Here is a 57,671-nt window from a genome sequence, read left to right as displayed (position 1 = left end):
CAGCAAATTCAACGTACCAACCACATTATTGACTTGGGTAAGAACAGCGTGTTCACGGTCAATCATGGAAAATGGCGCTGAACGTTGCTCACCAAAATGCACGATCGCAGTTGGTTGAAATTCGTGTAAAGCTTTGTGCAGAAACTCGTAATTAGTAATATCGCCGATAAACAGATCAATAGACTTACTAGTCAAATCCTGCCATCGCTGGAGACGTTTCTGAATTGGTGCGATTGGGGTAAGGGTTTCTACACCCAGTTCATTATCCCAGTGTCGCCGCACCAAACTATCTAAAATTCCAACTTCGTAACCTCGATTAGAAAGGTAAAGCGCGGTTGCCCAACCGCAATACCCATCACCACCAATAACCAGGACTTTCATCTTTACCAGTTTTTACTCGCTGATAGCTAAATCTATCAGGTTTGTGTCCCCTCTTCATCATTAAATTCTCACTAAGGCAGTAAATAAATCCAAAATCCAAAATCCAAAATTCAAAATTACTTCTGTCCCTTACCTAACCATTAACTACTGACAACTAACCACTAACTACTGACTAATTTTATACTCCTGGGCGATGTAGTAAAACAGCCGATAATAATTTGGAAAGTCTTTGCTACCGCTTTGTCCTTGCCAGTGATACTCCAATTTCTCTTGGCTAATAGTCAATTTGATCACAGTCACCTTTTCCCCCGCATCTACAGCCAATACCCCAGCAAAACCTTGGTGAGTCCGAAAATTAGGGACTGGCTGAGAATTTTCAGTTAAGGATTTTAATACAGGCTTACTTGCATAAGCACGAATTTCCACATTCTTTTGGTTTGGTGAAACTAAAACAACACCATCACTATTGTCTGGGTTTCCTAACACCTGCCAAGTATGCGGATAAGGAAACTCAAAACCATAACGCCTATTTCCATATATATTCCATCTTGTATCTTGAAACTGGGGGTTATTAGCATTACACCCCCAAAAGATCATCCCGACCCCCACACCCGAAATCATAGCGCACAGCGCCTTTTTTACTTGTATTGCACCCCAAGGCTGTTTCATCATTCAGTTTTAACTCATATAATAATTTTCGAGCATATTAGAGAAACTGTCAGAATCAGGATGTCCAGGATTAAAGGATGAACAGGATGAAACCTGGAATTTCATCACCAATTACCAATTATCAACAAGATCCCCGACTTCTCAAAGAAATCGGAGATCTGAACCTCTCAAGGATGAATCGGAAATTGATACTCAAATTATGATTACGGACGGGTAGAATTTTGGAAAATCGGTTGATTTTGAAACCAATCCTTACCCACTTGGATAGTAATGTCAGAGCTAATATTACCTGTGCTTTCTACGCGCACTTCTCCAAATCCCAACAGACTACGAATTAATTCGGCACTGCCTCCGTCTCCTTGTTGTGCGACAATGTGGGTTACATCTAAGGGTTGTCCCCAGGGTTTAGAGACGAAGATATTGGTATAGCCGGCTTTCTCCAATGTTTTAATGAGGGGACGCAATTGAGAGCGATTACTAGGTCGCGCTTCGCTATCGCCTCCTGTACTATCCTGAATAGCTATACGCAAACGACCAGGCTCACTAAATGATGTTTCTGTGGTCTTTGCTTCTAGACCAAAATGCTGAGTCATTAATTTAGCAATATTCCGCCCATCTGGAACCCAGTAGCTGGCATCAAACTCACGATTTTCGCTAAAGCGTCCAGGCAGCATTAACATTTGCATATTTGCGCGATTGATTTTTGAACCAAAACCAACCAGTGCTATTAATTCTTCAACGGATAAGTTGGTATCAATATTTTCCTTAACCACATTGAGAATATCTGGTAATTTCGTGATGGTTGTCGGGTTAAGAGTCTGTTCGATTAAAGCTCGCAACACCGTTTGCTGCCGCTGAATTCGCCCAATATCGCCCAATTCATCATGGCGATAGCGGAGTAATTGCAACGCTTGTTCACCATTGAGATGTTGTTGACCCGCTTTTAAATTAATGTATAAATGCTGGGAATCGTCCCGATATTTCATATCTTTGGGGACATAAATATTCACTCCGCCCAAAGCTTCAATTAGCTTACTAACACCTAAGACATTAATCCGAACGTAGCGATCAATTCCTACTCCACCCAAAAGATTACTAACGGTTTTCGCCGTCAAAGCTGGACCACCATCCACATTAGCCGCATTAATTTTTTTGACTCCATGCCCTTCAATTTGTGTACGGGTATCTCTAGGAACAGAAAGCATGACTACTTTTTTGGTCTCTGGATCAAATTTGACCAGCAGCATCACATCAGAAAGACCGTCAAAAGAGTTAATCTGGGGCAAATAACGCAGATTTTTGGTTTCGGATGGGGGATTTTGGACATCTGGAGGTAGTACACTCATACCCATTAACAGGATATTAACAGGACGAGTTAGCTGAGAAAATTGTAACCCATTGCCAGAAATACTATCGCTATCAAATACTGCTTCTTCCTGGGGACTAAGTTGAGCTTGTTGTAAAGGCGTACTTTCCCAAGAAACAGCTAATAATGCCCCTGCAAGTCCTGATACTATGGCAATCCCCCCCATACCCACCGCAAACCATAGCCACCGTCCCGATTTAGACGGGCGAGAATTTTTCCCTTGACCCTTATATTTAGCTTTTGCGGCTCTTTGTTGTGCTGCTGATGTTTTTTGACTAGTCACAGACTTCCTCTCACCTACGATTTTAAATAAACTAAATTTGCCGATCAATACATCTAAAACAAATCAGACTATAATAGCCAACTCTTGATCAGTTTGCTATAAAAAACTGCTAAATATGGTAATCTTCAACTAAATTCCTTTTACTTAGATTTAGATAAAAGTTCAGTCTGTTCCCCGGTTAGGGACTTCCAGGAAATAAATTATCCCAATAAATAAATGAACAAACGAACCACAGAGGCACAGAGAACACAGAGAGAGAAGAAATAGGGAGGGTTTTTGCGTTAGTTTTGGGACATTTTTTTATTTGGAAGTCTCTTAATATTTCCGCCATACTCGTTCTGCCAAGTTGCTAAATCCCGGTAAACGGGAGGATTTACCTTGAATGACCCGAAAAATCAACCAAATACTCACTAAAAAATAACCAGAAGTCAGGAAACTATTGAGGATTAAAAAGCGAAGTGTCAAAAAATTCGTTACTGATCCAGTAGTTAACAATAAATAACCTAACATCCAGATAAAAGCCAAGGTAATAGACAAACGACTGATTGCCAGTTGTTCCCGACTACCCTGCCGCTGATAGAGAGTCCACAGGGAGGGAAAAAAGCCGATAATGGGAATCAAATACAGAACGAGTTGTGTTTTTGAGATATCTGTATCTTTTGAGGGCAAGTTATCCATAGTGGTTGATGTGATCATAAACTAGAGATGGTGAATAATAGTCGTTAAGTTAGAGATAAATAACTTAAGTTACTTGTTAGGTAGGAGGCAATTAATAATTGATAATTTTCATCACCTATTATCTGCCTCAACGAGATTAATACTTGGTCAAGCAGAAACCCATTTAGTTATATAGTGTAATTACTTAAAAATGCAGACACGCAAGCTACTCAATTGGTGGCAAACACTGACACCTATAGCCAGATTTTTAGCGATCGCCCTACTTGCGCCCCTATTAGTTCTGAATGGTTGGGCTATTGCCGCAATTTTCAATTATTTTCACTCCCTGATTGTTATTTTAGTCGGAGCTTCTGTATTAGCATTTTTACTCAGCTACCCCGTGAGTTGGATGGAAAATCACGGAGCGAAACGAGAGCAAGTAGCCATCCTCGTATTTTTGTTAGCATTATCCATTTTATTGGCTCTAGGTGTCACCCTGTTTCCTCTGGCCCTGACTCAAGCTCAACAACTGGTGGCGCGGTTACCAGAATTAATAGACTCAGGACGTTCTCAATTAATGATCCTCAATGAAAAAGCAGAAGGTGCTGGTTTACCAATCAACCTCGATGCTTTAGCCGCACAAATCAACGATCGCGTCAAAGGACAATTACAGGCGATCGCCGGACAGGTACTAAATCTAGCTGTGATCACTGTCACCAGTCTGCTCGATTTCCTGCTGACAATGGTATTAACCTTTTATTTATTACAGCATGGCGGCGAACTTTGGCAAAGTTTAGTAGAATGGCTACCTGGTAAATTTCGCGCCCCCTTTTCCAAAACAGTTCGTTTAAGCTTTCAAAACTTTTTTATCACCCAATTAATTTTATCAACCTGCATGGCTTCTGCCCTAATTCCCACCTTTTTATGGCTAAAAGTTCCCTTTGGTCTATTATTTGGGTTAACGATTGGAGTTATGGCACTTATCCCCTTTGGTGGTTCTGTCGGTATCGCCCTTACCACCTCTTTAGTTTCACTTCAAGATGTTTCTATGGGCGTAAGGGTATTAATAGCAGCCATAATAGTCCAGCAAATTCTGGAAAATCTGATTGCACCCCGAATCTTAGGTAGTTTTACTGGGTTAAACCCCGTGTGGATTTTAATTTCTGTCTTAACTGGAGCGAGAATTGGCGGACTTTTAGGTGTAATTGTCGCTGTTCCCTGCGCTGTGGTTATTAAAAGCATCATCAACGCCATTCGTCCCTCAACACTTAATCTGGACACAGAAGACTCTCACCCCGATGACAAATCTGCACCCATGACACCAGAAACATCTCCGAAAATAGAGCCTAATAATTCTTTGAGTATTTCATGACATACTCATCCGCCATATTGCTCTCAAAGTAGATTATCGTCCGGTAAAAATCCTAGTTCGGCATTGGGTAGATAAGATTTAGTAAAAACGTTATTGCTGTTATCTATCGGGAAGCAAACGCACCTAATAGCATAACACCAGCGGCTGCTAAAACATAACGTCTGCCCAAACTTACCCCATAACGTCGTTGCAGAAAATTGGTTGTGACAGAATTCATCCTTTTACCTCAATTACTCCAGATTTTCAGGTGTCTATTGCAAAAGACGTTGCTAATCTCCTAATTGTTCACTATCTCATCCACAGATTCATAAATTCTCAATTGTTACAGTTTTGGTAACAACTGTTCCCTGTTCCCTGTTCCCTGTTCCCTGTTCCCTGTTCCCTGTTCCCTGTTCCCTGTTCCCTGTTCCCTGTTCCCTGTTCCCTGTTCCCTGTTCCCTGTTCCCTGTTCCCTGTCTGTTCCCTGTTCCCTGTTCCCTGTTCCTGTTCCCTGTTCCCTGTTCCCTGTTCCCTGTTCCCTGTTCCCTGTTCCCTGTTCCCTGTTCCCTGTAGATAAACATCAATTATTCTTACTCACCAATACAAACCCCCACGTCTTCCCCGCACCGACATCACTTGTATTCATTGCTTTCCATAAATACTCTGTTTTTACCTAAACAGGTGGATATTTATAGCGCGAAACATCCATAATTAAAAATCTATCTGTTAACTCGTTATATGCAGCTAAAGGCGAAATATGTCCACCTCGTTCTTGACCAATTTCCTGACGTAAATAGTTAATATTGACACTCTCAGTGGCTAAAGCCACTGAGATTCTACTGACAGAATTAGATTAAGGGTTTAGCCCAATCCAATCTCGCTGCGACCGCCAAACGCCGCCTAGACGCTCAAAACAACTGCCAATTAAGGTGTCGAAATTGCGCTTACTTTTATTGTTTTCAGTGTTTTCAGAATCCATCACTAAGCCAAGACTCGGTACGCTCCACACCCTGCCATTACTCGCTCTTTTTTGTCAATACTGCCGTTAGGACTTGAACCTAACCGTTGTTTCTTATGAGCCGGGATTTCTCCGTACTAGGATGCTTCAACACATAGATGTTTTTTTATTCTTACTCACGATTTAATTGTAACATACCACAGGGATTAAAATCCCTCGTGTCGCTTATATCTCAGGTCTAAAGACACTGAGTTTTACGCTTACCGGATGTCTCTATAAAATCTATCATAGCCCCCTCATCGCTTGCGGGGAGGGGGTTGGGGGTGGGGTTCTTGTACCTCCATAAGAATGGGGTAGGCACGGGGGCGCTACCCCTACAGCAAATCCTGTAATTTCAATTATTTCTAAATCAAAATTCCCGCAATTCCCGCAGTAATAAAACCTGCCAATAATCCGCCAATCATAGTCCTTAAACCCATACGGGCTAAGTCTTGTTGGCGGTTGGGTGCTATTCCTGTCATTCCACCAATAGTAATGCCAATTGAGCCAATATTAGCAAAATTACATAAGGCATAGGTAGTAATAATAGCTGAACGTTGAGAAATTTCTTGTTTCTTAATCAGTTCTCCTAAATCCAAATAGGCGATAAATTCATTAAGAATCGTCTTTTTACCTAATAATGCTCCAACTTGTCCACAGTCAGCCCAAGGTATACCCATTAACCAAGCTACGGGAAACATAATTAAAGATAACATCCCTTCTAAGGATAATTGCGGATAACCTGCCAACGTTCCCAACCAACTTAAACTAGCATTCACAGCAGCTAATAAACTCAAAAAAGCAATTATTATTACCCCAACATTAACTGCTAATTTTACCCCATCAATTGCCCCAGATGTGGCTGCATCGAGAACATTAACATAATTACTTTTGATGTCTATATTAACTTTTTCTGTAGTTTCCGATACTTCTGTTTCTGGATACATTATTTTTGATACTATCAAGGCAACAGGAGAAGTCATAAAAAAAGCAGCAATTAAATGTTCTGGTGGAATCCCAAAGGACAAATAAGCACCTAGTACACCCCCAGCAATGGTAGCAAAACCACCAGTCATGACGGCGTGCAATTCAGATTTTGTCATGTTTGCTAGGTAAGGTTTGACCATGAGTGCTGCTTCTGTTGGTCCCAAGAAGATATTTCCCGCACAGGATAAAGATTCAGAACCTGATGTTTTCATGGTTTTCATCATGAACCATGCTAGGGCATTGACAACTCTTTGCAAAATGCCATAGTAATAAAGAATACTGATAAATGATGAGAAAAAGATAATTGTGGGGAGAATTTGAAAAGCAAACAGATGATCTTTGAAGTTTTCACCAAAGACGAATTTTGCACCAACATCAGAAAAAGCCAAAAAGTTACCAACAATATTTCCCAAGGATTTAAATAAGTTCAAACCCCAAGCCGTTTTGAGAATGACTATAGCCAAAATAAATTCCCACCCTAACCCCCAAGCAACTGTACGCCAACGCACAGCTTGACGATTCACGGACAGAGCGTAGCATATACCGATGAAAACACAAATGCCTAAAAATGAAATAGTACGTTCCATATTCAATGTTTCCATATTTTTTGCAAATAAGCTTCAGAATAACTTAATTTCCGATCATTAAGTGCCGAATTAGCTAATTTAGGCGGTATTTATCACCAAAATGCTGCTAATGCAAGGGAATAAAAACAGGATATTTGCTGGCTTAATTAATCTTAAATATAAAGAAATAATTAAAAGTATACAAAACTTAAATAAATTGTTATTACAGAACTATGCAAATGGGAATAAAGAGTGTATATTGGTTTCAACTTCAGTATACCGAAAGATTTATAGTCTACCAATTATGAGATACCTCTGGTTCACAACAAAAATGAACCAGGGGTATCTGTGTTTTGGGGAACTGATAATTAGACATCTGGTAAAAAAGTAGAGACGTTCCATGGAACGTCTCTACACGGGTTTCAAACCACGCACATTTAATTCTCACCAAGTGTTTATTAATAATCATTAATAATTAATTATACATTATCCAGGATCATGCTTATCTCTCCAGCTTGTTTCTGTAAATCTAAATCTTGATAGATTTGCAAACTCTGAGTTAAAAACTGATGAGCAATAACTTGATTATCAGGCTGATTTTGCTGTGTCCGTTTCAGGTAAATTTCCCCTAACAGCTTGTATGCTGAAGCTGTCAATTTTTGGCGGTTGTAATCTTGAAAGACTTGTAAACATTCTTGAGCCATTTCTTCGCTCCGGTCAAGATTTTCTAGAACTTCTACCTCTAGGTAAACACGAGCTATATCTAAAGCTTCTTCGGCCTTATTTACTATTTGTCCCAGTTCATCAAAATAAGTTAAGCCTTTGTAATAGTATTCCTCAAATAAAGCAATCTTTTCTGGTATTGAAGAGTTATCAATAGGTAAAAGATGTAGATGTGCTGAATAAAGTAAACTGAGTTTAGTGTAATCGTAAGCAAGATTTTCTTGATATTGTCCTAGAGTATTGATTTCTATAGCTTGGTGGATATTTTTCTCAGCTTGTTTCAGTAATTCAGTAACTTCTGTTGTGTTTGCGGTATTTTTGGCTAATAAAACTTGACAGTTAGCAATTTGTCGTAACCGTGTAGCTGCATTCTCATCTTTATCTAATTGTTGATAAAGTTCCCGACTTTGTTCGTAGTAACTTATTGCCTGTTCGTATTTACCCCAACCTTGATAAATTCTTCCTAGCTGATAGTAAGCATCAGCAATATTAACTTGGTCATTCAACTGCTGACAAATAGCTAAATCTTGGTTTTCACAATCAACAGCTTGCTGATATTTTCCCCATTCTCTATAGCAATCAGCCAGATTATACCACATATTAGCTACAGATGTTTCCTTACCTAATTGTTGATAAAGTTGCCGGCTTTGTTCGTAGTAACTGATTGCTTGTTCGTATTTACCCCAACCTTGATAAATTCTTCCTAGCTGATAGTAAGCAAGAGCAATTCTATCTTGGTCATCCAACTGCTGACGAATTGCTAAATCTTGGTTTTCACAATCAACAGCTTGCTGATATTTTCCCCATTCTCTATAGCAAACAGCTATCCAATACCACAAATTAGCAACATTTTCATCTTTACCTAATTGTTGATAAAGTTCCCGACTTTGTTCGTAGTAACTGATTGCCTGTTCGTATTTACCCCAATCTTGATAAATCCTTCCTAGTTGCCTATAAGCATCAGCAATATTAACTTGGTCATCCAACTGCTGACGAATAGCTAAATCTTGGTTTTCACAATCAACAGCTTGCTGATATTTTCCCCATTCTCTATAGCAATCAGCCAGCCAATACCACTGGTTAGCTGCATTTTTTTCCTTACCTAATTGTTGATAAAGTTCCCGACTTTGTTCGTAGTAACTGATTGCCTGTTCGTATTTACCCCAATCTTGATAAATCTTTCCTAGTTGAAAATAAGCATCAGCAATATTAACTTGGTCATCCAACTGCTGACGAATAGCTAAATCTTGGTTTTCACAATCAACAGCTTGTTGATATTTTCCCCATTCTCTATAGCAATCAGCCAGCCAATACCACAAATTAGCAACATTTTCATCTTTACCTAATTGTTGATAAAGTTCCCGACTTTGTTCGTAGTAACTGATTGCCTGTTCGTATTTACCCCAATCTTGATAAATCCTTCCTAGTTGCCTATAAGCATCAGCAATATTAACTTGGTCATCCAACTGCTGACGAATAGCTAAATCTTGATTTTCACAATCAACAGCTTGTTGATATTTTCCCCATTCTCTATAGCAAACAGCTAGGTTATACCACTGATTAGCTACATCTTTCTCTTTACCTAATTGTTGATAAAGTTCCCGACTTTGTTCGTGGTAATTTATTGCTTGTTCGTATTTTCCCCAACCTTGATAAATCGTTCCTAGCTGAAAGTAAGCATCAGCAATATTAACTTGGTCATCCAACTGCTGACGAATAGCTAAATCTTGGTTTTCACAATCAACAGCTTGTTGATATTTTCCCCATTTTCTATAGCAATCAGCCAAATTATACCACAAATCAGCTACATCTTTCTCTTTACCTAATTGTTGATAAAGTTCCCGACTTTGTTCGTGGTAACTGATTGCCTGTTCGTATTTACCCCAATCTTGATAAACTCTGCCTATACTGAAAAGACAGCTTGCTTTATATTTGAAATGTTGAATTTTATTAATAATATTTAGTGCATTTTGGTAGTAATCAAGTGATTGTTCATGTTTGCTGTTTGATTTCTGACACCAACCCCAATTTCTCCAAAAAATAAATGATGTATTTGATAGATTATCATCAGCTATTTTGCATTTATCATAATATTCATTAGCTTTATCATAATTTTCTTTCTCTTTATAACATATAGCCAAAGACCAATAAATAAATGATTTAAGACTATTATTTGATTTTTGGTCTATATCTTCAAAAATTGTAATAGCTTTATCATAATTTTCTTTTCTGACATAAGACATCGCAGTGATAAAAATTAATGCCATTTTATAACTTTCATCATGATTATGAAATTGACGGCTAATTTCTAGGTTAGGTGTCATTTCTTCACCCAGTTCTTTTACCAAATTTCTAATACTATCAAAAAGCGAAGATTCTAATTGATTAACAATTTTTGTTACATAATTATCTAATCCTACTGATTGACCGCAAGCAACATACAAAATAGCTGTTTTTGCTTTAATCTGCATTTCTGGAGATAGGCTTACATCATTAGCTACTTCTGTTAATTTGGCTATGACTTCACCTTTCTGATAAAATAGTTCAATTTTTCGTAGTGTTCGCAGGAGTTGCTTAATTAGATCATTGTCAAAATCATCATCTATACCAATGTAAGTAATAACTAATTTTTCAATAACATTTTTGCGGAAAATATTACTAACTTCAACTTCAGCAATAACTTGTCCTGCAAAAAATAAATCTTGCAAATTAAATTCTATATTTTTTAATATTTCTGCTGAATCATCTTCTGCTTTTAAGTAAATAATAATTGTATTATCAGCAGAGGTTTTTATTTTTATCTCACCATGTTGTAGTGCAGGTTGATAATCTTGTAAATTGCTAAATAATTGATCTATTAATTTCTTAACTTGTCCAGGAGAATGAATTCCGTAATACCCTAAAGACAACAAAATTGGCTCATTCCAGCGTGGTTCATGGAGATGTTGTTGAATTAGTTCTTGAATTTTACTTTGGTCATTATCTGCAATATAACGAGCCGCAAAATATTCTTCAAAAGTCAGGTGCATAAAACCATAAACACCAGGTGCGCGTTCCACAAATAAACCTGTTGTTTCCCTCACTTTCCGCAGAAATTCTCCTACAGCTTGACGCACTAAATCTGATTCTGGTTCAGCATCATTTAGTTCTGCTATTTTGGTTGCTAGTTGCTGTTGCACTTCCGTTTCTGTTACTAAACCAGAAGGCTTTTCTTCGTGCATCCAATATGCTAAAGGTGCTAAAAGTTCTACTACTTCAGTTTCTCTTAATACGACTTTTGGCGCATCTGGTAATTTTTTACTAAGTTGCCAATCTTCTATCAAAGTTTGCACTGCTAACTCATATAACCTCACCCGACGGTTAGGTAAACGTTCCCCATTGCGGTGAATCAGTGCCAAAATAGTTAAAAGTAAGGGATTTGCTGTTAAACGCTTCACACCTTCACTTTCTTGAATTGCGTTTAAAATATTTTGTGCTTGCTCATTTCCTTTTCTTTGTAATTGTTCTTCATTAGCATCTGGTTGTTGTGCTTTTTCTGCTGTTCGACACCAGCGATATAAAAACTGTTCTACCTTTTCGCTGCTCATATCTTCAATCATATATTCAGCAAAACGGCTGCTTAATTGCACATCACGATAACCAGCAATGCGGCTAGTAATTACATATTTATTATTAGAAAAATCATTAACAAACTGATTAATAGATTCTACAATTTGTCTGCGGCTTTCCTGATCAAATACTTCATCTAAACCATCTAGCAACATCAAGCATTTTCCCTGACGCATAGCATCTAATAAAAATGCTGATACCTCAGTTCCCATTTCTCCTTGTGTTTGAAAATGAGCTTCCCACTGACGATAAAATTGGCGTAAATATTCAGTTAAAGTTAAATTTGGTTGTTGTTTTAGTTTTTCTGCATAATCAGCAATACGAAAAAAAATAGGAAGGAGAGTTTTTCCTAAATCTTCCTTTGCTTCCCCACCAATTACCGTTTCTTGATCATCCCTTTTAGCTGTGGCAAAATGCAGAGCTAAATAACGTAAAAGAGTAGTTTTACCCGCACCAGGAGCGCCTAAAATGACGCTGTAAGAATTTGCTTTTACTGCGTGGGATAATTCAACCTTTTCGGTAATGATTTTGGTACTAGAAATAGATGTGGTTTTTTCTCTTATAGGTTCATAATAGTGAGATTCATCCCAATCATCAAAATCAATTCCTATTCCTTTAACTCGACTAAAATTAGAGGGAGATTTTAAAACAGTTAGTGCTTCAAGTTCAGAATTATCAATGATTTCTTGTCGTCGTTGTGCTTGCAGAGAAACATAAATCTGGTCAAGGAAAATATCAACTTGACGATTTACTTGCATTACACCACTCATTTTGAGATAGGAATTTTCAGCAATTAGCCATTCTAAATAAATATAAAGTAAAGGATTACGAGTTTCAAATTGTACTACCTTTTCTCGCCAATCCCAAAAATCCGGCGCACGGTGACGAAACTCATCTAAAAATTTAATTTGATTCAACCAAAGAATTAATATTAAGTTTCTACCAAATAACTCTTCTCGTCCTAAGTTTAAACACTGCATTTCTCTAAACAATCTATCTGTAGGCAATTGATCAAGACCAAATGCCATAATTAATTTGCGCTCTGGTTGCACATTTTCATCTAAACTATATAAGAAGTTATGAAAAGAATTTTCACTATAAAAAAAGTTGTCAAAAGTAAATTTTTCTTCGCATTTTTTTAAATCTTCTTGTAGCTGTTGCACAACCAAATGTTGAGGACTACTTTCTGGTGTAACAGCAAAAATAATTGTTGTTCCACTGGAAAGTTCTAAGATGCTGACTAATTTTTCTAATTCTTCTTTATCAGCTTCGGTCAAAATATAATTGGAGTCATCAGAAAGCATAGTTAGCACCAGTTTAAATTACAGGATGTTTCATGACCATACACAATGGCAGGCAAGATGCCCACCCCACCAGAGTTTTATTATTAATTTCTATACTTCATTTGCCAGCAATTTTCTATAGTAAGGTTTCTAGAATAGTTACATTTTTACAGAAAATTGTTAGCTTCTTGCCAACGTTGTAAATCCTCTATCAAAATAGGATTAATATCAAACCAAGATTTTTGTCTAGAATTGTAATAACCCAAAACGAGTTTGTTTTGTAAAAGCTCATCACAAATAATAAATTCGCCTTTTTGTGGTAAACTATGGGTTTTAGAGGTTAACTTTCCAGTAATATGTACTGAATGAATTTCGGGATATTGATAATCATCTAAATTATATTCTCTGCGAACTTCTTGCACTGCTGATTTTGCAGTGTCCAAATCTACTAACTTCAATCTTTTTCGCAGTCCGATTTCACAAGCAGTCCGCGCTAATCTCACTAAATCTCGAATCACACCACCGCTTTTTTCACAAATCAGTTCTAAGGCATCAGGTGTAAATAAACCTTGATAATCATAGCCTAAGCTATCGAGACGTTTATTAATTATATTCACGAGAGTTTGTCTGCCTATATGATCAGGGTTATTTGTAGGACATAGATTATTATCACATTCAAAAACGGGAGGATTATTCAAATCCAAACATTTTTGAAAGCTTTCCATTGGTTGTCTAAAGTTCGGCGAATATCGCAAAGCAATGGGAATTGCATAGATAATATGACAGCTTAATTCTGTCAGCAATGAACTAGAAAACATATCCAAAGCTGTAACTAAATCATGTCTATCTAGTCCATCAACAATAATAAATAATTTTTGGTTATTTTCTTTTTCAGCAGCGATAATAATCTCATTAACGCTATCAATAATTTCCGTTAATTTTGGACGAACATTAACGGTTTTAGTTATTTCTCTAGTTAAGCCACGTTTGAGAATTAATCCTGCTTTTTCGATAAATTCTGGCATTCCCAAACCTTCAGTATGAGTACCTTTATCTTGATAAACTACTGTCTTGAGTGCGTCCTGTAATCTTGTTAATAATTTATCTTTTTTAAATAACCAATTAGATTTAATAGCTTGCTGTGCAATTTGCAAACCAATCAAAACTACAACTTCAGCATAGCCAATGTTATATCTATCTAACGCTGTTTGGGTATCTATCCAAATAACAGTATGTGTATTTCCTAATTTTTGTTCTAATCGTCGCAGTTCAGTAGTTTTACCGCCACCTCGATGACCCGCCAGTAAAAATTTTGCTGGATCATCTTCCATTTCCAATAAACTAACAAGCTGGTCTACAGGACTATTATCTCTGGGGACGTAGAAATTTTGCAACTCTTCAGATGTAGCCAGAGGTTCTTCTGGTTTGAATCGCTGGTAAGCAGGTTTCCAAAAATTGGTATTACTCATATTAGTGATAAACTGGGCAAAAAGCTCTGTTTTAGGGTATTATCTTTATTTTAGTATTGTTTTTGCCCGTAGGAATCTTATATAAAAATAAAAATATTCCACTAGGGGGATTACAAAAGACATCTCCTAAAAAGATCGTAGAGACGTTCCATGGAACGTCTCTACAAGGGTTTCAAGAATTTTTAATTGTTATCGCCAACCTAACCAGCGTAAGCAAGGGACAATTAGGTAATGGCTTATACTCAGGGAAAAGCTGATTAAGATACTCACTAAACTAAAAAAACCTATGGGTGAAAATATATCCAGCCCTTGTGGTTGACTGGAAAAATGGAATAAATGTAGTCCTAACCCTAAACGCACGAAAATGGCTATGAGGTTGGCACTTCCTAAACCTGCAATGACAGCGTAGGCGATTTGATGACTGCGAAGACCTAAACCAAGGGTTAATAGGGGAAGTGAGATTAAAATCCATGTGACTAAGCTTTCCGCCGGATTTGGAGTGGTGATGAATTGACAAGCTATCCAGCCTAAACTGTAGCCAATTAAGCCCATTAAGGCTGTGATGAGAAACCGCCGCTTTTGCCCAAAACACCCTGATAAGGTTAATCCCCAACCTGTTCCCAAACCTGCAAAACCATAAACTATACTTTCTGCGGCTATATAAGGTTGTTTTTCGACTAATGTTGGTAATGGATAGGTTAGTAATTCTAGCCAGCGATCGCCTAAACTGGTATGGTAAGCTAGGAAAAACCCAATCATAGTCCCGATTCCCGCGCAGATACTCGTCAGGATCATTACCCAAATAGTTGCCAAACAAGCGGATAAAAATTTGTATATTCCCTGAATTATCAATAAAGTAGTATTACTTATAGCTTGGGTAAATTCAGTGATGGATTGGACAACAGATTTACCCGTACTACTGAATAAATTTTGCTGTGGAGAGGGGGAAGCGATACTTAATAACCGTTTATGAATAATAGCTGCATTTGCTGGACGTAATCGCACATCATCTTCTACCATTTCATCAATTAAATCCGCTAACTCTGGCTTAATCTGCCGATAATTTCGCCAACGCAATTTTCCAGTTAAACTATCTTCCAATTCGGATGGATATTTGGCGGTAAGTAGTTGAATCATTGTCCGTCCCAACGCATAAAAATCTGCCCCTGGTCCAATATTACCGCCGCGAATTTGTTCCTGGGGACTATAGCCGGCAGAGTACAAGCGTGTAGAAGTGGGGTGCGATCGCAAAACTGACCCACTAAATTGTTTAGCACCACCAAAATCAATTAGCACCAATTGATCACTTTTGGCAGGAGATACTGGTGTGGAAGTCCGCAACATCAAATTAGAAGGTTTGATATCGCGGTGAATAATTTGGCGTTTATGTAACTCCTGTAAAATCAATACAGCTTGAATAAACCAACCGACTACCAAATCTTCGGAACAACCTTGAGGAGAATTTATTAATACTTCCTCTAAAGTGTAGCCATTGATTTTTTCCATCACCAAACAAGGTAATTGATGGGGTTTAGGATTAATTAAGTTAACTTGAAAATAGCCATCAGCCTCAACTTTAGGCACGCCGGAGTTGCGGAAACTACTTAAAACTTCCGCTTCTTGAATAAATAATTCCAGCGCCTTGGGTGAAGTTTCAACTAGCACCTTTAGCACTTTTTCTGTCTGTGTCTTTTCATCCCAAATTGTGTAAATTTGGGCAAATCCCCCCGCACCGAGAGGTTTAAGAGAGAAATAGCGGTCTAACAGATGCAGCGGTGCGCCACAACTGTTACAGAATTTGTTTCCCCAAGGTTGAGGATAGGGACGTTGACAATGGGGATTTATGCAGTGAACCGCACTCTGAGTTATCTGGGTCAAAACCACGAAAATACAAAGGCTGGATCGATTTTAGCGTCTATTTCACTTTAGTTCTAGATATTCATGTAAATCAAGCAAAAAACTTTTATATTCAAGCTCTTTTGTAGAAAATTATTAGCTTTTAAATGTCTTTAGATAGATACAAGCAAACCAGCTAACCAACAAGAGGATAAGATAATTTGAAAATGATCTGATGTCATAATTTTATCTTTTTATTAGCAACTATATCCATCTCCAGTGATGGGAAAATTATAATCAGTAAAGATAGAATGATTATTATGATCACCGCTGGTTTCTTGATCAAGAACCTCAATAACCTTGTGATAAATATCTTCCGCTTCTTGGGGTGAATCACCAATACTGGTTAATCCTAATTTACCAAATTGGGAAAGACAACCCATGAGATGAAAAACTGTACCTGTTTCTGTGCCGCTATCAAAATGTAACCTGTGGTGAGCGATAATATCCATTAAGTCATTAGGTAATAATCCCTGATAACTAGGTTTTTGTAAATTATCTGTGGCAATATAATATTTAGGTCTGCCTTGTTGACTATAAAATAATCCAGTGGATAAATCATAACGTCCATTAGTTAGTAATTTTAAAGTCATAAATGGGTGAGTTGTTCCCCCTTTACGAAGATTAATTTCAATGGCTTGAATATCCCATTTACCATGACCTCGATCTACAGTGACAAAATCAACGGCAAATCTTTCTAAAGCTCCTTTTTCCGCTAATTTATTTCCAACTCTTAAACCTAATTCCTGTAATTCACAGCGATAATTTGCATCCGCAGGAAAGCGACAACCTATATAAATTTGTCCGTCTGGTCCGCCTAAAATTTGGTCATGGGTAGAAATAATTTCTACTTCTCCATTGGGTGTAATTCTGCCTTGTACACTGGGTGAATGTTTGATTTCTCCTTCGATAAAAGCTTCCACTATTGCCCCTAATTCAGGAATGCGCCGAGAAAAATTTGCCCAGGTTTCTTGTAAAGATTGAAACCGTAAATGCAGTAAGCGATCGCTAATTGCTGTTACTCTTTGACTATGATCAGCTTTTCCCGGTGCAACATCCATTATTTCCCGTAAATCTAACAGTGCATTCCCTTCCCCAGAAAAACCTTCATTCAACTTAATTACCATTCTTTGTAATGTCGGTTGACGTTCCCATAAATCAGCCGCAACATTTGCTAAGTCTTCACAATTCCTGACTAACTCACTACCGTCGGGAAGTGGGACATTACTTTCTTGAAAAATCTGTCTACTGCCGCTCTTTGTTCCCCAAATTTGCAAATCTGGTGCAGCAGCATATAAAGGTACACCCAACTTTAAAGATAATTGCGCTTCCCAAAAAGTGGAATTATAACATACCATAAAAGCCTTATCTAAGCGCAAAGCCTTGTAAATTCTTTCCAATAATCGAGGACGTTCTAATATTTTTTGACTGAGGGGTTTTAAAGAAGCATCATAGGTAGAAAGTAATAATAAGCGATGACGAGCATGAGAGAAAGGAATACCCGGAAGTAATTGCAGATAATAATCAATAATACTAGGATGAAGTGGCATTGATGTCACATAAATTAACCTAGTGCGGGGATTTCTTAACCGCATTAAGGAGAAAAGTAATCTTTCTTCATAATGCTCACATCCTTCTACCTTGAGTAATTCTCCTTGATCTATACTCAAAGAAGGAACAATTAAAATATCCGCTTCACTATTGTCGAATAACTCGCTAGTTTGCCAGCGATCGCGTAATGTTAATTGTAAATTCCGAAATTTATCAACTTCTTGTAAATCATCAATATTTAATGTCACCATATCCCCATCCCAATATTATTTTTTTATTTTACTTCCCTATTTAATATATACCCCAAGGGAGAGTGTAAATTAAGATGAAGCTGCATAGAATAAAATTTCGGGACTTATTGACCGCAGATAGAGACGGATGAATTCATGGATTTCATAATTCTGTGTAACCTCACATAAAATTGGTATTAAACTTTGCGCCTTTGCTTCTTGGCGCAAAGCATAATTCATGCTGTCATTATGCAATATCACTCTGTGAATACGGCAAAATATAAAAACTTCCAGAAGAACGAAAAAAGTTAGGAAATGTGTACTGGATTAAGACGCGGTATACTGTATCTGCATTAATTCTTAACTCAATTACCCATGACTCAAACATTAGACTTCATCAGAGTTTCTCCACCAGCAGGAAAAACACCAGATGCTTTAATCGTTACTTTACATGGTTGGGGTGCAAATGCCCAAGATGTTGCATCTTTGATTCCTTATGTCAATTTACCTGATTACGAGTTTCTTCTCCCCAATGCTCCCTATCCTTATCCTTATGCTGATACGGGTAAGGCATGGTATGATCTGCGGACAGAAAATATGTATGATGGATTAACCCAAAGTAAACAACTACTCATAGATTGGTTGCTCTCTTTAGAAAGTAATACGGGTGTACCGTTATCACGCACAATTTTGAGCGGATTCTCTCAAGGTGGGGCGATGACTTTAGATGTAGGATTAAGCTTACCCCTGGCTGGGTTGGTAGTGATAAGTGGCTATCTACATCCTGACGTAGCAACGCTGAATCAAGGCAATTTTCCGCCGACATTAATCATGCACGGTACAAGGGATGAAGTAGTCCCCCTACAAGCGGCGATTAAGTCGAGAGAAATGGCACAATCTCTAGGCGTAGCTGTGGAGTATCATGAATTTGCAACGGGACATGAAATTAATTTACAAATGTTAGAAGTGCTACGAACTTTTGTTCTTAACACAATTGGTTAGGTTTAGTTACAAAAATTTTCCAAATTCTGGTAAAAATCACAAGAATTTTTACAAATTTCATGCTCGTTAATGAGTAAGATAGAACAGGTGGAAGCAACTCCACCCTAAGCTGAATGTAAGCGCTGCAAAAGGGAGGGGCAAGCATTATGAAAACTCTAAGCATTTCCAAAACAGAAATTTCTGCTATGACGGCGACAGAGGTAAAAGATTTGGCTACACGTCTGGAATTAGATAACTATAGTAATGCTTTTGAGGGTTTGAATGATTGGCATCTACTGCGGGCGATCGCTTTTCAGCGTCCAGAGTTAGTTGAAGCCTATATCCACCTCTTAGATTTAGAAGCTTACGACGAAGCCTAAGAATTTTAGATCAAAAGTAGTCGCTCAGGGTTTAGCCATGCTAAATCCTGATTTTGCTTGCATAATTTAATTTAGATGCGTTTTGCCTCAATAGCGAATTTAATAAAAGTTCTACTACTCAGTGAGATTACTGTTCATAAGTCGTTGAAAATTCTATTCAATCAACGCCCAGATAATTTATTTGGTATTATGATTTAATGATATCTAATTCTGCCTAAGTAAATTTTTAGTAGCATTTGTCATATATGGAAACAAATAAACTTAATAATCAACAGATGGAATTGCTAGATCAAGAAGATGATTTAGAAAATGAGTTTAAATTTGAAGATGATGATGATGAAAATTTAGAACCATTTGATCCGACTAAAATCAGGGTTAAAACTAAACCGATGACAATGGATTTGCTTCTTAAAAGAATTAAGCATGATGAAATTGATTTAGCTCCTGATTTTCAGCGTCAGGCAGATATTTGGACAAATATAGCGAAAAGCCGTTTAATCGAGTCTCTTTTAATTCGGATTCCACTTCCAGCATTTTATATAGATGCAACAGATGATGATAAATGGATTATTATAGATGGTTTACAAAGAATCAGCACATTTAAAGAGTTTCTTCTTAATAAAGAAGAAGATAAAAATACGAAGAATAAACCGCTTAAATTAACTGGATTACAATTTCTTAAAGATTTAGAAAATAAAAAATATGATGATTTACCTCGTCATTATCAAAGACGAATAGATGAAACAGAATTAACAGTTTATTTAATTGAACCCGGAACTCCTGATGAAGTTAAATATAATATTTTTCAAAGAATTAATACGGGTGGATTACCTCTTAATAATCAAGAACTCCGCCAAGCTATGAATCCTGGTAAACCGATACAAATTCTCAAAAACCTTGCTAATTTACCAGAATTTAAAAGAGTAATAAATCTAAGCAAAAAGAAAAAACAACGTATGGATGATCATGAATTTGTATTGGGTTTTATTGCTTTTATTTTAACCAGTTATAAAGATTATCCAGTAAATAAAGGTCGCAACTATTTTTTACATGAAACTATGAAAAGATTAAACAAAATAGACTCTAATTTGATAAAAACAATAGAAAATCAGTTTACTATTGCAATGCAAGCAGCTTATAATATTTTTGAAAATGCTGCTTTTCGGAAATATTTAAGCTCTCCTGTAAATAAATCTCTTTTTGAGGCTTGGTCAGTAACATTAAGTCAATTAAATCCAGAACAAATTGAAATATTAATCAAAAATAAAGAAATATTAAAAGAAAAATTTATACAAAAGATGAAAGAGGATTCTAATTTTCTTAAATCTGTGTCTCAAGTTTCTAGTAAAGTTCAATATCGGTTTGAACAAATTGATCAAATAGTTCAAGAGGTTTTATCATGTTAAGTTCTTTGACTTTAAAAAATTTTAAACCATTTGAAAATCAGTCTTTTTCTTTAAAACCATTAACATTACTTTCTGGATTAAATAGCACTGGTAAATCTTCTTTACTGCAATCTTTATTACTACTTCGTCAATCTTCTCAACAAAATTTATTAGATAATGTAGGTTTAGCACTAAATGGTGATTTAGTTTCTATAGGTACAGCCCAAGATGCTCTATTTAAGAGAGCAAAAGAAGATTCAATGACTTTGGAAATTGTGATGGATAATACCATTCAAGGTACTTGGGTTTTTGATTATGATCGTCCATCAGATGTAATGCAAATATCTTCATTGTCAAATATTGATGAAAAAATTTATAATTCAAGTCTTTTTACCGATAAATTTCATTATTTAAAAGCAGAAAGAATAGCACCTAGAAATTATTTCCAAATGTCTGATTTTCAAGTCAGACAACATCAACAGGTTGGAAGTCAAGGTGAATTTACTGCTCATTTTTTGTTTATAAATGAAGGTAAAATAATTCCAAATAGTGAACTATCACATGAATCAATAAAGTCTCATCAGTTAGGAAATCAAGTAGAAGCTTGGCTTGGCGAAATTAGTCCTGGAACAGGAATTGATATAGAATTACATTCAGCAATGGATGTAGTAAATTTACAGTATTATTATGAAGATAACAATTCCTATCGTTCAACTAACGTAGGTTTTGGAATTACCTACACTTTACCAATTATTGTCGCTATATTATCTGCTACTTCAGACACATTGATTTTGTTAGAGAACCCAGAAGCTCATCTTCATCCTAGAGGACAATCTAAGATGGGAGAATTAATTGCTTTAGCAGCAAGTTGTGGTATTCAAATAATCTTAGAAACTCATAGCGATCATGTTCTCAATGGTATTCGTAAAGCAGTAAAATATAAGAAACTTGATGCTGAAAAAGTGCAAATTAACTACTTTGAAAGATATCTACAAAAAGGACAACCAATAACAGAGATCATTACACCTCGAATTTATCCAGATGGAGGAATTGATAAATGGCCGGATGGTTTTTTTGATCAAGCTGAGAAGGATTTAATGGAGTTATTATAAATGCACTTTTTGATTAATGAGCTTGCTTTTATTGCACAAGCTACCAATGATTATGAAGCTGATGAATTAATGAAAAATATTTTAGAAATTATTCAACAAATCAGTGTTCTTCAAAATAGTGATCCCATCCAAACTCATAGTAGTTTTGCTTCTCAAAAATTATCTGCAAATTTAACAGTACATGAATGGATTTTAACCACAATTAAATCCAAAAAATCTGAGCAGCAAAAAATCGCAATGATTTTACTGAGACTTTTAAGTAAAGGTCCTTTTATAGATTTACAAAATTTAATAGATGATTGTCAATGTTTTTATCAAAAAAAATGTGTTTCATCAACTTCATTGGCTGGTGCTGCTCAACTTCAAGGAATATTAATTAGTTTACAAAACAATCCTGATTTTATTCAAGAAAATATTGAAGTTGAATTTCAAGAAGGTACAAGTTCGCTAGAAAATAGAAGCATAAAAAATTTAACTGAAATTAAACAAGCTAGAAAAATATATCCTCGTTATAAACTTCATTCTAAACATGATCCTAAAGGATATTGGGAAAATGCTACTCCTATGAATTTAACAGATAAAGAAGCTCAAAAAGTTTTAAATATTTCTGTGGGGAATAGTAATGAAAATAGTGAAAAACGTTATGGATTTCATAAAGAAACAGATCAATTCTATGTGTTTCATTCAGATAATACTTTTGATGAACAGGGTTATCCTACCTATCATGGATTTCCGATTACTGAAAATCAAGTTCCTCCTAAAATACTAATTAAAATAAAGAGATAATGCCATCATCTATAAATACCCAATCAAAAAGAGTCCTAATTGCTATAGGCGGTGGTATTGCCGCCTATAAAGTTTGTGAATTGGTTTCAACACTGTTTAAATCTGGGGTAGAAGTGCGAGTAATTCTCACTAAATCTGCCCAAGAATTTATTACTCCTTTAACTTTAGCCACTCTATCCCGTCATCAAGCTTATATAGATGATGATTTTTGGCAACCAATTTATTCTCGTCCATTACATATCGAATTGGGTGAATGGGCTGATTTAATTGTAATTGCGCCTTTAACTGCTAACACTTTGGCTAAGTTAGCTTATGGTATGGCAGATAACTTATTAACAAATACTGTTCTCGCTTCTACTTGTCCCGTGTTGTTAGCACCAGCTATGAATACAGATATGTGGGAACAGGTAGCAGTACAAAGAAATTGGCAGCAGCTATTGACAGATAGCAGATTTTATGGTATGGAAACTGGTTCTGGGTTGTTGGCTTGCGATCGCATTGGTGCTGGTAGAATGGCAGAAGCGGCAGAAATATTTGTTTATATTCAATCTTTATTACACACCCAAGGAAACAGAGATTTAGCTGGGAAACAGGTTTTAATCAGTGCTGGGGGAACGCGAGAATATTTAGATCCGGTGCGATTTATTGGCAATCCCTCAACTGGTAAAATGGGTTTAGCATTGGCACAGGCAGCACTGCACCGAGGCGCAAAGGTAATATTAGTCCATTGTCCGGCGAATTGGGATGTACCTTTGGGAGTAGAAGCAATTGCGGTTGTGAGTGCAGAGGAAATGCAGCAGGTGATGTTCAAGCATTTAGCCAATGCAGATATCATTATCATGTCAGCCGCAGTTGCAGATGTAAAGCCTAAAGATTATAGTAGCGAAAAATTGCCCAAGCGATCGCTCCCCGAAAATCTTCCCCTAGCAGCAGTACCAGATATTGTCGCTGAACTGGGAAATCGTAAACAACCCCATCAATATTTAATTGGTTTTGCAGCACAAACTGGGGATATTATTACTCCTGCAAAAGAGAAATTGCAAAGAAAGAAATTAGACGCAATTGTAGCGAATCCTATTGATAAAGTTGATAGTGGTTTTGGGAGTGATAATAATCAAGCGGTGTTTTTAGATAAAGAAGGAAGAGAGGTAGAAATTCCAGCTTGTTCTAAGTTAGAAATGGCGCATTATTTGTTTGATTTTTTTAAGCAAAACCCACTTGCATGGGTTTGAAATACTTAATTGTCAATTTCTTCTGGAATTTACCATAAATTACTCTGTCTAAGTAGGTTGGCGTTGAAAATTGTCGTTATAGCAAGGCAAGAGGCAAGAGGGTTTGGGCGATTTTACTTTTCTTTACACAGATTGGTTTTATTGTGTTCACCTACTTATGATAGGATATAGAAGATGATTTTATACCGTAGAAATCTCTAAATATAAAAATATGAATCAAACTACAAATAATAGTCAAAATGAATTGCTTTCAGAAGCAGAAACAAACATACCAAAAGATTTACCAGAACTAGAAAGATATTTACAAAATTATTCTCATGATGATCAGGCTATTAAAACTATCCAACAATTTTCTAAAAATCTCAAGAAGACAAAATATCGTCAAGATGTATTTAATCAGGCACTTATTCGTGAGCCAATTTATTATCAGGATGTTGTTGCAAGGGGTTTGGCAGATCCAGAAAAAGACTCCTTTACACTTTTACAAGGTGACATCGTAAGTACAAATGCAGCTTACTTTCTAGGAGAGCGTATTGAAAATACCAAGTTTGCAATAGCTAGTTCTACTTGCGATCTCGTGAAAGATAGACGCAAATATGCAGCATTACTGCGCGTTCAACCCATAAGTAATCAAAATTCAGAAGCCAAAACAACTCTTTCGCAATTGTTACAGTTTACATCCACACAGCGGATGTATCTTCCACCCTTTGCGGATGATTCATCTGATATAGTTGGAAATTCATTACTATTTGATGGAATAGTACAAATACATTTAGATGATTTGCTGTTAGCGCAACGACACGCAAGTTTAAGTCTAGTAGGATGGCGTATTTTTGGCTCAATGGTTCGCTCAATTCTAGTTCGTGCTGGTGAAGATGAAGTAAAAATGCGGTCATCTATATAGTAATAATATTAGGGTCATTGATAACTTGATAACGACCCTAATATCTATCAATGAGAATTGTACTCATGAGTAAACCTCTAATAATTAAGAGGTCTTTTAATTGTAGTAGGATCGAGATTTACTTCATCATCCTCATCTACATCTATACCATCTTCTGGCATTAAAGGCTCGAAACTATTACGAGTTGGAAGTTCAGGTAAACCTCCTAACATAGCAATTGCTTCTATTAATAAATCAATGCTCTCAACATCACGATGTTTTTGTACAACACGCACAGAGTGAGATATTACACGCAACCCTCCGCGCAAACGATCAACATCACGAGCTAAACCTAATAGACTTTGAAAATCCTGTTCTTCAAGAATGCGGTATTGTCCAGTTTTAGTATTTAATGTGGCAACTGTCCCACTTTTTACAGATTCAAGAGCTTTTCCACCTTCTGTGCGAAACTTTTCAAAGGATGGCCAATTAGGACCATTTTGCAAATTAAGTGATTTTTCTACTGTAATTGCCATATTTATATTTTCCACCCACTGTCCTTTCGTGTCGTCCCGATTCTAGCTTATTTTCTTTGGAAATACATTGGTATTTCGTTGTGTAACTGTGGGTCATAAATAAACACTATATTTGCGTAGACAAATCACACGCCATTTTTTTAAGCCCGATTGTGCATTTTTGTGAGACTTATAACGATGTAAGTAGGTTGGCGTTGAAAATTGTCGTTATGGCAAGGCAAAAGGCAAGAGGCAAGAGGCAAGAGTGAAGAAGTTTTCAGCGATTTTACGTTTCTTTACACAGTTTGGTTTTATTGTGTCCACCTACTTAGTAGGTCAAGATTTAGAATGGTGCATTACACTACAAAGCATAATACAGTAAATTTAACAATCTAAAATAGTATAACCAATGAAAAAAATATTCCTAAAATGGCAACGTCAAACTAGAAAACTGGGATTTTTAGCAGCTATGATGGCCGTGAGTATGGTTGCTTTCCTCATGCTATCATTCCCCCTAAATGCTCAAATTCCTAAATCCACAGAATTACGGGGAGTATGGTTAACAAATATTGATAGTGACGTTTTATTTGAGAGCAACAGACTAAAACAAAGTTTACGAACATTACAGCAATTTAATTTTAATACCGTTTATCCCGCCGTCTGGAATTGGGGATATACCCTTTATCCTAGCAAAGTCGCAGCCAAAGTCATTGGTAAAGCAGTTGACCCTACCCCCGGACTCCAAAAGCGAGATATGCTCAAAGAGATAGTCACCGAGGGACATAAACAAGGTTTAACAGTGATACCCTGGTTTGAATTTGGCTTTATGGCACCTGCTGATTCACTTCTCGCTAAAAATCGTCCTACTTGGTTGACAAACCGCAGAGATGGCACAAAAATAGTCAAAGAAGGCATACATAACCGAGTTTGGTTAAATCCCTTTCGTCCCGAAGTGCAACAATTTATCCAAGATTTGATAGTAGAAATAGTCAAAAACTATGACATTGACGGGATTCAATTTGATGACCATTTCGGATTACCATCAGAACTAGGATATGATGCCTACACCACAGCATTATACAAAAAAGAACACCAAGGAAAACTTCCTCCCACAGACTTCAAAGATCCAGAATGGGTAAATTGGAGAGCGAACAAAATTACCGACTTTATGAAACGGGTATTTACAGTAATTAAAGCTAATAAAAAAGATTGTATCGTTTCCGTTGCTCCTAATCCCCAGCGTTTTTCCTACGAATACTTCCTAGCGGATTGGCAGAAATGGGAAAGAATGGGAATAGTTGAAGACCTAGTTATACAGATTTATCGCAATGATTTAAACGTTTTTATCAACGAATTAGAATATCCAGAAGTCAAACAAGCCCAAACTCATATTCCCGTCAGCATTGGCATTTTAAGTGGGTTAAAAAATCGCTCAATTTCAATGGAACAAATCAAAACCCAAATAGAAAAAGTGCGAGAGCGAAAATTTGCCGGCGTTTCCTTCTTCTTCTACGAAACCCTCTGGAACATGAGCCAAGAAAAACCCCAACAACGCCAACAAACATGGCAAAAAATCTTCCCCACACCCACCAATTACCCCAACCTATTGTAAGCATTCAGCTATCAGTGGTCAGCAGTCAGCAGTCAGCTAAAACCACATTTTAGGGGTGTACATCCTAGCCCCCTCATCGCTTGCGGGGAGGGGGTTGGGGGTGGGGTTCTTGTTCCAGGTTTGATGACAATTTGCTGTAATATTCAGAATGCTGATCACTGTTCGCTGACGGCTGAATGCTTACAACCTATTAGCAAATTGGAAACCCTAAAAAATCTGACATTGCCGAATTGAAATTAATAAATTCAACCTTTGCGCCTTTGCGCCTTTGCGTGAGATATATTATTTCAATCAGCAACGCCAAAATTCCTAACTACCGATACCCAAGCGCCCAGCCAAAGCCGGAGTTAAAGGTAAAAGAGTAGCAATCATCAAAAACAACGCCAAAAGACATAAAGCCGCCCTAGCATCATCTGGTTCACTAATTTCATTCAAACTGGGGCGCTCTAAATCGCGTTGTAAAAACAAAATCACAATTGCCCAATACATCGCCAAAGGATTACCTAATGATACGATAGCCAGTAAAACTATCGTGGCAAAAGTGGTTCTTCCTGCGGTTTTGCGTCCATAAATCGCTTGGACAATTCGCCCCCCGTCTAGTTGTCCAGCGGGCATTAAATTCAACGCAGTGATAACTAATCCCAACCAACCAATAATTACCAAAGGATGAATATTCACCACCGGAGATTGTAAAGCCGAACCAAGGACAACCCGTGCCAAACTACCGACTAAAATTGAACCTTGGAAAAACTGATTGGGTAATTGGAATAAACTCCCTGGGTGAGAAAGTAGCAACCCTATCACCAGTAATAACAAAGAAGTAATCCCCCCAAAAGCGGGTCCTGCCAAAGCAATATCAAATAAGGCTTTACGGCTAGGGACAAGGGATTCAAACCTAGTAATTGCCCCAAAAGAACCAATTTGCACCGCTGGTAAAAAGAACGGCCAACTTAATTTAACTTGGTGACGACGCGCTAACAACCAATGTCCAACTTCGTGAGAGATCAAAATTACCGATAAACCCAAAGCAATAGGTAAAGCTTCTGCAAAGCGTTCCGGGTTACTAAATAAATCGAAATTCTGTAATATACCCCCCACCTCTAAGCTAGTAGCGATAGTTGCAATGAACAAAATCACTGCAAAAGCTTTTTGTGCCAATTGGGCGCGTTGGGGGTCAGTGCGGCTAGGGAGAATAATTATGACAGGTTTGCCGTCAGTATTTTCTACCAAAAATAGGCGATATTTATCTTCTAAGCGTTCCTGTAAACTTTTTGTTAGTCGGTTATGAACCGCTTCTGGTTCTCCCCGCAAATTGCCTTTAAAAACCACTCCTTCTTGGTAGGGAATAGTTTCTGTGGCAAAAAATGTGTCAATGCCGAAAATACCTCTAATCAGACTTAAATCTGCTTCGGGTATGGGTGTTGGTTCTAATTGCAGTTCTGATACTGCAACGGAACTGTCTTTATCACCTTGGGCTGCAAGTCTGTCCGTTGCCCGTTGCTTGAGAATAGCATCTTGACCGGCTTCCCGTAATTTTCTACCCAGGAAAATATACAATCCAGCGGAAGCTACCACCAAGAACAAGATACCAACAATATTGATATAAATCCCAGCGGCAAATAATCCAAAGAACAAAAGCCAGGGAGTCATTAAGACAACAGATTGTAACCAGGCGAGGATGCCTAGTTTACCAAAAGGTCTGGCACGATAAAAGCCCCAGCCTAAAATGCCGGACGCTATCAGCACAATGGCTGCAATTATAGGAGTTTCCGATGAAGTAAACATCTCTAAACCTTTGCTATTGAGACCGAAGCTAGTACAAGTCCGGTTTTCTATACACTATTCATAATAACTTTGTTTGGATTCTGCCCGAATTATCCAGTTTTTTGAGAATAAAGCCCTAATTATTTTAGCTTTCCCGACAGAAGCCCCACGCTCGCTCTTAGGAGCGTGGGATGAATGGCGCGTGAGTTGACGACAGTTCCCTGACTAATGTGCGTAGCACGAGAGAAGGGAACAGGTCGGAAACGAACACTCTTTTATTCTTCTGGTAAATTTTGATTTTCAATATATTTTCATAGCCTCTTACTATATATATCTTAATATATCGGCTCTTCGGTACTTGTTATGCTAAATTATTTTTTTAAATCCCAAAATCCTTGTTATATAAGGATTTTACGTTAATTTATTGTTTATTTTGACAAATTTGGTATCAAAAACAATAAAATCCTTTATTTATATGGGTTGTGGGGTAAATAAACTCATATTTGGCATAACAGGTACGGAAGAACCAGGTTTAATAGATTTTATTGTCACCTCAGATGATGAAAGAATTGCCGCTCCTAAGTTTTTACGCAAAGCTGAACGCAAATTAGAATCTGCACAACGTCGTGTTTCTCGCAGAAAGAAGGGATCTAATCGTCGTAAAAAAGCGATTAAAAAACTGGGTATTCAACATAAGAAAGTATCAGATACCCGCAAAGATTTTCATTTTAAAACTGCAAACAATCTACTGAACAAGTATGATGTAGTAGCTGTTGAAAAGTTAAACATCAAGGGACTTGCTAGAACAAGATTGGCAAAAAGTATTAACGATGCTGGTTGGGGACAATTTATTTCAATACTAACAGTCAAAGCCGAAAATGCTGGGCTGAAGGTGGTTGCTGTAAATCCCAACGGGACAAGCCAAGAATGTTCTAGTTGTGGTAACAAAGTTAAAAAGCCGCTATCTCAAAGAATGCACAACTGCCCTGCATGTCATGGGAGTTTGTGTAGGGACTTGAACGCGGCTATAAATATCAAGAACCGTGGGACACACGGTCTTAAAGCTCAGTCAATGTCTTCATAGAAGAGTCGCTGAGAAGCCCACACTCACCTGAAAGGGAGTGTGTGGAGTATGTCACATGATTTTTATGTGAGGTGGCACAGAATCATCAGATCCATTCATTCATCCGCGTTTATCTGCGTTTATCTGCGTTCAAAATTCTATAAATCTGCTTTTATACAGCTTTATCTTAATTTGGTATGAACTTTTAACACCCTTTCGGTAAAATGTTCTTCTGTTTGCAATTTAGTCCAAAGGAATCTAGGGAATTATGGCGCGTTTAGCCCTGCTGAGTGTATCTAATAAAACTGGTGTAATTGATTTAGCCCGGAGTTTGGTTGAAGAATTTGGCTTTGATATTATCAGCAGTGGGGGAACAGCCAAAACCCTGAAAGATGCCGGCATACCAGTTACTAAGGTTTCTGATTATACGGGTTCACCGGAAATTTTAGGCGGTCGGGTGAAAACTCTTCATCCTCGCATTCATGGGGGGATTTTAGCACGGCGAGATGTGGAGCAAGATGTCACAGATTTGGAAAATAATCAAATTCGTCCCATTGATTTAGTCGTTGTTAATCTTTATCCTTTTGCAGAAACCATTGCTAAACCAGGTGTGACTTTAGCTGACGCGGTGGAACAAATTGATATTGGTGGCCCGGCTATGTTAAGGGCTTCTTCCAAAAATTACGCCCATTTGACGGTATTATGTGATCCTGCTCAATATGGTGAGTATTTGCAAGAATTACGCCAAAATGGAGAGGCATCTTTAGAGTTTCGCCAAAAATGTGCTTTAAAGGGATTTTTGCATACTGCTAGTTATGATAATGCCATAGCATCTTATTTAGCTGGCACACAAGCACAAGAATTTACCATTTCCGGTACACAACTCCAATCTTTGCGTTATGGAGAAAATCCTCACCAACCCGCAGCATGGTATCAAACGGGAAGTGAAGCTACAGGTTGGACAGCAGCGACAAAACTGCAAGGTAAGGAACTCAGTTATAATAATTTGGTAGATTTGGAAGCTGCACGGCGGATAATTGCTGAATTTACAACCAGTCCTGCGGCGACAATTATCAAACATACTAATCCCTGTGGAACTGCGGAAGCAGACACAATTTTTGACGCTTATCAAAAAGCCTTTAATGCTGATTCTATCTCGGCTTTTGGGGGAATTGTGGCTTTAAACCGTCCTATTGATGCAGGGACAGCGACGGAATTAACGAAGACGTTTTTAGAGTGCGTAGTTGCTCCTGGTTGTGACGAGGAAGCTCAGGAAATTTTAACTAAAAAAGGCAATGTCCGAGTTTTGATTTTACCAGATTTGCTGACTGGACCAAAAGAAACTGTGAAAGCTGTAGCTGGTGGGTTTTTAGTCCAATCTGCTGATGATATCATTGCTGATCCTAGTCAATGGCAAGTTGTCACTGAACGTCAACCTACTCCCTGGGAGTTAGCAGAATTACTGTTTGCTTGGAAAGTTTGCAAGCACGTTAAATCTAATGCTATCGTCATTGCGAGCGATCGCACAACTTTAGGTGTCGGGGCTGGACAAATGAACCGTGTCGGTTCGACAAAAATCGCTCTCGAACAAGCTGGAGAAAAAGCCCAAGGAGCATTCCTCGCTAGTGACGGCTTCTTCCCCTTCGATGATACCGTTAAAGCCGCCGCAGCAGCCGGAATTACCGCCATTGTCCAACCCGGAGGCAGTCTCAAGGATAAGGATTCTATCAAAGCCGCTAACGAACTGGGATTATTAATGGTTCTCACTGGTGTACGCCACTTTTTGCATTAGGTAATGGGTAATTGGTAAAAATCTTGTTCCCTCTTGCCTCTTGCCTCTTGCCTGTTCCAAACAATTTCTAAAATTGTTGTCTAGGGTACTTGCCATTTTCAGAAAAGGGTGATAAATTAGATTTGTGTGTGAGGAGCAAGTTTAAAAAACGTCTGGGGTGGAAACACGGCAACACTCCCAGACGTTTTTTAATGGGACTAAAAATTTTCTGACAATAAATAATCAGCAACCAACTAGAAATATTTGGTAAAACACTTTTAATTTTTACTTGTACCAAATTAAGATGAGACTGCATAGAAGAGAATTTTAAGAATAATTAAACGCAGATAAACGCAGATGAACGCGGATAAATATGGATGATAATTATTCTGTGCAGTCTTACATATAATTATTATTATGCGGTTATTATTAGTTGAAGATGAACATGATTTAGGAAATGGTATTCATAATGCTCTTATTCAACGCGATTATATAGTAGATTGGGTGGAAGATGGAGAGACTGCTTGGGATTATTTGCAGACAATACCTCAAAGATATGAAATTGCGATTTTAGATTGGATGTTACCAAAGTTGTCAGGATTGGAATTGTGTAAAAGATTAAGGGCGCAAAAAAATCAGTTACCAATTATGTTATTAACAGCTAGAGATAGCATGAATGATCGTGTTACGGGTTTAGATGCAGGTGCAGATGATTACCTAGTGAAACCCTTTGGTATGGAAGAATTATTGGCGCGGGTAAGAGCATTACAAAGAAGATTACCAAATTTTCAACCACCGCAGTTACAAATAGGTTCTTTAATTTTAGATTATAGTAATTTTTCAGTTGTGAATTTAGCAGTGGAAAATTCTTCACCAATTATCCTCACAGCTAAAGAATTTCAACTTTTAGAATATTTCATGCAACATCCTCAACAAATACTAACTCATGAACAAATTCGCGCTAGATTGTGGGATTTTGAAAGTGATACTGTGAGTAATGTTGTTGCTGCACAAGTAAGATTACTAAGACGCAAATTATCAGAATGTGGTTTTTCTAAAGCAATTGAAACTATCCGAGGTTTTGGTTATCGTTTTTCCGCATAGTTGAGATCCCCGACTTCTTTTTTATTTTGTCAATAAGTTATCAATTAATGCCAGAAGTCGGGGATCTTATATTTACAAAATCTAAAATCAGATGAATAATAATTCACTATTCAATCATTCTCGGTTTAAATTAGCGATTACCTATGCTGGTGTGATGGGATCAACTTTATTACTATGTGGTTGCATCGCTCACAGTGTCATGGTACAAGCTTTTACTCGCACAGTTGATCGAGAATTGGAAGTTTTTGGTAAGGTATTTCAAGATCAATTAAAAACAGAGTTAAAAATTCCTGGAGAATTATCTATTACTACTCAAAAATCTTTACCAGGACTTTGTTTAAAGCAACAATCTTGTTTACCCATTAAATCAGAATCAGATTTACTGAATTTATTAGCAGAAGGATATTATCTGAGATTTTTAACACTATCAGGAGAAGCAACTGCTGCGATTGGTAATAATCCAGATGAATTTCCCGATAATATTCACCTCAATCATTCTTATGATATCAAAAATCGTCATGGTGAACTATATCATTTACATTTAATGCCCTTAAAAATCAACAATAATCAATTATGGGGATATTTACAAGTTGGACGAACTGTACAACGATTAAATGATTATATGAATAGTTTACATTGGTTATTAGGATTGGGTATTCCCTCTTCTATGATCCTCATTGGTGGTGCAGGTTGGTGGTTAGCAGGTTTAGCTATGCAGCCAATTGAAAAATCATATCAACAATTACAACAATTTACCGCTGACGCGGCACATGAATTAAGAACTCCCATTACATCTTTACAAACCATTGTCGAAACAAATTCAATTAGCCCAGAAACTCAAAAAGCATTGAAGAGACAAATTAAAAGATTAGTAACATTAACACAGGATTTGTTATTATTATCTAGATTAGAAAGTGGATTACAAGAAGCTAAGTTACAGCAAATTTGTTTGAATGATTTAGTTGCAGATGTAGAAGAGGAATTAATGCCAATGGCTATGGATGCACAAGTTTTATTATCTAGTCATATTCCTGATCAATCTGATTTTTATATTCACGGTAATGAAAGTCAAATTTATCGAATGTTGTTGAATTTAGTTGGTAATGCCATTAAATACACTCCTGAATCTGGGGAAGTAAATATTCATCTGACAACTAATGATCATCAAGGTGTAATTACTATTAAAGATACAGGTATTGGTATTTCTAATTCTGATCTTCCCCACATCTTTGAGCGCTTTTATCGAGTTAATGCAGATCGTTCTCGCAATACTGGTGGTTCTGGATTAGGTTTGGCTATTACTTTGGCAATTGTCCAAACTCACAAAGGTAAATTAGAAGTACAAAGTCATGTAAATAAGGGCAGTACATTTACTGTGATTTTGCCGCTCGTTTCCAAAGTAAACAAGTAACTTCAACTAACATAGATGTAATCATGGCAATAGCGGCGGCCATTGCCCCATTCATGCCCTTGTTAATAGCAAAGGTGGCAATTATCAATAAAGTCCCTGTTCCTAACCAGGTAGATAGATTTACTTGCCCTGTGCGGTTTTCGCTGACTAAAAAACCCTGAGTTGCATTTTGTAAAGCCACAAATAATGGCACAATTGTACAAATTAAAAGTACAGGTTTGATGCTGTTAGCTAAGATAATATCATTACCAATGAAACTTTGAACGATACGATCGCCTATTGGTGTTACACTCATCAATAATAGTAAGCTAGAACAAGCAGCACCGACACTGATAGCAAAACTCAGCAATTGGCGATCGCTCACTTGATGACGATATTTAATCACCATTTGCTGTACCATCCGGGTAGAATTGGCAATTACAAGAACCAGTCCCCAAGCCGCAGACCAAGCAGCAATAGCAATTGTCGAATCTTCAGCGCGGGCAAGAATGCTAATTAATATCGCCCTTCCGCCCCAAACCACCATCATAGAATTAGCTAAAGGTAAATAGAACTTCCACACCTGTGCTAAGTTACGGGGTAAATTAGGTTGTTCTATTTGTGGCGGTAAAGTTGCACCAGAAAGCCGAGCAAAAATTGTTACAGCTATTGCTTCGACAACCACCCCACTGATGAGGGCAAATCCAGCAAGTACACCCCCAGATATGGGCAAGAAAAATCCACCCGTGAGGACTAATGCTAATGTGAATAACCTGAGAATACTGGCTTTTGCCACAGCGCGAGACTGACCATGATAAATTAATAACCCTTGAAAATAACGCCGCCAGGCGATCGCAAATGGCCAACCACCTATTAATAATAATACTTGACTAACTGTAGCCAACATTGCAGATGGTATGCCCAACAGACTCACACCCACAAAATTAAATATCATTGGTAGTCCCAACAAACTCAATAAACAAGTCAGTCCCGCACCTACAAATAATGTAAACCGCCATAATGCCTTACGTGAATCTTGAGAACCAGCTAAAGCATTAGCAGCGTGCAAAATCATAATAATCGGACTTTCAAAAAATATCGCCAAAGATTTAGCAATACCTACAGCCGCTAAGTTAACTTGAGCATCAGGAAGATAAGCCAATGTAGTGGTCATCATCGGATCACCACAGGCCATAGTTACATCACTGAGAGACAAAGGCAAAAATTCCCGCCATAAACTCCCTAAACTAACTGGTTGAGATTGGGGTTCTTGTAACTTCATATCATTTCCAACTAATGAGTGATAATAACGCTATTTTGACAAAAAAGCGCAAAATCCAGATTTCAACCTTTTAGTCTTTGCGCCTTTGCGCCTTTGCGTGAGATAATTATCTTTATCACTCCTGACTCCTACCGACAATATCCAATGGTACAGGTAGAAGATTAGCAATTGCTTCTGTGAGATGGGAATGTTCAAGGATGTTAATTCCTTGTGCTGTAAGCCAATCAGCATTGTAAACTGTTTCCAGGTAGCGATCGCCCCGATCAGGATTAAGTAGTAACATAGTTTGAGGCTGAGTAAATCTTTGAGTATCTGCTAAAGCTGCGGCCACAATTGCACCAGTGGAAGCACCTAAAAGCATACCTTCCTGTTTAGCCAAAGCATGACAAACAGAAAACGCCAAAGCATCATCCACGCTATAAGCCGCATCTAACACCTGTGGGTCAAAATTGGGGGGAACGAAAGATAAACCCAGTCCAGTCATCTTATAGGGGTGTCTGGGAGTACCAAAAATTGCTGATCCTGCCACATCTACACCAATAATTCTGGTTTGGGGATAATACTTTTTAAAGTAGCGACTAATACCACCTAATTGTCCGGCTGTGCTAACTCCAATAACAATAGCATCCGGCGCACCACCAAAAGCTTCTTCAATTTCCCGCGCCGTCCAAAGTTCATGGGCATCAGTATTACTAGGATTTTTATGTTGACAAGAATACCAAGAATCAGGAATATTTGCGGCTAATTCCTGAGCCTTTGTCATTCTTGCTACTTGCATCGAACCTTGAGCATCAGCCGCACTTAAAGGCACTTCTACCAATTCTGCACCGTAGGCTGTAAGCATTCTTCGCATGGTGACAGGGGTTTTGGCATCAATCACAATCATTACCCTGTAACCCTTAGTAGCGCCCACAATTGCTAATCCAATGCCAAAGTTACCAGAACTAGATTCAATAATTGTCCCACCTGCTCGCAATAAACCCTGTTTTTCGGCTTCATTCACCAGATAAGCCGCATTTTTTTCTTTAATACTACCACCAGGATTACAAGATTCTAGTTTTAAATATAAATGATGTTGTTGACAACTTGGGTGAATTCGATTTAATCGGACAATAGGAACTTTACCTAGTGCGTCCGTCACCGTTGCCAATAGGGGTGATTTTGGCAAGTTGGTTCTGAAGGTTGGGTTTGGAGAGTAAGTAAGCATTGTGATTAGCTCGATACTGTTCATCTCACAAGATGCCAACCCCAGATGAAATAAAGGTGAAATTATCAATGTGAACTACCTACACTTCCCTTGCGGGTAAGTATAGGCTTCCTACCCAGTTAACAGCTTTTTGCTCTTCGAGAACAACAAGACTGATGTTAAGGCGATAGGCTGACCCCTCGTTCCAAAGGCAAAATCAAGGTTAATCAAAAAAATGATCATGTATCTAGCTTGGTTATCGCTATTCTCTCGCCTTGCCGAGATATTCAATTCATAACACAAATTTTGTGAATTCTCTCCATGTTTTCCTTCCTTGCTGTCGCGTTGGTCGGAAAATCGTCGTTAATTCACGCGCCATTCATCCCACGCGGCCCTATCGGGTCAGACGTGGGGCTTCTGTTGGTTAAGCTAAATCCGGCAAACCAAATGCTCGCTTCACTTGCAAAATATAGAATTCCCGAAATGTTCCGCTGATGATCTCATATTTTGGCATTTTGGCAGATAACCATTTTAGTTTCCAGCTTTAATGGAATATCAACAGGGTTAAAGAAAAAGTTGAGAAGTTATGGATGCAGGGATTACCCCACCACTAGAGACTTCCAACCCAGATGATAAGCGATAGATGCGGTGCTGTCAAACTCACAAGAAATATTGCAATATTCAAATCATAGCCAAGCCATAGCTAACAGCCATTGAGTAACAGTTGCCCAGAAAATTATATATTAATCAAACCGACCGATTGCCTAATGAACAAACGGATTTATCCAGTACAAAATTGCCATGTACAAGTAGGAATTAACTTGAAAATAGTTAGATATTAGAAAAATGATGGAAAATTAACAACTTAGCTTTTAATCACGAAGCATTTGGGAGATGATGGCATCAGCTTGTAGTCTTTTGTAAGTCAAGTAGACTAAGTTAGCTTCGTCTGATTGTCCACAAACATAGCAAGCTAGGCTCAGAGCATCTAATAACATTAATGTGGTAATGCCTTGTGATGCTAAAGATGATATATACTCAGAAACTCCTTTGGCACAGATCTCTGCTGGCATCAGTACCAGTAGCAACCGTAAACAATCTGCCGATGCCATCATCCCATCTAATTCATGGGTCTGGGTGGCTAGTTGAACAATACCCAGAACGATTTGATTAGGGGAAATACCTTCTTTTATGAGTAGGGTAAAGAAGGAAGTTAAATGACATGGGGTGCTGTGATCAAGCTTAATATTCATAGTGCTTATTAAAATCAGTGTAACAATAATCGCAGATTTTTTGGCTAATCCGGAAAAATCTCAAAAAAGTTTTTGGGGTTTTTTCGGTTTTTTACGTCAGATTCTAGAACCTCTCAACAGATAGCACCCTAATTTGTCAACTTGAGTTTCGATGAATTTGCGTACATTATGTAACTCACGATTTAACTCACAGTTCCGTATCCTTTGATGCTAAAAATAAGCAAATTGTTCCTTTTGCCTGATTTTTACATCTTGTGACGCTAAACTAGCGAGTAATTTTTGCGCTACACCAAAATAAACTGCTTTGGATTACCTATTTTAACTAAAATTAGTAGCTTATGTAACCGACAGCGGAAATTTAATGATGTAAGATAAACAAAATGGGCATTTAGTCTCGTTAATAAGACACAATAGATAATAAATCTACAAATCTTTACCTAAAATGAAGGTAAATGTGACTTACATCTAATGGTTCTGGATGTGAAGCCCTGAAACCGGGAAAAAATAATTGAGAATTTAACCAAGTTTTTACTGCATAACAATAAGTCTAGCTTATGTCATAGTAATTGACATGGCTCCTATTCTGACATCTCGACTTGGGAAGACAGGTATGTTAGATGCTGGCATTTTTGGTAGCATAATAGTAGATTAAAGCAGTGACTATATTACTTAGAAAAAATCTGTATGGCCAGCTACCTAGAAACCCCAACTCCAAATGAGTTACTGGATGAAGTTATTCAAGAAACCACAGCCCCAAATCATGTGGAAGTTATTGAAAATGTAATTGATACCCTGGCACAAGATCAAAGTGCAATGGTTAGTCATGCTGCTGAGGGTGGATATCTGTGGAAGTTCCAATATGGCAGTATAGAAGTATTTGTGCAATTGACGGGAATTACTGATGAAGATACAATCACGGTTTGGTCTGCGGTGCTGAAGTTACCTGTACAAGATGAAGCCAGATTGACACGATATCTCTTAGAGTTAAATTGTGTAAGTACCTTTGAAGCCCGCTTTGGCATTATTGACCATCAGGTGGTGGTGATTTCTACACGCACTTTAGCGGAGTTGTCACCAGGGGAAGTTTCCCGCATCATTACTATTGTTGCGACTATCGCTGATGATAATGATGAATATCTGCAATCCGAGTTCTGTGCAGTTTAGGTTTCGATAATCTTAGTTAAGGAATGTGATATTTAATGCCTGATTCGCAGGTGTGGCGACTTATTCCCATTTTAGCTGCCGCTGGTGATGTTCAGATGGCTATAGACCGCTGGTTATTAGCACAACATGAGTCGGGACAACATCCGCCAACTTTACGTTTTTATACTTGGTCGCCACCCGCAATTTCTTTGGGTTATCATCAACGTCAATATCCTGAATTTTGGCAAGGTTTGCGGTGGAAAGGGGAGAAATTAGATTTGGTGCGTCGTCCTACAGGTGGTAGGGCTGTTTTACATCAAGGTGATTTAACTTACTCTGTCGTCACGTCTGGACTGAGGGGAAATCGTTTGGATGTGTATGGGCAGATTTGTGAGTTTTTGATTCAAGGATGGCGATCGCTCGATATAGAATTGTACTATGGTCAAGCTGGACGCGGTTATATTCACAATCCTAATTGTTTTGGGACTGCGACAGGTGCAGATTTAGTTTTAGCAGATGGTTCTAAACTGATTGGTAGCGCTCAATTAAGGAAAGGTGACGCAGTTCTTCAGCATGGTTCTATGCGATTGAATCCAGATCCGGATTTGTTTGCAAAGGTATTTAATCAAGAGTTTTTTCATCCTATCCAATTTCCAGAAACTATCAATCAAGAAACAATAATTAAGGCTTTAATAGCCGCAGCTTGTGATTGTTTTGGTATGGAAATAGAGGTAATACCTTTGTCTCAAGATGAGTGGAATTTGATTTTGGCAAATTGTTGATTAGGGTAGGTTTTTAGGTGTTGCTGAGTAAAAGTATGATTTTATTATGCCTACGGCACGCTGCGCGAACACGCAGAGACGCAGAGGCGCAGAGAGTAAGGGTTTGAGAGATGGAATTTTCGACTTTCATACCCCAATTCACCAACGCCGGTTTTTATTCTACCCTATAATTTTTTCTCACTCAGAGACGCGCAGGTGCAGAGAGAAATCAGGTCTATTTTAGTTTTTGTCTTTGGTATGATGTTTACTTTTTAGATTTTCATGTTTTATTTGAAGTTCATACCATTCGTTTAAACAGTATTCATTTTGTGATTGTTTTGGTATGGAAATAGAGGTAATACCTTATATGGTGGAATTCATTTAATATCTGTATAAAATTTTTCTAAAAAAGTCCAATGGATAGAAGATCCAAGTCTTCCCAGTTTTTTCCTGTCATGGAAGCTTGTAGAAAAACTCTAGAAAAAACCTGTCGTTTACTTAGAACGTAATCAGTGAAAACTTGGATAATATTTTGAGTTTTTAGGGAAAAATCGCTCTTATTAGAGTTAATATAGAAACTGTGTGTTATTTTTTTGTGATTCGCGCTAAAGTAGTCAAGTATCGAATACAGCAAGACTAACCGTATGGAAACGAAAGAGTTAAAGTTCATCTTAAAGCTGTTGGGATGTCCCAATTATCGTACTGGCTTGAGTTCCAGCACTTTTGATAGTTTTAAAAGTGAGAAAAACAAAATTTGTCGAGATTTGGGGGAACTGGAATATGTAGACTATTCCCGCGAAATTGCCACAGTCAAGATTTTACCTCCTGGTCAAGCACTACTGAAACTCGACTCGGCACAATTACCTATTGATGATAAAGAACTCAAGGTACTGGAGAAAATAGGTAAGAGTTCTGGAAAAATAGCCCCCAGTGAAATCAAAGTTTCATCGCTAAAATCAGATGAACGGGACGCAATCTTAAAAACCTTGAGTGAACGGGGGTTAATTGCTGCTGAAATCAAGATGAAAAGGGTTAAGGCTGAAGTTTGGTTAACGGAAAGAGGAATTGAGGTTTTGCGGGATGAATATAATCCCGAAGGAAAAGCAAATATAGACTTTAATTTGCTGGGTAATTATGTGCGGTTTTTACGGAAGAATTTGCGGGTTAAGTCAGAACAAGTTTCTACTTTAGTTTCTGATAATATGGAATCACATTCTGATATTACTAGCAATATCAGTGATGAAGAAATTTTAGAGACTATCAAGAAATTAGATAGGGAATTGGGTACAGAGAATTATTTACCAATTTTCCATTTACGGCAAAAGTTACAACCGCCTTTATTACGAGATGATTTAGATCAGGCGTTGTATAGGTTACAAAAAAGTGACAAAATTGATTTTAGTACCCTACTAGAAGTCAGTGCTTACACACCAGAACAAATTGATACGGGAATTCCTCAAAATATTGGTGGACAACTGTTTTTTATCATAGTTAATTAACAGTATTCCCGATATTTTTCATTTTTTCATCACTTCCTCCTCTCACCAACTTATATCTATGACAGACATTAACGACATTATTAAACGTGAGGTTAACCCTTTTGACATGATCAATTTAAAGCCCACTAATTTTTGGGCTGAAGAACAAGATTCAAAACTCATGGTTGAGTCGATTCATAAAAATGCAATCATAGAAATTGAAGGTTTACTTGACCTAGTAGGTAAAGATCATCGTAGCCGTACGGTTTTATTAGCCGGTGATTCTGGTTCTGGTAAAAGTTATTTATTAGGTCGGCTCAAACGCACTCTTAATCCCAAAGCCTTTTTCGCTTATGTTCTGTGTGACTGGGCTGATAGTAGTAATATCTGGCGGCATATTTTACGTCGTACTGTTGATAGTTTAATTCAAGTTCCCGAAGGTGAAAAAGAATCACAGTTAATGTTGTGGCTAAAAAGTTTAACGGCGTTTACAAGAAGTGATATAAAACAACGAATATTTAATGATAATTTTTGGGAAGCATTACAAAGTAATCGGCAAAAATTTATCAAGCATCTCAAGGATAGTTATAAAAAAGCAGGTATTTATAATCCTGATATGTTTTTTGGAGTGTTGCATGATCTCGCAAATCCAGAATTATATGATTTAGCTTGTGAATGGTTGCGTGGTGATGATTTAAATGAAGATTCTATGCAAGAAATCAAAGTCAAAATCTGCATTGATACAGAAGATGCTGCAAAAAATATCTTAGCCAACTTTGGCAGAATTTCCACACAAACCCAACCGATTGTTTTATGTTTTGATAATTTAGAGACTATGCCCCAGTTACCAGAAGGTTTTCTGGATATACAACCTTTTTTCAATGTTAATACCACAATTCATGGAGATAACTTAAAAAATTTTTTGGTGATAATCAGCGTAATTAAGAGTGTATGGCAGCGGCATTTAGACCGGATTTTTACAGCCGATAAAGCAGGAATACATCGAACAATTCAGTTAAAACTTATTAGTATAGAACAGGCCGAAGGACTTTGGGCTTATCAACTTCAGCCATTACACCAACTAGCAAATCCTAGACCTGAATCACCTATTTTTCCTCTAAATCGGCAAATTTTAGAGAAAAACTATCCTGGTGGTAAAACTATACCTAGAAATGTACTAACTCTAGGTCGTGATGAATATCAAAAATATAAAGGTTCGTTATTAGATGAAGATGAAAAACCAAAGCCCGAACCAGTTACAATACAAATAAAGGTGACAACACCCAATGAAAAAACTGTTCCTAAACCTATAATCATTGTTCCACCACGACATCAAGATAATCAAGATACAACTCAAGCAGAATTTCAATTATTATGGCAGCACGAATATACAAAAAGTCAGGGGAAAATTACCAAGATTTCTTTGTTATCATCACCTGATTTAATTCAGATGTTGCAGCAGTCTATATCTACTTTAAAAATACAGGGAGTTAAGACTAAACTTTTAAGCGGAAAATATGCTAGTTATTCCTTGAGTTATCAACATCCTACAAATCGGCAAAAATTGGGTATAGTTTGGACAGAAGACTCAAATATGACTAGTTTTTATCATGTAATGAATGCTTGTCAAATAGTAATTCAAAAAAATCTCTGTCAAACTATGCACTTAATTCGTGGTGGAGATTTAGGAAAACCAAACATGGCGGGAAATCAACTCTATAGACAGATTTTTACCAACACTAATCATGTTCATATTAAACCAAGTCTACAGTCTATTCACTATTTGGCAACATATCAAAGTTTGGTAAATTCTGCCAAATCTCAAGAATTGGTAATTGGTGGGAAAACGATTAATTTACAAAGATTAGAAACTTTAATTAATGAATCTGAGATTTTGAATCAATGTACTTTATTACAGGATTTAGGTATTGTTTCTAAATCAAATCCAAAACCAGAACCAAATCGTAACGGTGGAAAAGATTTAAGACCTGTTAAAGACTTCTTATTAAATCTAGTTAAAACTCAACATTTGTTAGGGAAACAAGCTTTAATTAACAATGCTATTAGCAGTTTTCCCAAAGTTAAGGAAGATCAAATTAATGTATTGATTAAAGAACTATGTGAGGAAAATAAAATTCAAATTCTTGACCCCAAAGCCAAGCCAGAAGCTCAATTAATTTGTTTAGTTCCTCACAAGTAATCTATCCAGCACATTTTTTATATCAGCTAATGCACTACCTGACAGAAGCTTCTGAAATTTACAAGCAAATTTCCCAACTGTCCCTATCTAAAACCCTATGGATAGATACGGAAATCGCTGATTGGTATACCGATAAACCAAAATTAGCACTAATTCAGGTATTGGCTAATTATACAGATTTAACTGGTGAATCTGCTTACATTTTTGATGTTTTAGATAAACCTGATTTGGCTGTATATTTCATTAACCAAATTATGGTTAATCCGCAAATTGAAAAAGTTTTTCATAATGCTGGTTTTGATTTAAAATATTTAGGTAAGGAACTAGCCCAAAATGTCACTTGTACTTTAAAAATAGCGAGAAAAATCACCAAAGAAGTTTTAGAAACTACCAACCTAAAACTAAAAACTCTAGCTGCTGAACTCTGTCAATTTTCTCATGTAGACGCAGAAGAAGGAAGCAGTGATTGGGGAAAACGTCCCCTGACTCAAAAACAGTTAAACTATGCAGCAATGGATACAGTTTATTTAGCTGCTGTTCATTATCGCTTACTGGAAATATCCAATCCTGATGTTATCAATCGTGTATTTAATATGGTAAATAATAAATCTGAAAACTCTTCTTTAACTCCTACTAAAGTTAGATTAGCTTTTGAGTGTCCGCGACTATTTTATCTAAATCATAATTTTAATTGTAAAGCAATATTCTCTTCTAAAGATACCATTACTGGTATTGGTAATATCTTTCACCAACTAGCGGATAATTTTATTAATTTACTGCTAATTGAACCCAGATTTAAAACTTTATTAAATCCATCTGCAACACAATTAAATGTAGATGAACTAACATCAAAAATTCAACAATTATTCTATCAAATTAAGTTCTTTCCCTATTTACAAAATGCCATTGCAAAAGACGCGAGTAAAGCACCTGTATTACTACAAGTTTGGCAAGGTTTACAAGGATTAATTAAAAAGTTTACTGAATTGTTAGTAATTAATCGTCGTTATTGCAGTGCAGAAACGGTTATTTCTAATACTTTTATTTCTGGAGAACACAATTTAGAATATTACTTTGATTTACCTAATGGCACAAAACAATTAATTAGAGGTGAGTTTGATTGTCTGGTTTTTAATTTTGAACTTAAACGCCTTTGTATGGTAGAATTTAAAACCTATCAACCTGTAGATTCAGCAGCACAATTAGCGCAAGTTTCTCTCTATAGTTATATGTTATCGAAGCGGAAAAAACCACCTATTGATTCTGCTGTTTATTGTGTTTTACCAGAATTTAAAGAATACAAATATTCTTGGGAACAGTTAGAAAATACGGTTCATCAATTAATTCCCTATAAATTATTACAAATGCAACAATGGTTGAGTTGGGAATCTCCCAATCCTAACCCACCACCTGCGACAACTCAACCTCATTTGTGTGAAATTTGCCCCCAACAACAAAAGTGTCAGACTTTTTTCGATGTTGAATCTAATGCACCGCCAAATAAAGTTATTCCAGATAATGACAATCCTGATTTTATAGCACCTTCCAAAAAACGAGAAGATACATCTGACTCTTCACATTATTTGGAAAACCCAACACGAAACCTAACCCCCCAACCCCCTTCCCTACCAGGGAAGGGGGAGAATTCAAAGCCTCTCTCCTTGCAGGAGAGAGGTTTGGAGAGAGGTTTTTCAGATACTTTTAAAAGTCAGAAAGATACATTTATTAATGCTGATGAAATTGGCGCATCTTTAGTGGCAATTCTAGAATCTTTTAAGGTTAATGTAGATTATTATGGTGCTGATGTAAGTCCGGCATTTATTCGGGTGAAAATTAAACCACATTTAGGTGTGAAAGTTCCTTCAATTCTCAGATTATCCGCTGATTTACAAGTACAATTAGGGTTAGAATATCCGCCTTTAATTGCTCCCCAAGCTGGTTATGTAAGTATTGATTTGCCGCGTCAAGATAGACAAATTGCCAAATTTGAAGATTATATTCAAAAGCAGTTTTTACCCCCAACAGCACCCGTAAAAATTGCTATTGGAGTGGGTATTGATGGGAAGTTATTAGAGGCTGATTTATCAGATCCGAATACTTGTCATTTTTTGGTGGGAGGAACAACAGGAAGCGGAAAAAGTGAATTTTTGAGATCCTTACTTCTCAGTTTAATCTATCGTCATTCTCCCCAACATCTCAAAATTGCCTTAGTTGACCCCAAGCGGGTAACATTTCCCGAATTTGAACAAATGTCGTCGTTATATGCACCAGTTGTCAAAGATAGCGATCGCGCCGTAGAATTAATGCAGGAACTAGTTGCAGAAATGGAATCTCGTTATCAAAAATTTGAAAAAGCTAAATGTGCAGATTTAACCACCTATAATCAACGTTCTTCCCCAGCTTTACCGCGTATTGTCTGTATATTTGATGAATATGCCGATTTTATGGCAGAAAAAGAAATTCGCACCATATTAGAACAAAGTATCAAACGTTTAGGCGCAATGGCAAGAGCCGCAGGTATTCATCTAATTATTTCCACACAACGCCCAGAAGCCAGTATTGTCACCCCAATTATCCGTTCTAACCTACCTGGACGAGTCGCCCTACGTACCTCCAGCCAAGCAGATTCATGTATTATTCTGGGTGGAAAAGAAACAACAGCAGCCTATTTATTAGGCAAAGGTGATTTAGTTTACCAAGGTGGTTCGCACGGACAACGTCTTCAAAGCTTATTAGCACAAACTATTAAACTACCTTAAAAAAAAGATCCCCGACTTCTCTAAGAAGTCGGGGATCTAAATTTATTAGATAATATAAACGCTATATCATTGGGAAAGCGTCAGTAGAGGAATTAAAATGGGATATGTAATTGCAACCGCAAACATGAAAGGTGGAGTTGGTAAAACCACCATTACCGTGAATATAGCCACCTGTTTAGCCAAAAATCACGGAAAAAAGGTACTTGTTTTAGATTTAGATAGTCAAATCAGTGCCACACTGAGTTTAATGTCACCTGTTGATTTTGCCAAACGTCGCAAACAAAGAAAGACATTTAGATATTTACTAGATCAAATTATCAACCCTGAACCAGAGGCAAAATTTACAATTGGGGACATCATTCAACCTGAGATTTGTAACCTGACTGGATTAAACTTATTACCAGGAGACATAGATTTATATGATGAATTTTTGGTTTCAGAAATGCTGCATAATCAATCAGTAGCATTAGGAGAACAGGATTTTGAAACTATCTGGAATCGCTTTGAAAGGGTCTTAATTAGAGATATTTTAGAACCTATACGGAATGAATATGATTTTATTCTTTTAGATTGCGCTCCCGGTTATAATCTCCTGACTCGAAGTGCTTTAGCTACCAGTGATTTCTACATTCTTCCCGCTAGACCAGAACCCTTATCTGTAGTCGGAATTCAACTTTTAGAAAGACGCATTGCCCAATTAAAAGAAAGTCACGAACATGAAGCCAAAATAGATATAAAAATGTTGGGAATTGTCTTTAGTATGTCCAATGCCAATCTCCTGAATGGCAGATATTATAAACAGGTAATGCACCGAGTTATCGAAGATTTTGGAGTAGATAAAATCTGTAAAGCTCAAATCCCCGTTGATGTTAATGTTGCCAAAGCTGTTGATAGTTTTATGCCCGTTTCTTTACTAAGTCCGAATACAGCGGGTTCTAAGGCATTTATGCAGTTAACTCAGGAATTATTGCAGAAATTGTAAATTAACAATATAGCAGTAAGTAGGTTGGCGTTGAAAATTGTCGTTATGGCAAGGCAAAAGGCAAGAGGCAAGAGGCAAGAGTGAAGAGGGTTTAGGCGATTTTACATTTCTTTACACAGTTTGGTTTTATTGTGTTCACCTACTTATACACTCCTGAACTCCTGATAGCGTAGCGTGGCGTTAGCCATACTTCTAGCCCTCACAGATAACTTTTTCAGCAAGCCCTAAATAGTATTAATTTAGAGGGTGTTTGAAAAGTCACGATTGCTGTATCAAATGTTTTACCCCTCCCTAACCCTCCCCTTATAAAGGGGAGGGAACTGGATTTTCTTGTTTCTCCCCTTTGTAAGGGGGGTAACAATGTGATGAAAATTACGGGATACCACTTTTAAAACATCCTCTTAGAGATTGGATAAGGGGTAATAAGTAAAAATATTACCCATTACCAATTACCCATTACCCATTAAAATCTAAGCAGCGAAATTTGCAGCGACAAAATCCCAGTTCACCAAATTATCTAAGAAATTCTTGATGAATGCAGGACGGGCATTTTTGAAGTCAATGTAATATGCGTGTTCCCAAACGTCAATGGTTAACAGAGCTTTTTTACCGTGTGCGAGGGGGTTTTCGGCGTTGGGGGTTTTCATTACTTTCAGAGTACCACCATCATCAACCAACCAAGCCCAACCACTACCGAATTGAGTTGCAGCAGCGTTAGAAAATTCTTCTTTGAATTTGTCGAAACTACCAAAATCCTGATCAATTTTAGCAGCTAATGCGCCTGTAGGAGTGCCGCCACCTGCTGGTTTCAAGCAATTCCAGAAGAAGGAGTGATTCCAAACTTGAGCAGCATTGTTGAAGATTCCAGCTTTGGTAGAATCACCAAAAGCGATTTGAATTACTTCTTCCAAAGACTTGTTGGCTAATTCTGTGCTATCAACAAGCTTATTCAAATTATCTACATAAGCTTTATGATGCTTACCATAGTGATATTCAAAGGTTTCAGCCTTCATGCCATAGGATTCTAAAGCATCAGAAGCAAAAGGTAAAGCTGGTTGGGTAAATGCCATTTTGTGAAATCCTCTCTTTACTGTTTTCTAGTTGAAAGCTATTGCCATAGCTAGGCAAATTACAGGTTTCGTATTTAGTAAGCCCTACTTAATCCTGCAATACAAAACTTAACATTGTCATTCTACTACCAAAGTGGAAATTTCCACCAATTAGTTTATAAACAAAGCAAATTCCATCTATTTAGCTTAAACTCTTAACTTCTCTCTGTTGACTCTGCGCCTCTGCGTGAACAAAAAGCCCGGTTTAAAATATACAATTATTAACTCAGACTAATATCCACCTCAAGAAAGATGAATCTATCTGAAACTAGTTTAGGATGTAGTTCAAAGCACTAAAAATTAAAATGGTGAGTTAGTCGGCGCTCACCACTGTTTTGAAGTCCTTTGAGACTTCCAAATAAAAAAATGTCCCAAAACTGATGCAGAAATTCTCTCTCTGTGTACTCTGTGCCTCTGTGGTTCGTTTCTTAGGATAATTTATTTCTTGGAAGTCTCTTTAGGAATTTGGGCGCAGGCCCTGCGCCCCTACGTTCTGGTGATCTACCAATGGGATAGCCGCTGGTTGTAATGGCTAATGATTTGTGCTGCTACTTCAGAAGCAGTTAAACCGTCGGTTTGGAGTTCAATGGCATCAGCCGCTTTTTGCAAAGGGGAGACTTTCCGGGTGCTATCTTTGAAGTCGCGTTCAGCAATCTCCTGTTCTAGTTGTTCTAAACTCAAGATTGAACCTGTTTTTTGAAAGTCTTGCTGACGACGACGCGCTCGTTCACCGACGGAAGCGGTTAAGAAGATTTTAATTTCCGCATCTGGAAAGACGTGAGTGCCTATGTCTCGACCTTCTGCTACTAACCCCCCGCGTTGTCCCCAACTTTGCTGCTGTTTGACCAAGGCTTGACGCACTGCACTTTGGGCAGCGATCGCCGATACAAGAGATGTTACCTCAACAGTGCGAATTTTTTGAGTGACATCAATATCATTAATCTGGACTCTCACGGGAGTTTGCAAACTTTGACTGGGAGTGAGGTCAATTTTGCAGTGAGCGGCTAATTCCGCCACAGCACAATCATCATCAATAGCAATTCCCTGTTCCATGACTAACCAAGCGATCGCCCGGTACATAGCACCAGTATCTAAGTACACCAAACCTAATTCCTGTGCCACTTGACGAGCCACAGTAGATTTACCAGCACCAGCCGGACCATCAATAGCAATGATCGGTTGGCGGAGTCCATCATTGCCATCGCGCAGAATCGTATTATCAATTAACCTTGTAGAACCAAGACGAGCAGCGATCGCCAACATTCCTTCATCCTCAACTTTTTCTAAAAACATCAACGTATTCGGTTCAACCAATTCAATATATTCCAAGCTGATATTGCTAACTTTTGCGATTTCTTGCCGCGCCAATGCTATGAGTTCACCACTGTCACGAACGCCAGCCCGAAACGCCGCTTCAGCTTGCCGTAAACCTTTAAATAACACAGTTGCTTGCTCTTTTTCTGTAGCCGTCAAATATTGATTACGAGAACTTAAAGCCAAGCCGGACACATCCCGCACCGTAGGACAAGCAACAATTTCTACTGGCAAATTCAAATCAGCTACTAACCGTTTAATAATTGCCAATTGTTGACCATCCTTTTGTCCAAAGTAAGCTCGGTCAGGTTCTACCAAGTTTAAAAGCTTAGTGACAATAGTTGCCACACCAGTAAAATGACCTGGACGAAAATTACCACACAAGCTAGATATCATATCAGATGGAGGGATCACTTGTGTCACTTGAGTTTCTGCTATATTCTTCCCCGGTACACCAATTTCTTCCGGAGTTGGGGCAAAAATCACATCAACTCCCGCCTGTTCACAAAATTCTCGGTCTTGTGCCAAAGTGCGAGGATAGCATTGATAGTCCTCGTTGGGTCCAAATTGTAGGGGATTGACAAAAATACTCACAATTACCGTTGCATTTTCCTGTCTAGCCCGTTTAATCAAACTTAAATGCCCCTGATGTAAACCTCCCATAGTTGGCACTAAACCAACCGCTGTGGGATACCAACTGGTTTGTTCATCAAGTCCCAGATCATCTGGTAGCCTCAGATGGCTTTGCCAGCGACGACGATTTAAATAGCAGCGTAAAGCTACAACTGTTGTCAGCACACGCACAAAATACCCCTAGTTTCTATCCTTTCCCCCGTTAGTGTATATCCGATAGCGCAGCGTGGCGCAAAGGATAATTGGGAGATAAAATAGAAGAACCAGGGGTATTTAATCGTGAAAAGCGAAAACAGAGTCGGAACTAGGAAACGGGTTATTTTCCTAAAACCTCAAGACTAACTGGAGCAACACCACTGCTGATCATACCCAAAAGCCGAGCAGCGCCGGCGGAAAGGTCAATAATTCGACCCCGGATGAAAGGTCCTCGATCATTGATTCTGACAACAACAGAACGACCATTACGGGTGTTAGTGACACGGATTTTTGTTCCCATCGGTAAGCTACGATGAGCCGCAGTTAATCCTTCGGGATTATATCTTTCACCACTGGCGGTTTTATTGCCAGAACCATCATATCCATACCAAGAAGCCATCCCTTGGAAACTGAGATTGACATTACCGAAGGCAATTTTTTGCGGTAGACTGGCACTAGAAACTGATTTACTAGCGGGTAAGTTAGCAATTGTCTGAATGGGAGATGCGTTGCCGATGAGTCTCCGCAGTCTGTTAGTTGCTTGTAAGGCATCTTGGGCAAGATTTTCTGTGGTATCTGCTAATCTAGTACCTTCATTGACTTCTACCAGTTCTTGACCGTCAATGGTAATGGTGTAGCGATCCACTGACGGTTGTTTACGGAAGAAGCCTTTTTTATTGGCTTTATTGTTAATTACGGAATTATCCGCTGTTTTCCAACTGACAGTAATCTTGCTTGCATCTACATTGTTCTGGATCAGTTCGTTAATTCTAGCGGCAATCACACTAGCTTTCTGAATTGGATCATTGTCAATAGAGCTAACTTGTTTGTTAAAATTGATTGTATTACCAGCATTGCTAAAACTGGCAACTTTGGCTGTATTGGTAGCAACAAGAGAGTCAGGATTGATATTCTCATTATTGCCAATTACTCCAACTTTAGTTTTGTTGTTAGTAACTGGGGTAGAACCCAAAAAAGTCAGAACAGGAATGTCCCGAACATAAAGAGTAGCTGCTTGTAAACCTTTAATACTGTGAGGATAAATCCTAGTAATCACAGCATCCAAGGTGGGGTTTTCTGTTGGGGATTGGTATTCTCCTACTTTGACTGCATCACTGATAGATGATGCTTGCCTAGTTGGGGAACTTTCCTCACTGGTTTGAGTTCGACCAACTGAGGGTAAACCCAAAACGGCCAGAATTACGGCAACTGTAGTCCACAAATGTCTTTGATTCATGCGTCCGATTTTAAAGCGACTGTAGAACTTAAGTTTTTTGATTAGCGGGGGTTTCACCTTGTGAACAGTGACTCTCGCCGGAAACTTTAACCCGTTCCGCTTTCACTTTGTGTTTTGTAACTCGAATACATTAACATGAATTTTCGGACTTGGGGATCAGGGTTTTAGCGGAAGTCTGAAAGAAATGTCCAAATTTATAGTTGAGTTTGAGCTTGTAACCCGTGATTAATTCAGGACTTTGGCTATGTAACGTTTTTTTTAAGATTTCTATATTTTCTTCGGGAAACTTCATATTAAGCGATCGCCCAATTTGACAATTACTACCTAATATTTATTCTCAGTAGTTGTAAATTATGAAGTATCGAAAAATCATCCAGTTACTTGGTGTTTCGATGAAATTTTACTGCCAATAGTTGACTCTTCAAAAGATATCACCAGCCTAAACATAATCTAGACAAAGATTAAATTGTCAAAATACTTGGACTCTTTTCGCCCAGTACATGATTTTTTATCTACATTTTTAGTAAGTAAATATATTTAAAATGTCTACATAATTAGTTGCAATTAAAACAATTATTGTCAAGCAATAACAGTGATTTATTTCCAGTAAGTATTTATTCTTATCCCCAAATAAAAAATTAATGAGACCATAGAAAAATGGCATTAAACGCGCACAAATGCACTTATTGAGTATATAAAAATACATACTTACTTGTTGCTACGGAATAAAATCAGTAATCAATTTTATATCAAGCTATTAAACATACATATAATTCGGAAAATACAGAAATGTTATCATCAGCACTTTTAGGCATTTTCCAAAACTTGTATTCCCAGTATAAATCCCTGAAAGATAGTGTAGTCGCTAACTATAACTCCAACTCGCCAAAGTAAATTCAGCGTCTGGGGTTGCCTGAGTTTAATATAAATAGTCATCCTGCAATACCTTGTCCATTTTTTGTAGGTCGGGTTAAGCGACAGCGCAACCCGACGCATTTGTTGGGTTATGGCTATGGCTCCTACGTCGCCACGCAAGCTATCGCCACACTATGGCTAACGCCTCCCGTCAGGGATACGTGAACGTACCTCAATCCAACCTACAAATCAAGACTTTTTTCGATTTGGACAAGGTATTGATCCTGAAAACTAATTACAGCAGGAGTCAGGAGTCAGGAGTAAAACTGTTCGCTACAGTTAACCGTTTCCATGTCAGTTCTTTACCAACCTCATCCCATTTCCAACGTAATAAGTGGGCGGGTTGTTGGGCGGCAAATTTTGGTAAGTTGATAGCTTGCCTGGGTGCGTCTGTAGCGAGGCTAACGGCGGTTTCTAGGTCACAAATTCCCCATTTCACTAGATTTTGAACTCCAGTTAATAATGGTAGGGTTGTTCCTGATAAAGTGCCATCTTGTAATCTGGCTGTACCGTTGATAACTTCTATTTGTCGGGTATCCCAAGGATAGATGCCGTCAGGTAATCCTAATGGTGCAAGGGCATCACTGACAATAAATAACCTTTCACTGGCACGCAGAAGAATTTTTAAGATCATTGGGGTAACGTGCTGACCATCGGCAATGAAACCACAAAATACATCAGGATTGTTCATGGCTGCGCCTAATAAGCCCGGTTCACGGTGGTGTAGGGGTGGCATGGCGTTAAAGGCGTGGGTTATCATTGTAGCGCCTTGAGTAAAAGCTTGTTGGGCTTCTGTAGCTGTGGCTTGTGAATGTCCTAAGCTGACAGTGATTCCCAAAGAACCCAAATATGGGATGACTTTACCTGTGGTGTCTAATTCTGGTGCGAGAGTGATGACTTTGACAATATGGGCATAATCTCCTAAGACCCGTTTAACTTGATCTATGGTGAGGGGAAGAAGATATTCGGCTGGATGTGCGCCGCGTTTGTAGTAGTTTAAAAATGGACCTTCTAAATGGACTCCGAGAATTTGGGCGGAGGTTGGAGAATTGGGGGTATAATTGGCGAGAATGGCGAGCGATCGCTGAATATTTTCGATGGAGGTTGTCACTAGGGTGGGTAAATAACCGTCAACTCCTGCTTCCCACAGAAATGAAGAGATTTTTGGCAGCATAAAGGAATTGTCTGCTGTTAATTCCGGGAAGGCTAATCCTAGTCCACCATTGATTTGTAAATCCACACCACCTAAAGAAATCCAGTCTCCAGCTACATCTAAAATTTGTAAGTTTTGTGGTACAACTTTTTCCCATGCTGTGTTCATGGGCATAATTTCCTCAATTATGCCTGCTTGGTTAACTAAGATTCTTTGTAAATCTTGATAACCGGGGATTCTTACGTTGATAATATCTACATTTGCCAGCATGGTATTTTTGTCAGTTGTTAGTTGTTCGTTGTCAGTTGTCAGTTGTCAGTTGTCAGTTGTCAGTTGTCAGTTGTCAGTTGTCAGTTGTTAGTTGTCAGTTGTTAGTTGTCAGTTGTCAGTTGTCAGTTGTTAGTTGTCAGTTGTTAGTTGTTAGTTGTTAGTTGTTAGTTGTCAGTTGTTAGTTGCACAAGAATATTTCTCCCCTTTTACTTCCCCAACTCCCCCAACTCCCCCAACTCCCCCAACTCCCCCAACTCCCCCAACTCCCCCAACTCCCCCAACTCCCCCAACTCCCCCAACTCCCCCAACTCCCCCAACTCCCCCAACTCCCCCAACTCCCCCAACTCCCCCAACTCCCCCAACTCCCCCAACTCCCCAACTCCCCCAACTCCCCCAACTCCCCCAACTCCCCCAACTCCCCAACTCCCCCAACTCCCCCAACTCCCCCAACTCCCCCAACTCCCCCAACTCCCCCAACTCCCCCAACTCCCCCTGTTCCCTGTTCCCTGTTCCCTGTTCCCTGTTCCCTAAATTATATGAGTCTCGAAGTTGGTATTATCATGGGTAGTGATTCCGATTTGCCTACAATGAAGGATGCGATCGCTATTTGTGAAGAATTTGGTATTGTAGTTGAAGTTGCCATTGTCTCTGCCCATCGTACCCCAGAACGGATGGTTGAGTATGCTAAAACTGCACATCAACGCGGTATCAAGGTAATTATCGCTGGTGCTGGTGGTGCGGCACATCTCCCTGGTATGGTAGCATCTTTAACTCCTTTACCTGTGATTGGTGTTCCCGTCGCTACTCGGAATTTACAAGGTGTGGATTCTTTATATTCTATAGTGCAAATGCCAGCAGGAATACCTGTTGCTACTGTCGCTATTGGGAATTCTAAAAACGCTGGACTTTTAGCTGTACAAATTCTTGCTACTCACCAACCAGAATTACTCGAAAAAGTGCAAGTTTATCGGCAAAGTCTTTGTAATATGGTCATGGAAAAGCAAGCTAAACTAGACCAGATTGGATATGAAAAATATTTACAACAACAATAGATATTTACACCAGGCGGTTAGAAACCGCGTCTACACAGGCAAAACCCACCTGCGTGGGTTAAGATTTATTAGTCCATGAAGACGGACTTTGTTTATGTAGCCGCGTATCCCTAATGGGAGGCGAAGCCATATTGTATTCGCCAGGGCTTAGTGCAAAATATAAATATTCACATACCTTCATATTAAGTCGTGAACCATCCTATCAACACCTCAGCCCAAACCCAAAATCGCAAAGCAGATCATATTCGCATCTGTTTAGAAGATAATGTCCAATCTCCAGCAATTACCACTGGTTTAGAAAAATATCGCTTTACTCATACTTGTTTACCGGAAATTGATGGTAAAGATATTGATGTGAGTACGACATTTTTGGGAAAACATCTCCATGCACCTTTGTTAATTTCTTCCATGACGGGAGGTACAGAACAAGCGGGAATTATTAACCGTCGTTTGGCTGAAGTTGCCCAAGAATACAAATTAGCAATGGGTGTAGGATCTGTAAGAGTAGCAGTGGAAAAACCTCAAGTTGCGGATACTTTTGCCATTCGTAAATATGCGCCGGATATTCTCCTCTTTGCCAATTTAGGCGCGGTACAGCTTAATTATGAATATGGTATTGATGAATGTTTACGAATTGTTGATCTGGTCGAAGCTGATGCTTTGATTTTACATATTAACCCTTTGCAGGAATTCATTCAACCCAGGGGTGATACTAATTTTTATGGATTGCTTGACAAAATATCTGACTTGTGTAACGATTTGCCAGTTCCCGTAATTGCCAAAGAAGTAGGTAATGGAATTTCCGCAACTATGGCAGAAAAACTGATAGCTGTGGGAGTGCAAGCTATTGATGTGGCTGGTGCTGGTGGTACGTCTTGGGCGATGGTTGAAAGTGAACGGGCAGAAACCTCCTTACAGCGGCGTTTGGGGCAAACATTTGGGGACTGGGGGATACCCACAGCCGATTGTATTGCCAGTATTCGGGAGCATGATCCCGATATTCCCTTAATTGCTTCTGGGGGCTTACGCAATGGTTTAGATGTGGCTAAAGCGATCGCTCTAGGGGCTGATATTGCTGGTTTAGCAATGCCCTTTCTCAAAGCAGCGGCAGTATCGGAAGCGGCTGTAGTAGAATTAACAGAGGTTTTAATTGCCGAAATCACCACCGTATTATTTTGCACTGCCAATAGCAACCTGTATAAATTAAAGCAATCTCAGAGTTTACAACGAACAACTGACCACTGACAACTGACCACTGACAACGAACAACTGACAACTGACTTATAAATAACTAATGACTAATTTTCTTAAACAAACCCTAGCAAGTTTAATTGGTAGTTTACTAGGACTGACAATTTTTTCTGGAGTCAGCACACTGGGATTCTTATTAATATTAATTGCGGTTGCTAGTTCTCAAAGTTCAGCCCCAACAGTCAAAGATAAGTCAGTTTTAGTTTTGGACTTGTCTATGAAAATCACCGATAGTGAACCTAATTCCAGCCAACTTTTGCAAAAAACTTTTAGCGGGGTTGAAGAAAATAACATCACACTTCGCAAAGTTGTAGAAACCTTAGATAAAGCCGGACGTGATCAAAAAATTGTAGGTATTTATATAGATGGAACTAATGCTAATAGTGCAGTTGGTTATGCTTCCTTGAAAGAAATCCGTCAAGCATTAGAAAAATTCCGCAAAACCGGCAAAAAAATTATTGCCTATAGTACAGATTGGAGTGAAAAAGAATATTATCTAAGTTCCGTAGCCAATCAAGTTATAGTTAATCCTATGGGAGCAATGGAAATGAACGGTTTAAGTTCACAACCAATGTTCTTAGCGGGAGCATTTGAAAAATACGGCGTTGGTGTGCAGATTGTGCGGGTAGGTAAATTTAAGGGTGCAGTAGAACCGTTAATCCTCAATAAACTCAGCCCAGAGAACCGGGAACAAACTCAGAAATTGTTAGATGATGTGTGGGGAGAGTGGCGGAAGTCTGTAGGTGCAAGCAGAAACATTCTACCGCAGAAATTGCAAGCGATCGCTAATAGTCAATCAATTTTAGAAGCCACAGAAGCTAAATCTAATAGTCTAGTGGATACGATTGCTTATGAAGATCAAGTATTCACCGACTTAAAAAAATTAACTGGTAACAGTGAAAAAGATCAAACATTCACAAAAATCAGCTTGGCTGATTATGCCGAAGTTCCCGGAAAATCCTCAAATTCAGATCATAAAATTGCCATTGTTTATGCAGAAGGAGAAATAGTTAACGGTAGCGGTGACGAAGGACAAATTGGCGGTGATAACTTTGCAAAAATATTCTCAAAAATTCGCCAAAATGATCAAATCAAAGCAGTAGTTTTAAGAATTAATAGCCCTGGTGGTAGTGCTACCGCAGCCGAAATCATGCAGCGAGAAATCAAATTAACTCGTCAAATCAAACCCGTCATCGTTTCTATGGGAGATGTAGCTGCTTCTGGTGGTTATTGGATTGCAAGTGATTCCAACCGCATTTTTGCCCAAGCTAATACCATTACAGGTTCTATAGGTGTCTTTGGCGTATTATTTAATGGTCAAAAACTAGGCAATAATAATGGCATAACTTGGGATAGCGTAAAAACGGCTCAGTATGCAGATCAACAAACCATTTCCCGTCCTAAATCACCTCAAGAATTAGCAGTTTATCAACGCAGTGTTGACCGCATTTATAATCTATTCTTGCAGAAAGTTTCCCAAGGACGGAAAATTCCCACTGCAA

The 57,671-nt window shown here is 38.1% G+C and carries 40 protein-coding genes and 2 pseudogenes (2 of these 42 cut by a window edge); 22 read left to right on the top strand and 20 right to left on the bottom strand.

From position 1 onward, the window contains the following. The 4 genes from AA650_RS12400 to AA650_RS12385 all read right to left on the bottom strand — a co-directional run. A protein-coding gene (locus AA650_RS12400) for an NAD-dependent epimerase/dehydratase family protein (RefSeq protein WP_027403808.1) crosses the window boundary here: on the bottom strand, positions 1 to 381 show its start. Its footprint begins 774 nt before the window's first position; only the first 381 of its 1,155 coding nucleotides appear in the window; it begins with the start codon at positions 379 to 381; its stop codon lies off the left edge, out of view. A gap of 165 nt (positions 382 to 546) precedes the next feature. Beyond that, positions 547 to 1,053, bottom strand: a complete 507-nt coding sequence (locus AA650_RS12395) for a hypothetical protein (RefSeq protein WP_053539257.1) — start codon at positions 1,051 to 1,053, stop codon at positions 547 to 549. A 200-nt stretch (positions 1,054 to 1,253) separates the two neighbouring features. Beyond that, positions 1,254 to 2,699 (bottom strand): LCP family protein, encoded by a 1,446-nt coding sequence (locus AA650_RS12390; protein ID WP_053539256.1) that lies wholly within the window; start codon positions 2,697 to 2,699, stop codon positions 1,254 to 1,256. A 315-nt stretch (positions 2,700 to 3,014) separates the two neighbouring features. Continuing rightward, the gene (locus AA650_RS12385) at positions 3,015 to 3,395 is read right to left on the bottom strand and encodes a hypothetical protein (RefSeq protein WP_234413176.1); all 381 of its coding nucleotides are present in this window, start codon (positions 3,393 to 3,395) and stop codon (positions 3,015 to 3,017) included. Positions 3,396 to 3,567: 172 nt separating this feature from the next. On the opposite strand from AA650_RS12385, the gene AA650_RS12380 reads away from it, so the two are divergent. Next, positions 3,568 to 4,728: an AI-2E family transporter gene (locus AA650_RS12380; protein ID WP_053539254.1), complete on the top strand. Its 1,161-nt coding sequence runs from the start codon at positions 3,568 to 3,570 to the stop codon at positions 4,726 to 4,728. A gap of 305 nt (positions 4,729 to 5,033) precedes the next feature. On the opposite strand, the gene AA650_RS12375 is transcribed toward AA650_RS12380, so the two are convergent. The 7 genes and pseudogenes from AA650_RS12375 to AA650_RS12345 form a co-directional block, all read right to left on the bottom strand. Next, positions 5,034 to 5,288: a hypothetical protein gene (locus AA650_RS12375; protein ID WP_199924467.1), complete on the bottom strand. Its 255-nt coding sequence runs from the start codon at positions 5,286 to 5,288 to the stop codon at positions 5,034 to 5,036. Further along, a pseudogene (locus tag AA650_RS26460) lies at positions 5,288 to 5,515 on the bottom strand (phytochelatin synthase family protein); the annotation flags it as partial. The pseudogene AA650_RS26460 and the gene AA650_RS12375, both read right to left, overlap by 1 nt. Positions 5,516 to 6,069: 554 nt before the next feature. Next, a complete protein-coding gene (locus tag AA650_RS12370; RefSeq protein ID WP_053541276.1) occupies positions 6,070 to 7,278 on the bottom strand; it encodes a NupC/NupG family nucleoside CNT transporter in 1,209 nt (402 codons plus the stop codon). 458 nt (positions 7,279 to 7,736) lie between these two features. After that, positions 7,737 to 12,893 carry a tetratricopeptide repeat protein gene (locus AA650_RS12360; RefSeq protein ID WP_053539252.1) on the bottom strand — a complete coding sequence of 1,719 codons (5,157 nt, stop codon included), beginning with the start codon at positions 12,891 to 12,893 and terminating at the stop codon, positions 7,737 to 7,739. 146 nt (positions 12,894 to 13,039) lie between these two features. After that, a complete protein-coding gene (locus AA650_RS12355; RefSeq protein WP_053539251.1) occupies positions 13,040 to 14,341 on the bottom strand; it encodes a hypothetical protein in 1,302 nt (433 codons plus the stop codon). A gap of 189 nt (positions 14,342 to 14,530) precedes the next feature. Further along, positions 14,531 to 16,219 (bottom strand): serine/threonine-protein kinase, encoded by a 1,689-nt coding sequence (locus AA650_RS12350; RefSeq protein ID WP_053541275.1) that lies wholly within the window; start codon positions 16,217 to 16,219, stop codon positions 14,531 to 14,533. Between the two features lie 215 nt (positions 16,220 to 16,434). Next, positions 16,435 to 18,039 (bottom strand): peptide ligase PGM1-related protein, encoded by a 1,605-nt coding sequence (locus tag AA650_RS12345; RefSeq protein WP_053539250.1) that lies wholly within the window; start codon positions 18,037 to 18,039, stop codon positions 16,435 to 16,437. A gap of 354 nt (positions 18,040 to 18,393) precedes the next feature. On the opposite strand from AA650_RS12345, the gene AA650_RS12340 reads away from it, so the two are divergent. The 7 genes from AA650_RS12340 (at position 18,394) to AA650_RS12310 (ending at position 24,798) form a co-directional block, all read left to right on the top strand. Beyond that, positions 18,394 to 19,020 carry an alpha/beta hydrolase gene (locus tag AA650_RS12340; RefSeq protein WP_053539249.1) on the top strand — a complete coding sequence of 209 codons (627 nt, stop codon included), beginning with the start codon at positions 18,394 to 18,396 and terminating at the stop codon, positions 19,018 to 19,020. A 146-nt stretch (positions 19,021 to 19,166) separates the two neighbouring features. Then, positions 19,167 to 19,379 carry a protein IsiD gene (isiD, locus tag AA650_RS12335; RefSeq protein ID WP_015078552.1) on the top strand — a complete coding sequence of 71 codons (213 nt, stop codon included), beginning with the start codon at positions 19,167 to 19,169 and terminating at the stop codon, positions 19,377 to 19,379. Between the two features lie 245 nt (positions 19,380 to 19,624). Continuing rightward, positions 19,625 to 20,785, top strand: coding sequence for a DUF262 domain-containing protein (locus AA650_RS12330; protein ID WP_053539248.1), 1,161 nt, complete (start codon positions 19,625 to 19,627; stop codon positions 20,783 to 20,785). Next, entirely contained in the window at positions 20,779 to 21,876 is a 1,098-nt protein-coding gene (locus AA650_RS12325; RefSeq protein WP_053539247.1) for an AAA family ATPase, read from the top strand. Before AA650_RS12330 ends, AA650_RS12325 begins: the two co-directional genes overlap by 7 nt. Further along, entirely contained in the window at positions 21,877 to 22,662 is a 786-nt protein-coding gene (locus tag AA650_RS12320) for a hypothetical protein (protein WP_053539246.1), read from the top strand. After that, positions 22,662 to 23,894: a bifunctional phosphopantothenoylcysteine decarboxylase/phosphopantothenate--cysteine ligase CoaBC gene (gene coaBC / locus AA650_RS12315; protein WP_053539245.1), complete on the top strand. Its 1,233-nt coding sequence runs from the start codon at positions 22,662 to 22,664 to the stop codon at positions 23,892 to 23,894. The genes AA650_RS12320 and coaBC overlap by 1 nt, the downstream gene beginning before the upstream one ends. Before the next feature lie 211 nt (positions 23,895 to 24,105). Then, a complete protein-coding gene (locus AA650_RS12310; RefSeq protein ID WP_081424215.1) occupies positions 24,106 to 24,798 on the top strand; it encodes a hypothetical protein in 693 nt (230 codons plus the stop codon). Between the two features lie 77 nt (positions 24,799 to 24,875). Here the strand turns inward: AA650_RS12310 and AA650_RS12305 are convergent, their stop codons facing one another. Then, complete coding sequence (locus AA650_RS12305) at positions 24,876 to 25,313, bottom strand: hypothetical protein (RefSeq protein WP_053539244.1); 438 nt, start codon at positions 25,311 to 25,313, stop codon at positions 24,876 to 24,878. Between the two features lie 388 nt (positions 25,314 to 25,701). Between AA650_RS12305 and AA650_RS12300 the strand changes: the two genes are divergently transcribed. After that, positions 25,702 to 26,904 carry a glycoside hydrolase family 10 protein gene (locus tag AA650_RS12300; RefSeq protein WP_053539243.1) on the top strand — a complete coding sequence of 401 codons (1,203 nt, stop codon included), beginning with the start codon at positions 25,702 to 25,704 and terminating at the stop codon, positions 26,902 to 26,904. 309 nt (positions 26,905 to 27,213) lie between these two features. Here AA650_RS12300 and AA650_RS12295 read toward each other — a convergent pair whose 3' ends face one another. Beyond that, a complete protein-coding gene (locus AA650_RS12295; RefSeq protein WP_053539242.1) occupies positions 27,214 to 28,689 on the bottom strand; it encodes a site-2 protease family protein in 1,476 nt (491 codons plus the stop codon). Between the two features lie 508 nt (positions 28,690 to 29,197). Here AA650_RS12295 and AA650_RS12290 point away from each other — a divergent pair. The 4 genes and pseudogenes from AA650_RS12290 to rppB form a co-directional block, all read left to right on the top strand. Then, positions 29,198 to 29,752, top strand: a pseudogene (locus AA650_RS12290) (RNA-guided endonuclease InsQ/TnpB family protein); the annotation flags it as partial. Between the two features lie 247 nt (positions 29,753 to 29,999). After that, positions 30,000 to 31,523, top strand: a complete 1,524-nt coding sequence (gene purH, locus AA650_RS12285; RefSeq protein WP_053539240.1) for a bifunctional phosphoribosylaminoimidazolecarboxamide formyltransferase/IMP cyclohydrolase — start codon at positions 30,000 to 30,002, stop codon at positions 31,521 to 31,523. Between the two features lie 396 nt (positions 31,524 to 31,919). Further along, entirely contained in the window at positions 31,920 to 32,606 is a 687-nt protein-coding gene (gene rppA, locus AA650_RS12280) for a two-component system response regulator RppA (protein WP_053539239.1), read from the top strand. Between the two features lie 91 nt (positions 32,607 to 32,697). Further along, on the top strand, positions 32,698 to 34,017 hold the full coding sequence (gene rppB / locus AA650_RS12275; protein ID WP_053539238.1) for a two-component system sensor histidine kinase RppB: 1,320 nt from the start codon (positions 32,698 to 32,700) through the stop codon (positions 34,015 to 34,017). Here the strand turns inward: rppB and AA650_RS12270 are convergent. From AA650_RS12270 to AA650_RS12260, 3 genes are all read right to left on the bottom strand, one after another. Continuing rightward, positions 33,977 to 35,278 carry a hypothetical protein gene (locus tag AA650_RS12270; RefSeq protein ID WP_053539237.1) on the bottom strand — a complete coding sequence of 434 codons (1,302 nt, stop codon included), beginning with the start codon at positions 35,276 to 35,278 and terminating at the stop codon, positions 33,977 to 33,979. The two genes, rppB and AA650_RS12270, sit on opposite strands and share 41 nt — an antisense overlap. Positions 35,279 to 35,393: 115 nt before the next feature. Beyond that, positions 35,394 to 36,485, bottom strand: coding sequence for a cysteine synthase family protein (locus AA650_RS12265; RefSeq protein WP_168637043.1), 1,092 nt, complete (start codon positions 36,483 to 36,485; stop codon positions 35,394 to 35,396). Between the two features lie 851 nt (positions 36,486 to 37,336). Beyond that, on the bottom strand, positions 37,337 to 37,717 hold the full coding sequence (locus AA650_RS12260; RefSeq protein ID WP_053539235.1) for a hypothetical protein: 381 nt from the start codon (positions 37,715 to 37,717) through the stop codon (positions 37,337 to 37,339). A gap of 684 nt (positions 37,718 to 38,401) precedes the next feature. Here AA650_RS12260 and AA650_RS12255 point away from each other — a divergent pair. The 6 genes from AA650_RS12255 to AA650_RS12230 all read left to right on the top strand — a co-directional run bounded on the left by AA650_RS12255 (position 38,402) and on the right by AA650_RS12230 (position 47,040). After that, positions 38,402 to 38,881, top strand: coding sequence for a YbjN domain-containing protein (locus tag AA650_RS12255; RefSeq protein WP_053539234.1), 480 nt, complete (start codon positions 38,402 to 38,404; stop codon positions 38,879 to 38,881). A gap of 35 nt (positions 38,882 to 38,916) precedes the next feature. Next, positions 38,917 to 39,642, top strand: a complete 726-nt coding sequence (locus tag AA650_RS12250; RefSeq protein WP_053539233.1) for a lipoate--protein ligase family protein — start codon at positions 38,917 to 38,919, stop codon at positions 39,640 to 39,642. 623 nt (positions 39,643 to 40,265) lie between these two features. Next, complete coding sequence (locus AA650_RS12245; protein ID WP_053539232.1) at positions 40,266 to 41,120, top strand: hypothetical protein; 855 nt, start codon at positions 40,266 to 40,268, stop codon at positions 41,118 to 41,120. A gap of 58 nt (positions 41,121 to 41,178) precedes the next feature. Then, on the top strand, positions 41,179 to 43,299 hold the full coding sequence (locus AA650_RS12240) for an ATP-binding protein (RefSeq protein ID WP_053539231.1): 2,121 nt from the start codon (positions 41,179 to 41,181) through the stop codon (positions 43,297 to 43,299). A 29-nt stretch (positions 43,300 to 43,328) separates the two neighbouring features. Beyond that, positions 43,329 to 46,058 (top strand): DNA translocase FtsK, encoded by a 2,730-nt coding sequence (locus AA650_RS12235; protein WP_053539230.1) that lies wholly within the window; start codon positions 43,329 to 43,331, stop codon positions 46,056 to 46,058. Positions 46,059 to 46,155: 97 nt separating this feature from the next. Beyond that, positions 46,156 to 47,040 (top strand): ParA family protein, encoded by an 885-nt coding sequence (locus AA650_RS12230; protein WP_053539229.1) that lies wholly within the window; start codon positions 46,156 to 46,158, stop codon positions 47,038 to 47,040. A gap of 470 nt (positions 47,041 to 47,510) precedes the next feature. Here AA650_RS12230 and AA650_RS12225 read toward each other — a convergent pair whose 3' ends face one another. The 4 genes from AA650_RS12225 to nagA form a co-directional block, all read right to left on the bottom strand. Then, positions 47,511 to 48,110: a superoxide dismutase gene (locus tag AA650_RS12225; RefSeq protein WP_053539228.1), complete on the bottom strand. Its 600-nt coding sequence runs from the start codon at positions 48,108 to 48,110 to the stop codon at positions 47,511 to 47,513. Positions 48,111 to 48,650: 540 nt separating this feature from the next. Next, positions 48,651 to 50,267 carry a bifunctional pantoate--beta-alanine ligase/(d)CMP kinase gene (locus AA650_RS12220; RefSeq protein WP_053539227.1) on the bottom strand — a complete coding sequence of 539 codons (1,617 nt, stop codon included), beginning with the start codon at positions 50,265 to 50,267 and terminating at the stop codon, positions 48,651 to 48,653. A 145-nt stretch (positions 50,268 to 50,412) separates the two neighbouring features. Further along, a complete protein-coding gene (locus AA650_RS12215; RefSeq protein WP_053539226.1) occupies positions 50,413 to 51,528 on the bottom strand; it encodes a septal ring lytic transglycosylase RlpA family protein in 1,116 nt (371 codons plus the stop codon). A 1,162-nt stretch (positions 51,529 to 52,690) separates the two neighbouring features. Beyond that, on the bottom strand, positions 52,691 to 53,866 hold the full coding sequence (gene nagA / locus AA650_RS12210) for an N-acetylglucosamine-6-phosphate deacetylase (RefSeq protein ID WP_039203570.1): 1,176 nt from the start codon (positions 53,864 to 53,866) through the stop codon (positions 52,691 to 52,693). Positions 53,867 to 54,402: 536 nt separating this feature from the next. On the opposite strand from nagA, the gene purE reads away from it, so the two are divergent. The 3 genes from purE to sppA all read left to right on the top strand — a co-directional run. Next, a complete protein-coding gene (gene purE / locus AA650_RS12205) occupies positions 54,403 to 54,918 on the top strand; it encodes a 5-(carboxyamino)imidazole ribonucleotide mutase (protein ID WP_053541273.1) in 516 nt (171 codons plus the stop codon). A 189-nt stretch (positions 54,919 to 55,107) separates the two neighbouring features. After that, positions 55,108 to 56,163: a type 2 isopentenyl-diphosphate Delta-isomerase gene (gene fni, locus AA650_RS12200; protein WP_053539225.1), complete on the top strand. Its 1,056-nt coding sequence runs from the start codon at positions 55,108 to 55,110 to the stop codon at positions 56,161 to 56,163. A 49-nt stretch (positions 56,164 to 56,212) separates the two neighbouring features. After that, positions 56,213 to 57,671, top strand: partial view of a signal peptide peptidase SppA gene (sppA, locus tag AA650_RS12195; RefSeq protein ID WP_053539224.1) — the 5' portion only. Its footprint extends 359 nt past the window's final position; 1,459 of the gene's 1,818 nt are visible here — the first part of the coding sequence; its start codon is at positions 56,213 to 56,215; its stop codon lies off the right edge, out of view.

Origin of the sequence: Anabaena sp. WA102 (assembly GCF_001277295.1) — a bacterium.
Classification (GTDB): Bacteria; Cyanobacteriota; Cyanobacteriia; order Cyanobacteriales; family Nostocaceae; genus Dolichospermum; species Dolichospermum heterosporum.
This window is presented reverse-complemented; position numbering and strand designations above follow the sequence as displayed.

What these genes read in the sequence shown, in the direction of transcription:
- nagA (WP_039203570.1), bottom strand. Translation starts at nt 53,866, where the DNA reads ATGCTGGCAAATGTAGATATTATCAACGTAAGAATCCCCGGTTATCAA.
- AA650_RS12305 (WP_053539244.1), bottom strand. Translation starts at nt 25,313, where the DNA reads ATGGCAATTACAGTAGAAAAATCACTTAATTTGCAAAATGGTCCTAAT.
- AA650_RS12300 (WP_053539243.1), top strand. Translation starts at nt 25,702, where the DNA reads ATGAAAAAAATATTCCTAAAATGGCAACGTCAAACTAGAAAACTGGGA.
- AA650_RS12385 (WP_234413176.1), bottom strand. Translation starts at nt 3,395, where the DNA reads ATGATCACATCAACCACTATGGATAACTTGCCCTCAAAAGATACAGAT.
- rppA (WP_053539239.1), top strand. Translation starts at nt 31,920, where the DNA reads ATGCGGTTATTATTAGTTGAAGATGAACATGATTTAGGAAATGGTATT.
- purE (WP_053541273.1), top strand. Translation starts at nt 54,403, where the DNA reads ATGAGTCTCGAAGTTGGTATTATCATGGGTAGTGATTCCGATTTGCCT.
- purH (WP_053539240.1), top strand. Translation starts at nt 30,000, where the DNA reads ATGGCGCGTTTAGCCCTGCTGAGTGTATCTAATAAAACTGGTGTAATT.
- AA650_RS12330 (WP_053539248.1), top strand. Translation starts at nt 19,625, where the DNA reads ATGGAAACAAATAAACTTAATAATCAACAGATGGAATTGCTAGATCAA.
- AA650_RS12360 (WP_053539252.1), bottom strand. Translation starts at nt 12,893, where the DNA reads ATGCTTTCTGATGACTCCAATTATATTTTGACCGAAGCTGATAAAGAA.
- AA650_RS12375 (WP_199924467.1), bottom strand. Translation starts at nt 5,288, where the DNA reads ATGTTTATCTACAGGGAACAGGGAACAGGGAACAGGGAACAGGGAACA.
- AA650_RS12215 (WP_053539226.1), bottom strand. Translation starts at nt 51,528, where the DNA reads ATGAATCAAAGACATTTGTGGACTACAGTTGCCGTAATTCTGGCCGTT.
- AA650_RS12320 (WP_053539246.1), top strand. Translation starts at nt 21,877, where the DNA reads ATGCACTTTTTGATTAATGAGCTTGCTTTTATTGCACAAGCTACCAAT.
- AA650_RS12345 (WP_053539250.1), bottom strand. Translation starts at nt 18,039, where the DNA reads ATGGTGACATTAAATATTGATGATTTACAAGAAGTTGATAAATTTCGG.
- AA650_RS12395 (WP_053539257.1), bottom strand. Translation starts at nt 1,053, where the DNA reads ATGATGAAACAGCCTTGGGGTGCAATACAAGTAAAAAAGGCGCTGTGC.
- AA650_RS12295 (WP_053539242.1), bottom strand. Translation starts at nt 28,689, where the DNA reads ATGTTTACTTCATCGGAAACTCCTATAATTGCAGCCATTGTGCTGATA.
- AA650_RS12235 (WP_053539230.1), top strand. Translation starts at nt 43,329, where the DNA reads ATGCACTACCTGACAGAAGCTTCTGAAATTTACAAGCAAATTTCCCAA.
- AA650_RS12355 (WP_053539251.1), bottom strand. Translation starts at nt 14,341, where the DNA reads ATGAGTAATACCAATTTTTGGAAACCTGCTTACCAGCGATTCAAACCA.
- AA650_RS12310 (WP_081424215.1), top strand. Translation starts at nt 24,106, where the DNA reads ATGAATCAAACTACAAATAATAGTCAAAATGAATTGCTTTCAGAAGCA.
- AA650_RS12265 (WP_168637043.1), bottom strand. Translation starts at nt 36,485, where the DNA reads ATGCTTACTTACTCTCCAAACCCAACCTTCAGAACCAACTTGCCAAAA.
- AA650_RS12250 (WP_053539233.1), top strand. Translation starts at nt 38,917, where the DNA reads ATGCCTGATTCGCAGGTGTGGCGACTTATTCCCATTTTAGCTGCCGCT.
- AA650_RS12230 (WP_053539229.1), top strand. Translation starts at nt 46,156, where the DNA reads ATGGGATATGTAATTGCAACCGCAAACATGAAAGGTGGAGTTGGTAAA.
- isiD (WP_015078552.1), top strand. Translation starts at nt 19,167, where the DNA reads ATGAAAACTCTAAGCATTTCCAAAACAGAAATTTCTGCTATGACGGCG.
- AA650_RS12255 (WP_053539234.1), top strand. Translation starts at nt 38,402, where the DNA reads ATGGCCAGCTACCTAGAAACCCCAACTCCAAATGAGTTACTGGATGAA.
- AA650_RS12370 (WP_053541276.1), bottom strand. Translation starts at nt 7,278, where the DNA reads ATGGAACGTACTATTTCATTTTTAGGCATTTGTGTTTTCATCGGTATA.
- AA650_RS12270 (WP_053539237.1), bottom strand. Translation starts at nt 35,278, where the DNA reads ATGAAGTTACAAGAACCCCAATCTCAACCAGTTAGTTTAGGGAGTTTA.
- coaBC (WP_053539245.1), top strand. Translation starts at nt 22,662, where the DNA reads ATGCCATCATCTATAAATACCCAATCAAAAAGAGTCCTAATTGCTATA.
- AA650_RS12325 (WP_053539247.1), top strand. Translation starts at nt 20,779, where the DNA reads ATGTTAAGTTCTTTGACTTTAAAAAATTTTAAACCATTTGAAAATCAG.
- AA650_RS12240 (WP_053539231.1), top strand. Translation starts at nt 41,179, where the DNA reads ATGACAGACATTAACGACATTATTAAACGTGAGGTTAACCCTTTTGAC.
- AA650_RS12245 (WP_053539232.1), top strand. Translation starts at nt 40,266, where the DNA reads ATGGAAACGAAAGAGTTAAAGTTCATCTTAAAGCTGTTGGGATGTCCC.
- AA650_RS12225 (WP_053539228.1), bottom strand. Translation starts at nt 48,110, where the DNA reads ATGGCATTTACCCAACCAGCTTTACCTTTTGCTTCTGATGCTTTAGAA.
- AA650_RS12260 (WP_053539235.1), bottom strand. Translation starts at nt 37,717, where the DNA reads ATGAATATTAAGCTTGATCACAGCACCCCATGTCATTTAACTTCCTTC.
- AA650_RS12340 (WP_053539249.1), top strand. Translation starts at nt 18,394, where the DNA reads ATGACTCAAACATTAGACTTCATCAGAGTTTCTCCACCAGCAGGAAAA.
- rppB (WP_053539238.1), top strand. Translation starts at nt 32,698, where the DNA reads ATGAATAATAATTCACTATTCAATCATTCTCGGTTTAAATTAGCGATT.
- AA650_RS12380 (WP_053539254.1), top strand. Translation starts at nt 3,568, where the DNA reads ATGCAGACACGCAAGCTACTCAATTGGTGGCAAACACTGACACCTATA.